The following is a 57,388-nucleotide window of genomic DNA, read 5'->3' as shown; positions in this document are numbered from 1 at the left end:
CGAAGGCCTTGACGGGCAGGGCGGGCACCCACTCCTCCTCCCCGGTTTCCGAATCCACCGCCATGGCACCCTGCGGGCCGAGCGTCACCACGGCAACCGGAACCCGGTCAGCCAGTGCATACAGCGCCGTCCACGGATCGTCCTTGCCGGTGAAGGCCATGGCCTCGCGCTGGTTGGGCAGGAACGCGTGGAAATACTGCAGGTTCTCCAGTCGGACCGGCGCCCACTCCCCGGTGGGGTCCCAGCCGACGTCGCCGAACAGCTTGACTCCCGCCTGGTGCGCCGCCTTGGCCCAGGGCTCCACCTCCACCCCCACCTCCGCGATTCCGGCGAGCGCGGGCGGCGGGGTGCCGATCAGTTCGGAGGACGTCACCGGGGCGGCGTGGCCGTGCGTCACCATGGACCGGTCCTTCTCCACGCACAGCGAGACCGTCACCGGCGAGTGCCAGCCGGGGACGCGCCTGGACAGGCTGAGGTCCACATGTTCCTGGCTGGAGAGGATCTTCCAGTTGAAGTCCCCGTAGCCGTCGTCACCGAACGCCGCCGCGAGGCCTGTCCGGAGCCCCAGGCGGGCCGCGGCGATGGCCTGGTTGGCGACGCCGCCGGGGCAGCTGCCCATGCCGTCGCTCCAGATTTCGGTGCCCGGTTCCGGGCCGTGGGGCAGCCCGGTGAAGATGATGTCCTGGAAGACGGTCCCCGCCAGGAGGACGTCGAACCCCGGCTCGTCGGGCGAGCGGACCGCAGCCAGGGGGTCGAAGGGGCGGGCAGGGATGGCGTCCATGCCCGGCACGATACGCCCTGCCACCGACATCCGGAAGTACATGCCCCCGCTTTGTGCGGTTCTGCGGGAGGGCGCAGGCCTAGACTGCTGGGTATGCGGCTCCTCATTGCCGGCGGCGGCGGTTTCCGGGTGCCGCTGATCTACCGGGCGCTGGCTTCCGGCCGTTTCGCCGGGCTGGTTACCGACCTGGTGCTGTACGACGTCGACCCCTCCCGCCTGGCCGCCGTCACCGCCGTCCTGCGCAGCATGCCCGCCGGCCCGGGTGCAGCCCCTCCGGTCCGTGCCACTGCGTCGCTTCCGGACGCGCTGGCCGGCACGCAGTTGGTGTTTGCGGCCGTCCGGCCGGGCGGCACCGCGGGCCGGGTCGCTGATGAGAAGGTGGCCCAGGACCTCGGGCTGCTGGGGCAGGAGACTACGGGCGCCGGCGGTATTTCCTACGCTCTGCGGACCATTCCGCACATGCTCCAACTGGCCCGGCAGATGCAGGAGCACAGCCCGGATGCCTGGCTGGTCAATTTCACCAACCCGGCCGGCATGGTCACCGAGGCCCTGGTTCCGGTGCTCGGTTCCAGTGTTATCGGCATCTGCGATTCGGCGGGCGGCCTGGTGCAGCGGGCGGCGCGGGCTGCGGGCGTGGCGCTGCCGGACGGCCGGCTCGACGGCGTGGGCTACTACGGGCTGAACCACCTGGGCTGGCTGTACCGGCTGGAGTCCGGCGGCCGCGACGTCCTGCCGAACCTGCTCGCTGATCCACAGGCGCTGCAGTCCTTCGAGGAGGGCAGGCTTTTTCCACAGCCCTTCTTGGCCGGGCTGGGCGCGCTTCCCAACGAGTACCTCTACTACTATTACCGGCTGGACGCCGCGCGGCAGGCGATGCGGGCCATGCCCAGCACGCGCGGGGAGTCCATCCACCGGCAGCAGCAGGAGCTGTATCCGCGGCTCGCTGCCGCCGGTGCTGACGCTTACCGGCTGTGGGAAGAGGCGCGCCGTTCCCGCGAGGAGGGTTACCTGGCTGAGGCCCGGGCCAGCGGCGAACAGCGGGACGAAGGTGACCTGGCCGGCGGCGGCTATGAGCGGGTTGCGCTGGCCGCCATGCGCGCCCTGTCCGGGGCCGGGGACACCCAGCTGATCCTGAACACGCGCAACTCCCTGCCCGCCGCGTCCAGGGGTGCCGCGGCTGAAGCACCCGCTGCCCGGGCCGCCATTCCCGGGCTGCCGGCGGACGCCGTCGTCGAACTTCCCTGCACGGTGACTCCCGACGGCGCGCAGCCGCTGCCGCAGGCGCAACCGGAAAAAGAGCAGCTGGAGCTGCTCCGCCGGGTCAAGGAGGTGGAACGGCTCACGGTCCAGGCGGCAACGGAGGGCAACCGGGACGCGGCCCTGGCGGCGTTTACCCGGCATCCCCTGGTCGATTCGCCGCACCTGGCTGCGGACCTGCTCACCGGCTACGAACACGCCTTTCCGGAGCTGCGGAAGTTGTGGGGCGGGGGCGGCGGCTGACACACAACGGCGGGCGTTAAGGGTAAGGAGTAGTGTTTTATCGAACGCCCACTGATCCGGCGCGCACAGTACGAGCCGGCGGCCGGAAGGAGGTCCCGTGGCATTGATCCGCAGGGTCGCTTTACTCTCCCTCCACACCTCCCCCATGGAGCAGCCGGGGTCCGGTGACGCCGGCGGCATGAACGTCTATATCCGTGAACTTGCCTCCGCCCTCGCCGAAGCGGGCGTTGAAGTGGAGATCTTTACCCGCGCCACCTCCGCCGGCCAGCCCGCCGTCGAGCATCCCGATCCCGGTGTCTGCGTGCACAACGTCCTGGCCGGGCCGCCCCGGAAGATCCCCAAGGAGGAACTTCCCGGGCTCCTGCACAGCATGGTGGCCGAGATCGAACAGATCCGACGCCGGCAGCCGCACGGACGGTACGACGTCATCCACTCCCACTACTGGGTGTCCGGGATCGCGGGCCTGGAGTTGTCCGAGCTGTGGGGCGTTCCGCTGGTCCACACCATGCACACCATGGCCAAGGTGAAGAACCTGCTGCTGGAGTCCGGCGAGCAGCCCGAGCCGCGGCGGCGTGAGCTGGGCGAGCACCGGATTGTGGACGGCGCGGCGCGGCTGATCGCGAACACCAGTTCAGAGGCCGCCGAACTGGTGTCCCACTACGGCGCCACGTACGACCGGATCGATATCGCCCCGCCTGGCGTGGACCTGGGCACCTTCACCCCGGCATTCCGTGCCCGTTCCCGGGCCAACCGGGGCGTCGCTCCCCGCACGTTCCATCTGCTGTTTGCCGGCCGTATCCAGCGGCTAAAAGGCCCCCATGTACTGGTCGATGCTGCCGCCCTGCTGCGGCGCCGGCGCCCGGACATCGACCTGCGGCTCACCATCCTGGGATCGCTGAGCGGCAACAAGGAGTTCAACCTGCGCCGGTGGATTTCCGAGGCCGGAATAGACGACGTCGTCACCCAGCTTCCGCCAGTCAAGGCAGCGGAGCTTGCGGAATGGTTCCGCGCGGCGGACGTTGTGGTGATGCCATCCTTCAGCGAATCCTTCGGACTGGTGGCGCTGGAAGCCCAGGCCTGCGGCACGCCGGTGGTGGCCACCCGGGTGGGCGGGCTTTCACGGGCGATCTTCCATGGCCGCACCGGGCTGCTCGTTGACGGGCACCACGCCGCGGATTGGGCCGACGCCCTGGAAGCCCTGTACGACGACCCCGCCACCAGGGAGGACATGGGGCGGGCCGCCGCCATCCGTGCCCAGAACTCCGGCTGGTCCCGCACCGCCGCCATCACGCTCGAAAGCTACCACGCCGCCGTCGAGCATCATGTGGGGCACCGGCTGGTGCCGGCCGTTCCGGCATCCTGAGGGACCCCGGCGCGGCCGGGGCTTGGGCCGGCGTTCCCGGGGTACGTTACCTGTGACGCACAGGAAAGGACGACGATGTCTCGCTTCCCCTCCGACCTTGAGATAGCCCGGGCCGCGCGGATCCGGCCGATTCCGGAGATCGCCGCCGCCGCGGGGATCAACGCCGATGCGGTGGAGCTCTACGGCCGGTTCAAGGCGAAGATCGACCCCGCCCGGCTGGACGCCCCGCCGCCGGCGGGGAAGGTGGTGCTGGTCTCGGCCATGTCCCCCACGCCCGCGGGTGAAGGGAAATCCACCACCACCGTTGGCCTGGCCGACTCGTTGGCCCGGGCCGGGCACAAGGTGATGATCGCCCTCCGCGAGCCGTCGTTGGGCCCCGTCCTGGGCATGAAGGGCGGTGCCACCGGCGGCGGGCTGTCCCAGGTCCTGCCCATGGACGAGATCAACCTCCACTTCACCGGCGACTTCCACGCGATCACCTCGGCCAACAATGCCCTGATGGCGCTGGTGGACAACCACATCTTCCAGGGCAACGCCTTGAACATCGATCCCCGGCGCATGACCTTCAAGCGGGTCCTGGACATGAACGACCGGGCTCTGCGGGAAGTGGTGATCGGACTCGGCGGGCCCTCCCAGGGGGTTCCCCGGCAGGACGGTTTCGACATCACCGTGGCGTCCGAAATCATGGCCGTCTTCTGCCTGGCCGCGGACCTCGCCGACCTCCGCGAGCGCCTGGGCCGGATCACGTTCGGCTACACCTTCGACCGCTCTCCGGTGACCGTGGCCGATCTCGGCGTGCAGGGTGTACTCACGTTACTCCTGAAGGAGGCCGTTAAGCCCAACCTGGTGCAGACCATCGCCGGCACCCCCGCCCTGGTCCACGGCGGCCCGTTCGCCAACATCGCCCACGGCTGCAACTCTCTGATCGCCACCCAGACGGCACGGCGGCTGGCGGACATCGTGGTGACCGAGGCCGGCTTCGGCGCCGACCTTGGCGCGGAGAAGTTCATGGACATCAAGGCCCGCACTGGCGGCCTGGCGCCTTCCGCCGTCGTGGTAGTGGCCACGGTGCGGGCCCTGAAGATGCAGGGCGGGATGGCCAAGGACCAGCTGACCCGCCCGGACCTCGCAGCGCTCGAAGCCGGGGTGCCCAACCTGCGCCGGCATCTGCGGAACGTGGAGAAGTTCGGCGTTACTCCCGTTGTGGCCATCAACAAATTCGGCCTCGATTCACAGGAGGAACTGGACTGGCTGCTGTCATGGTGCGCGGCGGAGGGAGTGCATGCTGCGGTGGCGGATGTGTGGGGGCGCGGCGGCGGAGGGGACGGCGGGGACGAGCTTGCAGCCAAGGTGGCGGAAGTGGTGGCGGCGCCGAACAGTTTCCGGCACCTGTACCCGCTGGAGCTGTCTGTGGAGGACAAGATCCGGACCATTGCGCAGGAGATTTACGGGGCTGACGGCGTGGACTTTTCCGTGCCGGCGCTGAAGCGGCTGGCCGACATCGGGCGGAACGGCTGGTCCGGGCTGCCGGTGTGCATGGCCAAGACCCAGTACTCCTTCACGGACGACGCCTCCCGGCTCGGCGCCCCCAAGGGTTTCACCATCCACGTGCGGGACCTGCTGCCCAAGACCGGCGCGGGGTTTATTGTGGCGCTCACGGGCGCGGTGATGACCATGCCGGGCCTCCCCGCCGTCCCTGCGGCCCTGCGCATGGACGTGGACGACGCCGGCAACCCGGTCGGCCTCACCTAACCCCTCCCCCCCGTTGCTCTATCAGTTGTGGTCCTTAAAGCAGGGGTTTGGGGACCACAACTGATAGAGCAACAGGGGGTGTGGATAAGTTCTGCGGGGGTTGGCCGCTCCGGGTAAGAATGTTTCGCATGCGCCCCGTACAACCGTTACCCGTTCACCTCAAGTCAGCTCCCTTCACTGTCCGCGAGGCACGTGCGGCAAGCCTGAGCCCAGCGAGGCTCCGCTCATCGGATCTCGCATCCGGTGGACGTCTGCTGTATATGCCGTCGGGCTGGGAGTTTGAGTTGCCTGCCATGGCGCGGGCCCTGTCGGCTGCGACCCCCGGTGCCTGGATTTCCCACCTCACCGCAGCTGTCCTTTTCGGCTTGTGGCTTCCTGCCTGGTTTCAGGACTGCCGTGAGCTGCACCTGAGCAAGCCCAGAGCACTGCCACCAGTGCGCCGTGAAGGCGTGGTGGGCCATACCGTCCTTGCTTTCGCGGACGAGGTGGTGTTCTGGGAGGGCATTCGGATTTCCACTCCAGCGCGAACGTGGCTTGACCTGGCCCGGCTTGTTCCACTTGAGGATCTTGTTGCTGTCGGTGACCAATTGGTTCGCCAGCCGCGGCCCGGATTCGAAGTACGGGCGGAGCCTTGGTCCAGTCTTCCGGAGCTGCAGCGGATGTTGACCCGGCACCCGAAGCTGCAGGGCATCGTCAAGGCACGCGCCGCCGTCCACCTTATTCGCGCTGGCGCGGACTCGGCCCCCGAGACGTTTTTGCGGCTGGCTCTGACGGAGGCGGGACTGCCCGAGCCCGAATTGCAGATGCGTATCGTGCAGGATGACCCCTATTCACCTGCCGCCGATATGGGTTACCGCCGACAACGCGTTGCCATACAGTACGACGGCGGCCATCACCTGACACGGGAACAGCAGTCACGCGACAATCGGCGGGATGCATCTTTTCACTCAGCCGGGTGGAAGTACTTCAAGTTCAATGCCGACGACCTGGCCCACAAATTCCGCCGTGCCGTAGGACAGGTCCGCGCCGCCCTCCGCGAGCCTTAAACAGCGTTGCTCTATCATTTTTGGTCCCCAAACCGGGGTTAAAGGGACCAAAAGTGATAGAGCAACGGAGGGGGGTTAGCGCTCCAGGTCGCCGCGGATGAAGGCTTCCACCTTTTCGCGGGCGAGGTCGTCGTTGAACTGCTCCGGCGGGGACTTCATGAAGTAGCTCGAGGCGGACAGCAGCGGGCCGCCGACGCCGCGGTCCAGGCCGATCTTGGCGGCGCGGATGGCGTCGATGATCACGCCGGCGGAGTTGGGCGAGTCCCAGACCTCCAGCTTGTACTCCAGCGAGACGGGGGCGTCACCGAAGTTGCGGCCCTCGAGGCGGACGAACGCCCACTTGCGGTCGTCGAGCCACTGGACGTAGTCGGACGGGCCGATGTGGACGTCCTTCGCTGCCAGCTCTGCCTCGACGTTGGACGTGACGGCCTGGGTCTTGGAGATCTTCTTGGACTCCAGGCGGTCGCGTTCCAGCATGTTCTTGAAGTCCATGTTGCCGCCGACGTTCAGCTGGTACGTGCGGTCCAGGGTGACGCCGCGGTCCTCGAACAGCTTGGCCATGACGCGGTGCGTGATGGTGGCGCCGATCTGGCTCTTGATGTCGTCACCAACGATCGGCACACCGGCTGCGGTGAACTTGTCGGCCCACTCCTTGGTGCCGGCGATGAAGACGGGCAGGGCGTTGACGAAGGCAACGCCGGCGTCAATGGCAGCCTGGGCGTAGAACTCGGCAGCATCCTGGGAACCGACGGGAAGGTAGCAGACCATAACGTCAACCTTGGCGTCCTTGAGGGCCTGGACCACGTCAACGGGTTCTTCGGTGGACTCCTCGATGGTCTCGAGGTAGTACCTGCCTAGCCCGTCCAGGGTATGGCCGCGCTGGACGGTCACGCCGGTGGGCGGCACGTCGGCGATCTTGATGGTGTTGTTTTCGCTGGCCAGGATGGCGTCGGCCAGGTCGTGCCCGACCTTCTTGCCGTCGACGTCGAACGCGGCGACGAATTCAACATCACCCACGTGGTACTGGCCGAACTCAACGTGCATCAGGCCCGGGATGGTGCTGTTGGGGTCGGCATCCTTGTAGTACTGGACGCCCTGGACCAGCGAAGCGGCGCAGTTGCCTACGCCGACGATGGCAACACGGATCGGATGTGAAGACACGGAACTCCTTTGAGGACAAAACGTCAGCCGGCCGGGGTGCGTCGGGGAGGATTGCGACGGCGGCCGGCTGGTACGGCGCCGCGCGGCGCCTTTTCATACTACCCAACAGCGCGGGACGGGGCATTGTTCCCGGTCCCGCGCTTTAACAATCAGGAAACAGGCTGCTTCCAGAGATTGATGTCGGATTCGACGGCGAATTCGTCGATGGCCGTCAGTTCATCGGACGTGAAGTCCAGGTTGTCGATGGCGGCCAGCGAGTCTTCCAGCTGGCGGACGCTGGAAGCGCCGATCAGCGCGGACGTCACCGGGGAGCCCTTGGGCTGGTCGCGCAGGATCCAGGCGATCGCCATCTGCGCCAGGGACTGTCCGCGGCCCTCGGCGATGGCGTGGAGCCCGCGGATCCGGTCCAGCTTCTCGTCCGTGATGGCGTCCTCGGACAGGAAACGGGCTTTCGCAGCGCGGGAGTCGGCGGGAATGCCGTTGAGGTACCGGTTGGTCAACATGCCCTGGGCCAGGGGCGAAAACGCGATGGACCCGGCGCCCACCTGGTCGAGGACCTCGTACAGGTTAGGCGAACCGTCCTCGGTCCAGCGGTTGAGCATGGAGTAGCTGGGCTGGTGGATCAGCAGCGGCGTACCCAATTCCTTAAGGATCCGGGCGGCCTCGACGGTCTGCTCCGGGGTGTAGGAGGAGATGCCAGCGTAAAGGGCCTTGCCGGAGCGGACGGCGTAGTCCAGGGCCCCCATGGTTTCCTCCAGCGGGGTCTCCGGATCGGGCCGGTGACTGTAGAAGATGTCCACGTAGTCCAGGCCCATCCGCTGCAGGGACTGGTCCAGGCTGGAGATGAGGTACTTGCGGGAACCCCACTCTCCGTAGGGCCCGGGCCACATGTAGTACCCAGCCTTGGTGGAGATGACCAGCTCGTCACGGTAGGGCTTGAAGTCGTCCTGCAGGTGCCGGCCGAAGTTGGTCTCCGCCGAGCCGTCCGGCGGACCGTAGTTGTTGGCGAGGTCGAAGTGGTTCACGCCGAGGTCGAACGCGCGGCGGAGGATGGCGCGCTGTTCATCAAAGCGCTTGTCGTCGCCGAAGTTGTGCCACAGGCCCAGCGAGATTGCCGGAAGCTTCAGGCCGCTGCGACCGACGCGGCGGTAGGGCATGGAATCGTAGCGGTCCCCCGCTGCAGAAAAAGTCATACGTTCCATCCTGCCAGCTGTGATCCCCGTAACATGACAACGATGGAAAGTTACGCCGCGGGCTGACAAATGCCGGCCCGCGGCGCCGCTTCAGTCCGACAGTCATGATTTGAGGATTGCTGCGCTCCACGGCGCCAGGGCAAGGGACTCGCCCTCCAGTCCGGTTCCCTCGTCCGTGGCCAGCAGCACGGAGCCGGAGGCCCCGTCCAGCCGTGTTTTTGCGTCCGAGAAGTTGATCAGCACCTCGACGCTGCCTCGGCGGAACCGCAGCCAGCGCTCGTCGTCGTCGAACGTCACGTCCGTTTCGGTGAACCCCAGCCCGGCCAGCTCGGTGTGCTGGCGGCGCAGCGCGGTCAGCTGCCGGTACAGGTCCAGCAGCCGCGCGTGGTCGCCGCTGGCGGCCTCGTCCCAGTCCAGCTTGGACCGGCGGAAGGTTTCCGGGTCCTGGGGATCGGGCACGACGGCGGGATCCCACCCCATGCGCTCAAACTCCTTGATGCGCCCTTCCGCGGTGGCCTTACCGAGCTCGGGTTCGGGGTGCGACGTGAAGAACTGCCACGGCGTGGAGGCACCCCATTCCTCCCCCATGAACAACATGGGGGTGAACGGCGACGTGAGCGTGAGCACCGCAGCCACGGCGAGCTGCCCGTAGGACAGCGACTGCGAGAGCCTGTCCCCCGTGGCCCGGTTGCCGATCTGGTCGTGGTTCTGGTTGCAGACCACCAGCGCCGCAGGGTGCACCAGTGCGGTGTTGATGGGCCGGCCGTGGTGCCGCCCGCGGAAGCTGGAGTAGCTTCCGTCATGCAGGAACCCGTCCTTCAGCACCTTGGCGAGCACGGCCAGGGAGTCGAAGTCGGAGTAGTACCCGGTGGTTTCGCCGCTGACGTTGACGTGGACCGCATGGTGGAAGTCGTCGCTCCACTGCCCCGCCAGCCCGTAGCCGTTGGCATCCCGCGGGTAGAGCAGGCGCGGATTGTTCAGGTCCGATTCCGCGATGAGCGTCTTGGGCAGCCCCGTTTCCGCGGCCATGGCATCACCCAAGGCACCAAGGTCCTCGAGGAGGTGCACGGCGCGCTCGTCCCGGAAGGCGTGCACGGCGTCCAGGCGGAGCCCGTCCACGTGGTAGTCCCGCAGCCAGAGGGCAGCGTTGTCCAGGATGTATTCACGCACCACGTCCGAGCCGCCACCGTCCAGGTTCAGGGAGTCGCCCCACGTGTTCGCGTCCCCCTGCTTGAGGTAGGGGCCGAACTTGGGCAGGTAGTTGCCGCTGGGTCCGAGGTGGTTGTAGACCACGTCCTGGATGACGCCGAGCCCGGCGGCGTGGGCCGCGTCGACGAACCGCTGGTACGCCGCCGGCCCGCCATAGCCCTCATGCACGGTGTACCACTGGACGCCGTCGTAGCCCCAGTTGTGGGTTCCGTTGAACCCGTTGACGGGCAGCAGTTCCACGAAGTCGATGCCCAGCCCGGCCAGGTAGCCCAGCTTTTCCGCCGCGGCGTCCAGGGTTCCGGCAGGCGTGAACGTGCCAACGTGGAGTTCGTAGATTACCGAGCCCAACAGGCCCTTGCCGCGCCATCCGGAGTCCTGCCAGGCGTAGGAGGCGGGGTCGAACGTTCTGGACAGTTCGTGGACGCCCGACGGAAGCCGGCGGGACCGGGGGTCGGGCAGGGGCTTGCTATCCCCGTCCAGCAGGTAGCCGTAGTCCACGTCGCCCTGGGCTGGGGCGCTGGGGGCGGTCCACCATCCTTCCGAGCCGGGCGCCGTCTCCTTCTTCTGCATCGGGTACTGCCGGCCATCAGCCAGCAGGACCACGGTCGCGGCGTCCGGCGCCCACACATCGAAGCGTTCGGGACCGTCATTGACGAGGGTCATGCGTTCTCTCCATCCACCGGAACCAGCAAAGCCACCGGGTAGGTACCCAGGACATCCGCCACCAAAACGGGTCCCGGCCCGAAGGCGGCCCCGGTCAGTTCGTCACGCATCAGCGCGGGGAGTTCGACGGCGGTGTCCCGCCAGCCGCCGCCGGCTTCCAGTCCCGCGGGCAGCCGGGTGGCCAGAGTCACCGCTCCGGGCGATGTTTCCGAGGCGCCGCGGGAAAACGCCAGCAGGTGGCCGGCCGCGGCGCCGGAAGCAGCAACCGGCTTGTAGCCCTGGAACAGTTCCGGCCGGTCCCGGCGCAGGCGGAGTGCCCGCGACGTGGCCAGGAGCTTGCTGGTTTCCGTCCCGGCGTCCGGCAACGTCCCGGCGTCGAGCTTCTCCAGCTCGGCGGCCCGGAGTGCGAAGTCCACCGGCCGACGGTTGTCCGGGTCCGTCAAGGACCGTTCCCAGAGCTCGCTGCCCTGGTAGACATCCGGCACGCCCGGCATGGTGAGCTGGACCAGTTTGGCCGACACTGCGTTGGAGGCGGCATAGGCGTCAATCCGTGTCACGAACTCCTCCACGGCCCTGTTGACCCGGGGGTTGTCGAACGCGGCGTCCACCGCAGCCTTCACTGCGGACTCGAAGTCCTCGTTGGGCTCTGTCCACTTGGTGGAGTTGCCCGCCTCGCGGGCGGCCTTCGACGCGTAGCCCTGGAGCCGTTCCCGGCTGGCGGGCCAGGCCCCGACGACGGCCTGCCACAGCAGGTTCTCGTACGGGCCGTCCGGGACCGGCGCCAGCTCCCGAAGGGTCTTCAGCGTGGCGGTCCACTCCTGCGGGAGTTCGGCGATCACGGAGATCCTGGCCCGGGCGTCCTCGCTGCGCTTGGTGTCGTGGGTGGACATGGTGGTCATGGACAGGGGCAGGTCCTCCTGCCGGCGGCGCATCCGGTGGTGGAATTCGTCGGGGGTGACCGCGAATTCAGTGGGTTCGGCACCCACCTCGGTCAGGGTTCCCAGCCGGGTGTAGCGGTAGAACGCAGTGTCCTCCACGCCCTTGGCCATCACCATGCCGGAGGTCTGCTGGAACCGGACCGCGATCGGGTTGGAGGGGTCCAGCAGCAGCGGCAGGAGGGTTCCCACGGCAACGGCGAGGTCCGGCCGGTGTTCGGCCGCGGACTCGCACGCTTCCTTGAGGACCTCGGCGCCGGTGGGCAGGTAGGTGCGGTAGACCGGGAAGGCGGCGATGATCTCGGCGATCGCATCCGCCGCCTGTTCCAGGGCCAGTCCGTAGGATTCCGGCACAAGCCGGGCCAGGCGCAGCACCTCGGACCGCAGGATGCCGTCCGCGATCATGCGTTTGGTGCCGCGGATCATCTCCGCATAGTCCGCCGGCCCGGACGTCCCGCGCAGATCAGCGTCCAGTGAGTCCAGGGCAGCCTGGCCGGCCGGGTCCACGAACACGCGGTCCACGTCCGCCAGGGCGTCGTAGCCGGTGGTTCCCTCGCAGGCGAAGTCGCCGGGCAGGACCTCGCCCGGCTCCAGGATCTTTTCCACCAGGACATAGGCCCCGCCCGTGAGGTCCTTCAGCCAGCGGAGGTACCCGGCCGGATCGGCCAGACCGTCCGGGTGGTCTACCCGGAGTCCGTCCACCAGTCCCTCACGGAACCAGCGACCCACCTCGGCATGGGCTTCCTCGAAGACCTTGGGGTCCTCCACCCGGATGCCCGCCAGCGTGGTGACGGCAAAGAAGCGGCGGTAGTTGAGCTCGGCATCGGCGCGGCGCCACCCCATGAGCTCGTAGTGCTGGCGGCTGTGGACGTCCTGCGGGGAGTCACCCTCCGTGTAGGTGCCCGGAGCCACCGGGAAGCGGTGGTCGTAGTAGCGGAGCTCGCCGTCCACCACTTCCAGCTTGTCCAGGTCCTCATCCGAGCCCAGCATGGGCAGCCGGATCTTGCCGCCGCCGAGGTCCCAGTCGACGTCGAAGGCTTCGGCGTAGGGCGAGCCGCGGCCCTCCCGGAGCAGCGACCACCACCAAGGGTTCTGCGGCGGTGAGGCAACCCCAACGTGGTTGGGGACGATGTCCACCAGGACGCCCATGCCGTGCTCGCGGGCTGCCTTGGACAGCGCCAGCAGTCCTTCCGGGCCGCCGCGGGCGGGGTCGACGGCGGAGGGGTCGGTCACGTCGTAGCCGTGGTCCGAGCCCTGCTCCGCGGTGAGGATGGGTGAGAGGTATACCCAGTCCACACCCAGCGATTTCAGGTACGGAACCTGTTCGGCGGCATCAAACAGCGTGAAACTGCTGCGGATCTGCAGCCGGTACGTGGATGCGGGTGCCCTCACTTTTTCCCAGCCTTCCGCTCCCCCACCTTGGTGGTCTTTCCGGGTTCCGCCACCACGGGGGTGCTGATGGTCTCCGTCTCGCTGCTGGACGTCTGCGTGAGCGCGGCCAGCGAAGCTGCAACGGAGTGGTCCGGCTCGACTTCCTCAACAGTGTGGGCGCGCAAGACCACCAGGGACTTGGCCTCAACCGGCAACGGCTGTCCGGCGGAAACCGGTTCAGTGTCGGCGTTCTGCCCGGCAGTGTCAATGATGACGTCCCAGGCCGGTGCGTACTCGTCTGAAGGCAGCGTGAACTTGACGGTGTCATCGTGGGCATTGAAGAACATCAGGAAGCTCACATCGGTGATCCTGCGACCCCGGGTGTCCTTGCCCTGGATGCCGTCCCCGTTCAGGAAGACGCCCACTGAGCGGCCGAACCCGCTGTCCCAGGCTTCGGGTTTCATCGTCTCGCCGGACGGGTCCAGCCATACGATGTCCGGCAGCCGTTCGCCTTCTCCCCGTAGGACGGGCCGTCCGTCGAAGAACCGGCTGCGGCGGAACGTGGGATGCTTGGCGCGGAGCGCATTGACGGCGGCGGTGAACTCGATCAGCGGCTGGTCGATGCTGTCCCAGTTGATCCACGTCAATTCGGAGTCCTGGCAGTACCCATTGTTATTGCCTTGCTGGGTGCGGCCCAACTCGTCACCGTGCAGGAGCATGGGCACGCCCTGGGACAGGAGCAGCGAGGCGATGAAGTTACGCTGCTGGCGGGCCCGGAGCGCCAGCACCTTTGGATCGTCCGTGGGACCTTCGGCACCGCAGTTCCAGGACCGGTTGTGGGACTCGCCGTCGTTGTTGCCCTCGCCGTTGGCCTCGTTGTGCTTCTCGTTGTAGGACACCAGGTCCGCCAGGGTGAAGCCGTCGTGTGCGGTGACGAAGTTGATCGAGGCCACGGGACGGCGGCCGGAGTGCTCGTAGAGATCCGCCGAGCCGGTGATGCGGGAGGCGAACTCACCCAAGGTGGCGGGCTCGCCGCGCCAGAAGTCGCGGACGGTGTCGCGGTACTTGCCGTTCCATTCGGTCCACTGCGGCGGGAAGTTGCCCACCTGGTAGCCGCCGGGGCCGACGTCCCACGGCTCGGCAATGAGCTTGACCTGGGAAACTACCGGATCCTGCTGGATGAGTTCGAAGAAGGTGGACAGCTTGTCCACGTCATAGAATTCACGGGCCAGCGTGGAGGCGAGGTCGAAGCGGAAGCCGTCCACGTGCATTTCGGTGACCCAGTAGCGCAGCGAGTCCATGATGAGCTGCAGCGAGTGCGGGTGCCGGACGTTCAGGGAATTGCCGGTGCCCGTGTAGTCCATGTAGTGCTTTTCGTCGCCCTCCATCAGCCGGTAGTAGGCGGCGTTGTCGATGCCCTTGAAGGACAGCGTGGGGCCCAGGTGGTTGCCTTCGGCGGTGTGGTTGTAGACCACGTCAAGGATGACTTCGATGCCCGCCTTGTGCAATGAGCGGACCATGGCCTTGAAGTCCTGGACCTGCATGCCGGTATCGCCCGTGGAGCTGTAGGTGTTCTGGGGCGCGAAGAAGCCGATTGTGTTGTAGCCCCAGTAGTTGTTCAGGCCCTTGTCCTCAAGGGTTCCGTCATTAACGAACTGGTGCACGGGCATGAGCTCGATGGCGGTGACGCCGAGCTTCTGCAAGTGGGCGATGACGGCGGGATGCGCCACGCCGGCGTAGGTTCCACGCTGTTCCTCGGGCACGTCCGGGTGTAGCTGGGTGAGGCCCTTGACGTGGGCCTCGTAGATGACGGACTGGTGGTAGGGGATGCGCAACTGCTGGTCGCCCTCCCAGTCAAAGAACGGGTTAATGACGACGCCCATCATCATGTGCTTGGCTGAGTCAGCGTCGTTGACGGAGTCGGGCTCGCCCAGGTTGTAGGTGAACAGCGCGGGATCCCAGTCGATCTGGCCGTGGATGGCCTTGGCGTAGGGGTCCAGCAGGAGCTTGTTCGGGTTGAACCGGTTGCCCGAGGCGGGATCGTAGGTCCCGTGCACGCGGTAGCCGTACTTCTGGCCGGGCTGGATCTGCGGGATGTAGCAGTGCCACACGTAGCCGTCCACTTCGTCCAGCGCGATGCGGGTTTCCTTGCCGTCATCGTCAAAGAGGCACAGTTCCACTTTTTCTGCTCGTTCGCTGAACAGGGCGAAGTTGGTGCCGGTGCCGTTGTAGGTGGCGCCAAGCGGATAAGCCGATCCAGGCCAGACTTCCATAATGCTCCTCATCGTTGGTCGGCAGCGGTCCAGAACCGCCCCCAGCTGCCGGTGCGAACTATGCCTACCGTAGCGGGTGGCTGTGACTATTACGTTTCGGGCCACCCGGATTGCTAAGCATGCTGACTTTACCCCAGACGCCGGGAATCGCGCTGGCGATTACGCCAGCAGTGATCGGACCTCCCGAATTGGCGTCCGACGCCGCCCTCCCGGCCTTGCCGTGCAGCGCCGCTCCCAGCGCGGCAAAGGTGGCCCACCGGCCGTCCTCGTCAGCGGAGAGCCCATTCAAGCGTTCGACGCCGGCATTCGCCTGGGCGAGCAGCGCACCGATGATGCCGGCCAGGACGTCGCCGCTGCCGGCGGTGGCGAGCCACGGTGTGCCGTCCGCCTGGCTGTAGACGTCGCCCGAAGGTGCGGCCACCAGGGTGGTGGCGCCTTTCAGCAGGACCGTGGCACCGGTCCGTGCGGCCGCGCGGCGGACCGCGTCCATCGTCGCCCCTTCCACGGCGGCACGGTCTTCGGGCCCGCCCAGGCGCTGCAGCAGCGTGGCGAGCTCGCCGGCGTGCGGCGTGAGGACCACGTGCGGGGCAAGCCTTTCGGGAAGGGCCGGCAGGGCGCCGGCGTCGGCCACCGCGGGGAGCCCGGAGTCAACGGCGTCCCGGGCCCGCGCCAGCTGGTCATGGTCATCCGGGCCCATCCCGGAACCCACCAGCCACGCCTGCACCCGGTTGTCGGCCACGGAGCCGGTGCTGCACACCACTTCCGGGCAGGACTGGCGCACCAGGTCCGCCACCTCCGGCGGGCCCAGGTACCGCACCATGCCCACGCCTGCGGCAAGCGCGCCACGACAGGCCAGGACGGCGGCCCCCGGGTAGGTTGTGGATCCCGCCACCACACCCAGGACGCCGCGCGAGTATTTGTGGGCGCGGCGGTCGGGCTCCGGCAGGAGTTCAGCGATGTCCTGCGCTTCCAGCCTGCGTACGGACGGGCGGGGAAAGTTGTCCTCGATGCCGATGGGCACCACGTGGACCCGGCCGGCATAGTCCGCACCGGGGTCGGCCAGCAGCCCGCTCTTGGCGGCCCCGAAGGTCACGGTGACGTCGGCCGCCAGGACGGGTTCCACCGCCGCGCCGGTATCGGCGTCCACCCCGCTGGGCAGGTCGCAGGCCACCACGAATCCGTGCCCGGCCTGCCGGCGGGCCCCGGTTATGGCCTTGACGAATGCGGCCGCACTCCCCCGCAGCCCACCCTGGGCTCCCGTTCCCAGGATCGCGTCAATCACGACGTCGGCCCGTGCGGCTTCGGCCGCCAGCTCGCCGGGTGCCGCCCCGTCGATGTCATGGGCGCGTCCGCCAGCGCGCTCAAAGGCAGCCAGAGCCTGCGGGTGGCCCGCACCCGAGGTGAGGACCGCCGTCGTACGCATCCCGCGGGCGGCGAGGAAGGAAGCGGCGTAGAGCCCGTCACCGCCGTTGTTGCCCTTGCCGGCCAGCACTACGAGGCGCGCGCCGTAAATGCGGCGGCCGCGGGTACGGAGTTCGATGATGACGGCGTTGGCCAGCCCGTGGGCGGCGCGCTGCATCAGGACGTCGCCCAGTCCGGCCGCGAGGAGGGGTTCCTCGGCGGCCCGGACCTGCGTTCCGGTGAAGGCGCTGATCATCCGGTCACCTGGGGCCGGGCCGGGGCAGGATCAGCCCTCGGCCAAGACAGTGGCGGTGGCTATCCCGCCGTCGTGGCTGATGGAAAGGTGCCAGCGCTTGACGCCCTTGGCCTCGGCCACGGCCAGCACGGTGCCTTTGACCTGGACGGTGGGCCCGTTGTGGTCCAGGCCGATCCAGCAGTCCTGCCAGTTCATGCCGGCGGGCGCACCCAGGACCTTGGCCACGGCTTCCTTGGCGGCGAACCGGGCGGCCAGGGACCGGATGTTCAGTTCCCGCTCTGCGGGGACGAACAAACGGTCCCGAAGACCCGGTGTGCGCTCCAGCTGCCGGCCGAACCGATCAATGTCAACGACGTCTACCCCAATGCCTACGATCATGGCACTACTCTACGGTGACGCTCTTGGCCAGGTTGCGGGGCTGGTCCACGTCGTAGCCCTTGGCCGCGGCGAGTTCCGCGGCGAAGATCTGCAGCGGGACGGTGGTCAGCAGCGGCATCAGCAGGGTGGGCGTCTCGGGGACGTAGAAGACGTGCTCTGCGTAGGCCTTGACCGCCTCGTCGCCTTCCTCGGCGATGACCAGGGTGCGGGCGCCGCGTGCGCGGACTTCCTGGATGTTGGAGACCACCTTGGCGTGCAGCGAGTCGCGGCCGCGCGGGGACGGGACCACCACGAACACCGGCTGGCCCTCGTCGATCAGGGCGATGGGGCCGTGCTTGAGCTCACCGGCGGCGAAGCCCTCGGCGTGGATGTACGCGATTTCCTTCAGCTTCAGCGCACCCTCAAGCGCCACCGGGTAGCCCACGTGCCGGCCCAGGAACAGCACGGACTTCTCATCCGCCATGCTCCGGGCAAGTTCGCGCAGCGGTCCGGCGTTATCCAGGATTTTCTGGATCTTCGCGGGGATCTTGTTCAGGTCCGCGAGGACGTCCTTGATCTGGCCGGAGAAGATGTTGCCGCGCAGCTGGGCCAGGTACAAGCCCAGCAGGTACGCCGCCGTGATCTGGGCCAGGAACGCCTTGGTGGAGGCCACCGCGATCTCCGGGCCGGCGTGCGTGTACAGCACGGCGTCGGACTCGCGCGGGATGGTGGAACCGTTGGTGTTGCAGATGGAGATGGTCTTGGCGCCCTGTTCCCGGGCGTAGCGGACAGCCATCAGGGTGTCCATGGTCTCGCCCGACTGGCTGATGGACACCACCAGGGTATTTGCGTCCAGGATCGGGTCGCGGTAGCGGAACTCGTGCGCAAGCTCCACCTCGGTGGGGATCCGGCACCAGTTCTCGATGGCGTACTTCGCCACCGTGCCCGCGTAGGCCGCGGTACCGCAGGCCAGCACGATGATCTTGTTCACCTGCTTCAGGCGTTCAACATCGATCCGCAGCTCGTCCAGGGTCAGCTTGCCGTTGATGTCAGACCGGCCCAGCAGGGTCTGCGCCACGGCGTCGGGCTGGTCATGAATTTCCTTCTCCATGAAGGAGGTGAAGCCGCCCTTTTCAGCCGAGGCCGGGTCCCAGTCCACGTGGTATTCCTTGCCCGCTGCCGGGTTGCCGAAAAAGTCCGTGATCTCCACCGTGTCCGCGGTGATGGTGACAATCTGGTCCTGGCCCAGCTCCACCGCCCGGCGGGTGTAGTCAATGAACCCGGACACGTCAGAGCCCAGGAAGTTCTCCCCCTCGCCCAAACCGACCACCAAAGGTGAGTTGCGGCGCGCCGCCACCACCACATCGGGCTGGTCAGCGTGCACCGCCAGAAGGGTGAACGCGCCCTCAAGGCGCTGGCAGGCCAGCTCCATGGCCCGGGTCAGGCCGCCGTCGGACGTGTCCCCGCCCAGCGTGTTCCGGAAAATGTCCGCCAGCAGCGCGGCAGCCACCTCGGTGTCCGTCTCGGAGAGGAACTCCACGCCCTTGTCCAGCAGCTCCAGCTTCAACTCGGCGAAGTTCTCGATGATGCCGTTGTGGATCACGGCGAGCCTGCCGCCGTCGGCCAGGTGCGGATGCGCGTTCCTATCCGTCGGGCCGCCGTGCGTCGCCCACCGGGTGTGGCCGATCCCGGTCACGGTCTCCGGCAGCGGCCGGGCCTCCAGCTCGGCCACCAGGTTGCTCAGCTTCCCGGACTTCTTCCGCGCCTCGATGCTGCCCTTGGACACCACCGCCACCCCGGCGGAGTCGTAGCCCCGGTACTCCAGGCGGCGCAGCCCCTCCAGGACAACATCCAACGCACTGTGACCGGCAATTACACCGTCAACCGGACGGCCCACATATCCCACGATTCCACACATACGCTAAAGACTATCGGCTGGGAGCCGTAGCTTTAAAACGCGAGGCCGAGCCCCGGAGGACTTATATGTTGCAGGCGGCCGGCGCCCGGACGAGTGCCCGCATTTCGCTATGTGCCGGGGGCGGGGCAGAATCACTAGCGTGACTTTGCAACGCAACGAGGCGAATGGAGAGGGTGTCTCCCCGTTCGTGGAGCTGGACCGGCAGACCTGGTCCAGGCTGGCAGCACAGATGGAACAGCCTCTTAACGAAGAGGATATTGTCCGTCTGCGCGGCCTGGGCGATCCCCTGGACATGACAGAGATCCGGGAGGTCTACCTGCCCCTGTCGCGGCTGCTGCACCTGTACGTTGAGGCGGCGGGCCAGCTGCATGCGGCCACCACCACCTTCCTGGGCGAGCAGACCCAGCGCACCCCGTTCGTGATCGGCGTTGCCGGTTCCGTGGCTGTGGGGAAGTCCACCATCGCCCGCGTGCTCCGCGAGATGCTGCGCCGCTGGCCGGGCACCCCCAATGTGGAGCTGATCACCACTGACGGTTTCCTCTATCCCCTGGCTGAGCTTAAGCGCCGCCAGCTGCTGGACCGCAAGGGCTTTCCGGAGTCCTATGACCGGCGCGCGCTCCTCCGATTCGTAAGCGAGATCAAGGGCGGGGCCGAGGAGGTCCGCGCACCCTGGTACTCGCATGTCACGTACGACATTGTTCCGGGCAAGGAAGTGGTGGTCCGCCGGCCGGACGTCCTGATTGTGGAGGGCCTGAACGTGCTGGCCCCCGCGCGGCCCCGGCATGACGGCCGGCAGGGCCTGGCGCTGAGCGACTTCTTTGACTTCTCCATTTATGTGGATGCCAAGACGTCCTACATCGAGGAGTGGTACGTGGACCGGTTCCGGAAACTGCGGAGCACGGCGTTCGCGCAGCCGGAATCCTACTTCCACCGCTACGCCAGCCTGTCCGACGAGGAAGCGGAGACCACCGCCCGGGAGATCTGGAAGCGCATCAACGAGCCCAACCTGGAGGAGAACGTCCTGCCCACCCGCGGCCGGGCGCAGCTGGTGCTCACCAAAGAGGCCGACCACACGGTCCGACGCATGCTGCTGCGGAAGGTGTAGCACAGGTGTGCCACGACTGCTCCGGCTCACCCTTTTCCAGCCGTCGAAGCTTCACGCGTTTCCTGGCGGCAGGCGCCGGACTGACTGTCCTGACGGCCTGCACGCCGGAGGCACCCCCGGCGGCCGCGCCGTCGTCGGCTCCTCCCTTAACGTCCCCCTCCCCCGTTGCTTCCACCGCCTCGGCCACCCCGACGGCGGAGGCCGCCGCGGCGCCTCCCGCAGCTCCTGAAGCCGCCCCTTCGCCGTCGCCCTCCGCCGTGCTGCCGCGGCAGTTCTCCCTGACGGACCCGGCGAGCCCGTGGGTGATCGTCAACAAGCGCCGGCCGCTGGTGCCGGCGGCGTACGCGCCGGCGGACCTGGTGCGCCCCGCCGTCGCGATGACCGCGTCCGGGGAGGCTGCCCTGCTGAACAGCACGACGGCGGCAGCGGCCGAGGCGATGTTCGCGGCGGCCGGGCGGGACGGCGTCTCGATGGTGCTGGCGAGCGGCTACCGGTCGTATGCCACCCAGGTGGCCACATACAACAGCTATGTGGCGGCGCGGGGCCAGGCCGACGCCGACACCGCCAGCGCGCGCCCGGGCTATTCGGAGCACCAGACCGGGTGGGCGTTCGACATTGCCGACGGCAACGGAGCCTGCGGGTTCCAGCCGTGCTTCAGGGACCAGCCCGCGGCGGTGTGGGCGAAGGCGAACGGGCACCGGTTCGGGTTCGTGGTGCGGTACCCGTGGATGTTCCACCCCATCACGGGGTACTACTACGAGCCGTGGCACCTGCGGTACATCGGCGTGGAGGCGGCCACAGACATGGCGGCCCGGGGCATCTTCACGCTGGAGGAGTACTTCGGCGTGGAGGCGGCGCCGGGGTACGCATAGGCCGGAGAAGTCCCTCCGCGCAACTCTTCAGCCCAAGGACAGTGAGGGAGACAAAAAGCCAGCGCTACCGTGCGGTCCGCTCGTCAATGATCTTGTCTATCGCCTCTTCGTCAGGGCACGGCTGGTCGTCGACCGGGCAGTTTCCGTCCCAAGGCACGCCGCTCTTTGCTGTCATGACCTCAACACACATCGTGCAAAAAACCGTAGCCTGCGGTGCGATAGTCATCTCGGGCTCCTCATACCCGCAGAGGGCTTTCCGCCAGACGACGTCACGGCAGCAGACGAAGTGGACCATCTCGTCCGGGTTCTGCTCCAACTTGTGCTTAACTTCCCATGCAGGAGTGCGCCCAACTTCCAGTGTTCCGCCGTCCTCGAGCGCTTGTGCGACCTCTACGTCCTGGTCCGTCATGGTCCCCCAATCTGTGTGCAAGTAACACAGGCCCGCGGTGGCTCGACCACGGGTCGTGATGAATGATGCACTGACCCTATGAAGGCCGTCCCACGGCCAGCAAGGATCTTGATCAAAGCCTGCTGAATAACTTGGGGGCTGGCGGGTGCTCCCTAGACCTCCGGGCTGCCGGAGGACTTCCGGCATGAAATAGCCCAGTCTTATGTTTGGGGAGCCCTTCAGCCCTCCACTACGTTGGTTCTTATGCTGACTGGATTCAAGAATTTCATCATGAAGGGCAATGTGGTTGACCTTGCCGTCGCCGTTGTGATCGGCACCGCGTTCGGTTCGGTGGTAACAGCGCTGGTGAACAAGGTGCTGATGCCCTTTGTCGCTGCGGTGGTTGGGTCGCCGAACTTTGACAGCTTCGCAAAGGTTGACCTCAACGGCAACGCCATCGAGTTCGGCGTCCTGCTGACAGCTATCGTCAACTTCCTGCTGATCTCGGCCGCCATCTATTTCGTGGTGGTCATGCCGATGAACGTGATGATCGAGCGCCGTAACCGGCGGCTGGGGATCGGCCAGGACGTGAAGAAGGAATCGGCGGAGGACCCGCAGATTGCCCTGCTGACCGAGATCCGCGATGCCTTGAAGAGCCGGACCTCCTGACCTGTCCAACAACTGTGGCCCGTCTCCTTTGGGAGGCGGGCCACTTGTTTGTTTATAGTTACTCGCTGACGAGTTCCAGCGCGAGTTCCGTGCGGACCACCTGGGCGAGGTGCTCGGCGATGGACTGTGCGGTGTCCTCGTCACCGGCTTCCACCATGACGCGGACCACCGGCTCTGTGCCGGAGGGGCGGAGCAGGACGCGCCCGGTGTCGCCGAGAGTGGCTTCCGCGGTGGCGACGGCCTGCGCGAGGACCTCGCTGCTGCCCACCCGCGTGCGGTCCACGCCCTTGACGTTGATGAGGACCTGCGGGAGCTTGGTCATCACGGTGGCCAGCTCCTTGAGCGGCTTCTTCGTCAGGGCAACCTGGGCGGCGAGCTGGAGGCCCGTCAGAAGGCCGTCGCCGGTGGTGGCGTAGTCGGAGAAGATGACGTGGCCGGACTGTTCGCCGCCGAGGCTGTAGCCGCCCTCGCGCATGCATTCGAGGACGTAACGGTCCCCCACTGCGGTTTCGCGGAGGCTGATACCTGCCTCGCGCAGCGCGATCTTCAGGCCGAGGTTGCTCATGACGGTGGCTACCAGGACGTCGTCCCTCAGCTTGCCGGAGGCTTTGAGCGCGACCGCGAGGATGGCCATGATCTGGTCGCCGTCCACCTCGTTGCCCTCGTGGTCCACGGCGAGGCAGCGGTCCGCGTCGCCGTCGTGGGCAATGCCGAGATCGGCGCCGTGCTTCACTACGGCTTCCTTGACCGGGCCGAGGTGGGTGGAGCCGACGCCGTCGTTGATGTTCAGGCCGTCCGGTTCAGCGCCGATGACGATGACGTCGGCGCCGGCGTCCTTGAAGACTTGGGGCGAGCAGCCGCTGGCGGCGCCGTGGGCGCAGTCCAGGACCACGGTGAGTCCGTTGAGGTTGTGCGGCAGCGTGCCGAGGAGGTGGACGATGTAGCGGTCTTCGGCGTCGGAGAAGCGCTGGATGCGTCCCACGTCGGCGCCGGTGGGACGGACGGCCTCGTTGGCCATCTGGGCCTCGATGGCGTCTTCCACGTCGTCGGGGAGTTTCTGGCCGCCGCGGGCGAAGAACTTGATGCCGTTGTCCGGCGCGGGGTTGTGCGAGGCGGAGATCATGACGCCGAAGTCGGCGTTGAGGTCCGCCACCAGGTAGGCCGCGGCCGGTGTGGGGAGGACCCCGGCGTCGTAGACGTCCACGCCGGAGCTGGAGAGTCCGGCCTCCACTGCGGCGGCGATGAATTCGCCGCTGGCGCGGGGGTCGCGGGCTACCACGGCGCGGGGCCGGGAGCCGTTGGAGTTGCGGTCGTGGCCGAGCACGACGGCGGCCGCCTGGGCCAGCTGCATGGCCAGCTCTGCTGTCAGCAGGCCGTTGGCCAGCCCCCGGACACCATCAGTTCCAAATAATCTAGACACCGGTCAAGTCTAGAGGATAGGCCAGGGGCGGCAGATAACAGGAGACTGGCAGGCTCGATACGGGTAAGGGAAAAGCTTAGACCAGGTTTACAACCAGCTCCCGGAAGTTGCCGCACGTCGGTCGGGATCCGGTCACCCTACCTTCGCTCCGCGATGCCCGCGGTGATTCATCATCCGTCCAGCCGCGCCGGCGAGGCGCTGGCTGGGCTGTTCGACGAGACGGAAGAAGAGTTCGGCTGCGAGCAGCGAGAGTAGCAACGTCAGCAACGTCATTTGCAGAACGTCGGTGGAGCGCATGGCGAAAGTAATGGCCAAGAGAATAGGTTCATGAACCAGGTAAAGGCTGAAAGACCGCAGGCCGAGCCACCTGATTACTGGCTTGCTTCCTAGAGTAGTTGCAGGCCGCCAAGCGATAAAGGCGAAAATCAAGAACGCTCCCCCGAGTGTAGCCAGTGACATAACGACCGGTAGCTGCGGCCATAGCCAGCGTGAACAGAGCAGTAATACAGAAGCGGTCATCAGAGCTATCCACCCAGTTGTTGGAATTTTCCGGCCCCAGTTTTCTAGATCTTCCCGCCGAGACGCCATCAAGACGCCGATTCCGAACATGGGCATATACACAGGCAGTGGGGAGTAAATGATATTTCCAACTGCGACTAGGAGGAGTAACCCCAGAAAAGCGGGAAACCACAAGCGGCGCGTAGGAGGGACAAGGATGATGTACAGAGGCAAGAGCAGTGAGAAGAGCATTTCGTATCGTAGGGACCAGAGCGGTCCGTTGAGCGCGCCGGCTCCACCAAGGAGAAAAGCGTCGAACATAACATTCGGCGCCTCATCGTGTTCGTTCACCCAGGAACTGAGTCCAGGATCGGACTCCCGCGGAACAACCCAAGTCAGCAAAAGCGCGGCAGCCAAGGATGCCCATACTGGTAGATAGATTCTGATCAGCCGCTTTGGATAGTAGGCCATCCAGCTCGGCCGAGAAGCACGAAAAAATGGCAACGCCAGTACGAACCCAGACAAGATGAAGAAAACATACACTGCCTCCGACCCTGCCCACAGCAAATGCAGCGGCGTAAACGTTGCCCACCAAACCCAGGCATCCATCGGCCCGGTTCCGTCTGTATGCACAGCGTTCGCGAGCTGCGGGGATACGAGACAGCAGTGGGTCAACACCACAACTAACGCAGCAAGTCCGCGAAGGCCGTCAAGCGAGCTGTAGCGCGAGGTCTGGTGTGTTGTCTTCGAGTCCCCCATCAGTGAAGAGTATTAGACGAACGGCAGATGTCACCCGAGTAGTGACTACTTGAATGCCAAAACCCTCAAGGAGCAGATCTTTAGCAAGTTCGTGGCTGTCTAACTCCCGTTTCTTGGCGTGGTCGCCAGGTGCGAAAGCCAATGCCGCCGGAGGAGTGCGCCCTACAGCACATACTCGGGTTGGCAGGCCCGGTACCTGCACGTCATCAGAGCGACTCACTCGGACTACTTGGTTTTTTTCGTTGCTACCTGTCTTTACTCAAAAGCCTCGCCACGCCTATTTGGCGGCCCCTACGATCCATGCATGACACCTAGCTATGGGGGCTTGGCGCTCGAAATTGTTGTACCGGTCTTTAACGAAGAAGCGGTACTCGAAAGCAGCATCACAAGGCTCGCCGAATATCTGACGCACGAAATGCCGTCGACGTGGAAAATCACCATCGCCGATAATGCAAGCACCGACCGGACTTCGGTGATTGCCGCTCGACTCAGCGAGCACATGCCCAACGTCGATTACCGGCGCCTTGAAGTTAAAGGGCGCGGACTCGCACTGAGAGATGCCTGGAGCGCTTCGGAGGCCAAAGTCCTCGCCTACCTGGACGTTGATTTGTCCACCGATCTTGCAGCGCTTCCACCGCTGGTTGCACCTCTACTTTCAGGCCACTCCGATATTTCCATCGGCACGCGGCTGGGCCAAAGTTCGCGAGTAAGCCGGGGACCCAAGCGGGAGTTTATTTCGCGCTCCTACAACTTTCTGCTTCGCCGAACAATGCAGGTTCGCTTTTCTGATGCTCAATGCGGCTTCAAGGCGATTCGTGCAGAGGTTGCCAAGCGCCTGCTACCGCATGTGGAGGATAACGGTTGGTTCTTTGATACTGAGCTGCTGATTATTGCCGAGCGTTCCGGACTTCGCATCCACGAAATCCCGGTTGACTGGGTGGATGATCCTGACAGCCGGGTGGACATAAAGCAGACCGCTCTTGACGACCTTCGCGGGATGGCGCGTGTAGCGGGATCCTTGGTGAAGGGCGTTATTCCAGTGCAGGTGATCTATGCCGAGCTTGGACGCCGGCCAATCGTGCCAATAGGCCGGCCGAGCTTCTTTGGTCAAGTCCTCCGCTTCGGTGTTGTGGGAGCTGTGTCAACGCTCGCCTTCGCGTTGCTGTACCTCGTCCTGCAGGGCCCCTTTGGCGCCCAAGAAGCAAACTTCCTCGCACTTCTTCTCACCGCGGTGGGCAATACGGCTGCCAATCGCCGCTTTACTTTTGGAATCAGCGGGCCCGAAAAGCTGTTCACACAGCAGGTTCAGGGATTGATCGTCTTCTTGCTGGCATGGAGCATAACTTCCTCCTCCCTACTGGCCCTGCACGCGGCCCAGCCTGATGCCGCACCAAATTTGGAACTCCTCACTCTTACGGCCGCGAATATCTTTGCCACGCTTATGCGGTTCGTGCTCCTCCGGCTTTGGGTGTTCCGGGTACGGCGCAGCGGGCGACGAGCGGCCGTTGTAGCAAAGAATGCGTTGGAACCGGCCGGGGGTGCACTATGAGCAGGCTGCTAGATAAAGTAGGCGCCAGCTCGGGACGATGGCCCAGCAATACAATCAACGAAGGGACGCTCCAGGGGGCACCAAGAAAAAAGGGGAGTTCTCGCGGCAAGCCATGGAGCCGCTTTTTCGTTACACTCCTGCGGGGACCAGCGCAGGACGAGCGGTGGGAACGGCCCGCGTTGCTCATCCTCCTAGGGTTAACCCTTGGGCTCTACCTATGGAGACTGGATAGTAATGGATGGGCCAATCCCTACTATGCTGCTGCGGCCCAGGCTGGCTCCCAAGACTGGAAGGCCTTCTTTTTTGGGTCTTTCGAGTGGGGCAACCTCATAACGGTGGACAAGACCCCACTAAGTATTTGGGTGATGTCCCTTTCTGTTCGAATATTTGGGCTGAGCAGTTGGAGCATTTTGGTTCCTCAGTCGCTCATGGGAGTGTCCACCAGCTACTTAATCTACCGAATCGTTCGACATGCCTTTGGTCCGCGCACCGCGCTTTTTGCCGCGGCTGTGTATGCCACAACTCCTGTCGTGCTCCTAATGTCGAGATTCAATAATCCAGAGCCTTTAATGGGGCTTCTGATGGTTGTTTCCGTGTACCTGACGCTGAAAGCAATGGAGTCCGGCCGCCTTAGGACCTTCGCGTCAGCCGGGTTCGTGCTGGGTTTGGGCTTCATGGCCAAACAGATCCAGGCCTTCCTGGTGATCCCGGCGCTGCTCGCGGCGGTTCTCCTCTTCAGCCAGGGCCGTCTCTCACAACGGATACGCCAGCTTATTGTTTCTTGCGGGGTTCTCCTGGCAACTGCCTGCGCATGGTTGGCCATCGTGGATCTCACTCCTGCTTCCGAGCGTCCTTACATCGGGGGTTCGGTGACCAATAGTGCAGTCGAACTGACCATGGACTACAACGGGTTAGCCCGCTTCATGCATATTCCAATGAATGCAGAAGGCGGGCGGGCCTCAGCAATGGATGACGTCAAACCCTATAACGGCGGTTTTACCCGCATATTCAACGGCAACTTCGCCCCAGAAATTGCATGGCTGCTGTTTGCCAGTATGGTTTGTTGCGCCATTTTGTTCACGCTGAAGCGCCCGTTGAACATGTCGCTAAGGCAGCGGAATTTGCTTGTGGTTGCCAGTGTTTGGTTCGCGACCACACTACTTGTGCTTTGCTACATGGGCACGATGATTCACACGTACTACACCTATTCACTGGGGGCACCATTGGCGATGGTTCTCGCTCTGGGACTGTCCTGCCTGTGGCGCCTCCGGCAGCGGGTTGTTCTCCGGGTTTTAGGGACTGTCTTGGTGGGAGCATCCGCCTACATGGCCGTTAGAGTCATGCAATATGGTGAGGCATGGCCAGTGTGGATGCCCTTTCTAGTAGGCGGCCTAGGGGTGGCGGCTGCGGCCATTTGGTTCATTGCGTCAACCAGAGGAAACATGCCCATGGTTACAGCGGCTGTACTAGCGGCAAGTTTCTTAGTTGCGCCTGTTGGCGCAAACCTTTTTACGATCACAACGCCGCAGATGGGCACCAACCCACAATCAGGGCCCATTGGAAGTGACCCAATGTCAATGTCAAGACTCATGATCGCAGTAAAAGCGGGCCACCCTTCCTGGGCACAACAGACGGCGCTGGGCGCGCGCACTTCGCCCCAAGTTGTCGCACTTTTAAAGAACGAAACGTCAGAACAAACTTGGGCTGCCGCAACCTACTCGGCGCAAAATGCCGCCCTATATCAGCTGGAGTCTGGGCGACCAGTCATTCCGCTCGGGGGGTGGCTAGGAACAGACCCTGCACCGAGCCTAACGCAGTTTCAAAACCTCGTGGCTGAGCGTCGGGTAGGGTACTTCATTTGGCAGCAGGATCTGCTTGATCGCGGGGAGCTTAGTTCGGAGACAGTAGCAATCTCTGACTGGGTCCGGGACAACTTCCGAGGGCAGGTGCTTGAAGATGTCCGAATCTACGATCTCCGCGGATGAAATCAGGAAGCCTGGTTCGCCAGTGCCACAGCCTTGCAGCCGCGTGAATCCCAGTTCCATTCTTACGACCCTGCGGTCAGGGCCCTCTAATGGCACGAGGTGGGAGCGGCTGGCGTTACTGAGCATCCTGGCGGCAAACACCTTGCTCTACACCTGGAATTTAGGCGCCAACGGTTGGGCAAACCATTATTACAGTGCCGCGCTCCAAGCGGGGACGATGGATGCCAAAGCCTTTTTCTTTGGGTCCTCCGACTGGGGTAATACAATTACGGTGGATAAGCCACCACTTAGCCTCTGGGTAATGGGCCTTTCTCTTCGGCTGTTCGGCTTCAATCCCACAGCCATGTTGCTTCCGCAGGTACTTATGGGGGTGGGAACTACCCTGCTGATCTACTTGATCCTCCGGAAGTGCGTTTCCGGTGTCGCTGCCCTCTCAGGAGCAGTCGTATTCTTCACGACACCCATAGTTACACTCATGTCACGCTACAACAATCCCGATCCTCTCATGTTGCTACTGATGGTTTCAGCAGTCTGGTTCACGCTCCACACAATCGAGACCGGGCGCGGGCGTTTCTTTCTAGTCGCCGGTGCGTCTTTGGGCCTAGCCTTCATGACGAAGCAGCTTCAGGGGCTGATAAGCATCCCTGCTCTTGGAATAACTTACCTGCTGTTCAGCCCCCAGCAATGGTCCAAGCGGCTGGCCACCGCAGCCGGGGCGGCAGTTGCCCTCGTAGTGACGGGCAGCTTGTGGATGATCGTTGTGGACATGATTCCAGAAAAGGAGCGCCCGTATGTGGGCGGATCAACCTCCAACAGTGTTATGGAGCTAACCTTCGCCTATAACGGTCTGGATCGGCTCGCACGCGGCGGCAGCTTGCCCGAAGCAATGCAGGCACCGAGCGAATATCGCAGGGTCGCAACTGATGCAGGCATATTCAGGCTCCTTAATGCAAACTACAATCAGGAAAGCTCCTGGCTACTTTTCGCTGCTCTCGTTGCTGTGCTCATGCTGGCTCTGTATTGGAAAGCGCTTCCTGATTCTACGCTTCTTCGTCCCCTAGCACTCATCTCGGGCATCTGGCTGCTGACAACTTTCTTATTGCTTAGTTTCATGGGTAACCAAATCCACACCTATTACACAGCAGCATTGGGACCCCCAGTTGCATTAGTTCTCGGAATCACGCTCCATACCATCTTCAGTAATCAACACAGATCACTATTCCGTGTTACCGGGGCAGTAGTTGCAATGGTCGGACTAGTTTCTTCATGGTTGATACTGAGTAGCACTAGCGGGTGGCCGGAATGGCTGGCCTGGGCGATCGTTTCCGCAGGGATTATCGCCATCTCAGCGCTGGTTGTCAGGCCACCCAACATGCAAGTCGCCATTGCTGCCGCGTCGCTTCTTGCCGTGTCGCTGTTGTGCGCACCTGTAATTACTTCCGTCCGCAACGTCTCGGTTGCCTTCAACGGCTCCAACCCAGTTTCCGGTGTGTTGTCTAAGAACCAAGCTAGCATCAGTCATCTCCTCAAATCGCTGTACAACAACGAACCCGCTTGGGGGCATGACATCGTGTTTGGGCGCGTTCCAGACGCCGAAATGATAGTGGTGTTAGCCAGCTCAAAAGGTTGCGTTTGGGCCGCTGCTACATACGCCAGCCAAAGTGCGGCCCGTATGCAACTGGAATCCGGTCGTCCTGTTATGCCTGTCGGAGGTTTCGCTGGGAATGACCCCTCTCCGACCCTTGACGAATTCAAGAATAGGGTGGCGGCAGGAGAGATTTGTTTCTTTGTCCAGCAGGAAGCATTTGTTGAGGTCCAGGAAGCCGAATCAACATCGGCTACGATATCTAGGTGGGTCGAGAATAACTTTGACTCTGAAAAGCTAGGAAGCACTACGGTGTACCACCTCCGCAAGCGCTAGCGAAAGGCCACGAGTAGGACGGTAGGATTCACGATCCTAATTAGGGCAAGCGGCGTGCGGTCCTCGCTCATAGCCCTTCGTGAGATTGCACTGTGTCCGCCGACAGGAACAATAATCTGAGTCCTTGGGCATAGCCTTCGAACAACTGGTTACTACTGAAGGGCAGAATCTCCGAATCCTTCTAGAACAGAAATCTTAAATCACTTTGATTGGGGGTTTGGCTATGTCAGCCGATGTGGTGGAAGGTCCTGTCCAGTCCAGTAAGGCTGCCGAATTTCCAAGCTCCTTGGAAAAGGGGTTTCTGTTCCTTGTGGTCCTGTCATGGCTGGCGGTGCTTCCAGTCCTCATACCCAATCTGAGAGAAGACAGAGGAATTTTCGTTTCTGTTGCCGAGCGACTGCTCGCAGGAGACACCCTCTATCTGGATGTTTGGGACAACAAAGACCCCCTCTTCTTCTACACCATCGCTCTTGGACGACTTATATCGCCCTATTCCGATATCATTCTGGAACTTTCGTGGCTTCTGGCAGCGGCTGCCGCTACCAGGATGATTGCTAGTTGGCGCGGCTGCAACGATAAGGTAGCCGTCTTCTCCGGATTTGTCCTCACACCAATCGTCCTTACCGGTGGGATGTACATAGCAGGAATGACACATCTGCCCGGCATTGCAGTTGCGCTTATGGCTACTGCGCTTGCCCTCCGCTCCCAATACACAGTAGCCGGGTCGCTGTTGGCCATCGTGGCCTTTCTGAAAGTTGTCATGTTACCTGTCGCCTTCGCGATGGTGATCATAGTGATGTCGATGCGCCGCCAGTGGACCGCCCTGGCTCGTGTTGCGGTTGGGTTCACGGTTGCAGCCGGCCTCGTGGTGCTGATTCTGCACCTACGGGGAGAGTTGATCCCTTACTTGCGCTCTCTAGTCCTCAACATCTCCTACTCCCAAGCAACACAGAATGTCAGTGGACTGCATCCGACGATGGAGCACCTTCTGCGGGTGGTTTCCTTGCCATTCCTTCTGACACTCGCAACGTTGTGTGCTGGCCTTGTCCTAATGCTCAGAGCCAAGCGGAGGGCGGCGAGCTCTACTGCTGACAGGGCGGCGGAAAGGACACTCTTCGTGTGTCAACTGATGGCCCTCGGTGCAGGACTTGCCGTTTTAGCGGCCACGGGGATGTGGGATCATCATGGTCAGGTTATATACACCGCCGCCGTCCTGCTGGCTGTCGACCTGGCTGCGTACCTGCAAGAGTCATTTGTTGACAAGCCAGGTGTCATGGCCTTGGGCGCCCTTTGCTTCGCGTTGCTTCTCTCCGGGACTGCCGGTCCGGAGAGGTATTACGAGTCCGTAAGGACAATGGGACAGTCTGTTGCAGCCCTGAGTGAACTCTCCTCGGAGGCCCGGTCAGTCTTGTCGATAGCACCAAAGGGTGATTACGCGAGGGTGGGCCTGAACTATGATGACGGACACGCTTATGGATTGAGTAAGTGGAATCTGCTGTGCCCGAGGTTCCATCAGTACCCATTTGATTCCCGGGAACATCTTCAAGAGAATGCTGAGTGCGTGGCCGGGGCAGATGTCATCATCATGGACGCTTCGGCCGCACCGGTTCCAGGACGGGAAAAATGGAATGAATACTTGGAAGGGATAAACACCCTCCTGGAGGCGGAGTACCTGTGCAGTCAAGAGAAGGAAAGAGTGTGCAAGCGCCGATGAACCCGTTGCGGTGGCCAAATGGTTGGTAAAGCGTCTGCCGTGCGTCTCTGCCATCCAAGGCGTGGCAACCGGTGTCGCATAATACCCGAACGATAACTCCCGTTATGCTTCTGGCTCGTACCGATTCGCGTGTCTTCCGCGTGGTTCGTCTTGCACAGGGATTCGCCTCGGGTTTCTTGCCAAACCGGAGGACGACGCAGATTCCATAGGTAGGCTTTCTTGTTCAATGGACTCACCTCCAGGCAGCTGCCCTACCGGGCGTACACGCAGAAGCCCGCCCCGCCAATGGCGGGACGGGCTTCTGTGCAAGCGGGATTAGCGCTTGGAGTACTGCTGGGCCTTACGGGCCTTCTTGAGACCCGCCTTCTTACGCTCGATGACACGAGCGTCGCGGGACAGGTAACCGGCCTTCTTCAGCGTGGCGCGGTTGTTCTCGACGTCGATCTCGTTCAGCGAACGGGCGATGCCAAGGCGCAGGGCGCCGGCCTGGCCGGAGATGCCGCCGCCGTGGATGCGGGCGATGACGTCGTAGGCGCCTTCGAGATCGAGGATCTTGAAGGGCTCGTTAACATCCTGCTGGTGCAGCTTGTTCGGGAAGTAGTTCGCCAGTTCCCGGCCGTTGATGGTCCACTTGCCGGTGCCGGGCACAACGCGAACGCGTGCAACGGCTTCCTTGCGGCGGCCAACAGCTGCGCCGGCAACGGTCAGGGCCGGGCGCTCCTTCTTGGGAGCAGCTTCGGCAGCTGAGCTCTCAGAGGTGTAGCTGGTCAGGTTTTCCTCGGCCTCAACGGCCTCGGTGGTCAGTTCTTCGTTCTGAGCCACGATTCTCCTTGTATTAAGTAAGTTGTTTGGTGGCCAGGACTACTGGGCGACCTGGGTGATTTCGAAAGTCTTGGGCTGCTGGGCGGCGTGCGGGTGCTCAGCACCGCGGTACACCTTCAGCTTGCCGAGCTGCTGGGCAGCCAGGGAGTTCTTGGGGAGCATGCCCTTGATGGCCTTCTCCACGGCGCGGACAGGGTTGGATTCCAGCAGTTCCGCGTAGTTGACGGAGGTCAGGCCGCCCGGGTAGCCGGAGTGGCGGTATGCGCGCTTCTGCTCCAGCTTGGCGCCGGTAAGGGCAACCTTCTCAGCGTTGATGATGATGACGAAGTCGCCCATGTCCATGTGGGATGCATAGGTGGCCTTGTGCTTGCCGCGCAGCAGGATTGCGGTCTGGCTTGCAAGACGACCAAGGACAACGTCTGTGGCGTCAATGACGTGCCACTGGCGGTTGATATCGCCGGGCTTCGGGGTGTACGTACGCACGGTGTTTGCCTCGTTCTTGTTCTGGCGTTCTTGTTTAGGTGTCACTAGCTCGTGCACCTACTGTCTGCGCGCTACCGGAACAGAGGTGAGGGCTCTATGTAACCAGTCATCCTGTGGTTCCGAATGTGACCGTTGAGTAGTCATCCTGCAACCGGATTCTCAAGCGGGCACGCACCATCGGAATAGGACACGCACAACGACTACCAAGATTAGCGCGTCAGGGGGTTCAGGGTCAAAATGGGGTAGCCGGACGGGACACTAGGTCCGCCGGCCTGACCAACGCAGGGGGTCGCGGTGTTTGCAATAGGTAGCCAGGGTTCGGTTGAGTGGCTCCTTGTCCTTGGCGCTGCAATCCTGGGCATGGTCCTCTCCCCCCTTGCTGAGGTCCTCATCGCCCGGTGCCTGCCAAGGCTGGGCGGACTGCCCGCCTTTCCCGTTCGCATTACGACGGCAGCGTTCACCGGGGTCGCGTGCGCCGCCTTTGTTTTGAGGTTTGGGATTTCTTTCGGACTGCCGGCTTTCCTATTCCTTGCCGTTATGGGCGTGCAGCTCGCCAGGATTGACGTCGCTCACCATTTGCTGCCTAACCCGCTCGTATTAATGCTGCTTGCGGGTGCCCTAATTCTGCTTCTAGTCCCCGCTTTGTTTGATCAGCAGGGGAATGCTCTCCTGCGGGCACTGTTCGGCGCCGTCATTTTGTTCGCCGCATACCTGATCCTGGGACTAATTTCGCCGGGTGGCATCGGAATGGGTGACGTAAAACTGGCAGGGCCTGTCGGCCTATACCTCGGGTACCTAGGCTGGACCCAGCTGCTCTATGGCGGCCTCCTCGGGTTTATTGTGAACGGCCTAGTTACAGTCGCCGTACTCAGTCGAAAAGGCCGGGATAGAGCCACAGAAATCGCTCATGGACCTTCAATGCTTGGTGCCCTTGCAGCTGCCAGCCTCTTCTTTCTGTAGCAAACGCTCGACAACCTTACAAGTCTTCTTCTAAGTCGCTGCCACATGATCCAAGTAGTGGCTGCATGTACTCACATCGCTTTCTGAGTACTGGCTTCATCTTTCGAGTACGTACTTTTGACCGACGTAGAAAAAGTCGAGTACCACTACGCATTGTTGCCCACATCCGCCAAATGACAATCTTTTCTTAGCGAAGTCCAGCCGCTAAGGAATTATGGGGGCAGCTGGAAATTCGTTGAAATCAAACAAATCCATTTCACCGAATTAAGGAAATACAATGACTTCTCTTATGGTCTCAATGACTGCTTTCATCGCCGGCGTCAAGGATCGCTTCTCTTCTGAAAAGGGCGCCACCGCGACGGAATACTCGCTTCTGGTCGGCCTTATCGCTCTCGTTCTCGTGGCCGGCGTCGGCTTCTTCGGCGGCGAGCTCAACGAGTGGTTCAGCACTCTGGGCACCACCGTCAGCGGCTGGTAACCCAACAAACACTCACGGTGTGCCGCGCTATATCGCGCGGCACACCGTACTCATTCCGGCTGACTTAGTCCAGGGGGATTAGTTGAAACGCAGCCACATAAGTTCGTCCGACTGTGAAGCTGGTGCTGTCGCCGTTGAGTTCGCTCTTATCGCTCCCGTGCTTCTCGCATTGATCATAGCCGTCGTTGAATTCGCAAACGCCTACAACATTCAGGTTTCCGTCACCCAAGCTTCCCGCGAAGCCGCCCGAACTATGGCCATTACCAAGGACGCGACGAAGGCCACAGCTGCCGGCAAGGCAGGCGCCCCATCGATCAACACGGCCCTGCTGTCCTTCGACTACTCAGCCGCCGCATGCCCGGCAACCACACCGACACCGAATGCGGTAGTGACCGTAACCTACTCCGGAACCTCGCTGACTGGGTTCTTCGGATCCACACTCAATCTGACCGGCAAAGGAGCGATGCAATGCGGCGGTTAGGGACAAGGAAAAAATCCGGTTTTTCAAATGAAGAGGGCGCCGCCGGAGTAACCGTTGCCGTCATGATGGTTGTGCTCATTGGAGTAGGCGCCGTCGCGGTCGATGTGGGCCAAATTTATGTCGAGCGTGCGCAGCTGCAAAACGGAGCCGATGCCGGAGCCCTGGCGGTAGCAGAAAGTTGCGACCCCGGACCTTGCGCGACTTCACTAGCTGGCCCACTGGCGAATGCCAATTCCAATGATGGTGCCAGTGATGCGGCCGTTGATCTCAGCGTTACCGGGCAAGTGACCGTAACTACTTCCACGAAAAACGGGTCCTCGAGTTTCCTTGCAAAGATGTTTGCAAGCGCTCTCAACGCGGGGCCGGTCACGGTCGGAGCAACGTCTACGGCTGCGTGGGGCTCTCCGGGGTCGGGTCCAGCCACGCTGCCTCTCACCTTCGCACCGTGTCAATTTGACGTTGATGGGGCTGTCCACACCATCCTGACCCATGGCAGCGAAACCTGCGTTAGTGACAGCCCCTCTGGGGCAGCAATCCCTGGGGGTTTCGAATGGCTTATTCCAGATACCGGTGCATGCCAGGCCACGGTACATCCTGATGACACGACAACGGCTGGAGTAGTAGATCCATACGCCACTTCGAAAACGGGCTTGAGTCTCCCAACTGAATGCAAGGACCTCCTGCCTACCTACCTGAACAAGGTAATTCTGTTTCCTGTCTTCTCATCCGTCACAGGAACGGGTGCCAACGCCAAGTACTACATCAAGGGCTACGCGGCGTTCATGCTCTTGGGCTACAGCTTCCCGGGCTCCACGGGCGGCGATCAGACCGGCCTAGGGGGAACGAATCGAGGCATTCGGGGTCGCTTCGTCAGCTGGGTCGCCGACCCATCGGTATATGCAGGCGGCGGCTATTCCGGCGGCGGCGCCGAACTGCCTCCACATCTCGTGAAGTAGAAATCCACTAAGGGGAAAACATGAAAGCACGCCTACTGGGAGGCATTGCCGCATTGGTTGTCGCAATCATCGGCACAGTCCTTCTGTTCAATTATGTGCAAGGGGCAGACCGCCGCGCCCTTGCCAACACAGAAACTGAAGACATCCTTGTGGTGAAGCAGAAGATTGCCGCGGGGACGCCATCTAGCCAACTTGGCCAGTACCTCACGACAAAGACGGTTCCGCGAACTGCGGTGGCCGATGGAGTCGTGGACGACCTCGGCTCGGTGGGTTCGAAAGTGACATCGGTAGCGCTGGAGCCCGGGGAGCAACTGCTGTCAAGCCGTTTGGTAGACGCGAACGCATTCCTGGGACCGGCCAGGGTGGAAGTTCCAGAGGGTCTCCAGGAAATAACCGTCCGCCTTAGCATCGATCGGGTTGTTGGCGGAAAAATTCAGGCCGGAGATACGGTAGGCGTATTTATTTCACTTGGTGATGCCGGCGGTACAGAAGCCGGAGGCGGAAACGCTACACAGCTGACCTTCCACAAGGTTTTGGTGACGGCGGTACAGTTCAGTTCCGGCCAGGCCGCACAGACCCAGGGCGAGGCGACTCAAGCCAGCTCGCAGGGCGCGCTCAATGCAGAGAGCTCGGAGAAGCAGGCGTCGAGCGACTCCTACCTGATCACATTCGCCAGAAACGCCGTTGATGCTGAAAAGCTGGTGTATGCCGCCGAGTTTGGAAAGATCTACCTTTCCAAGGAGCCGGCTGACGCCACGGAGGGCACCAACGGAGTCGTCAACCAGACAAGGGTATTCCGATGAGCCGCTTCATTCTGATTTCTCCGTCGGTGGATTATGAGCGTAAAGTTCGGGCTTCCGTAGCACCACTTAGTGGGTCTCTACAGTTCTTCCAGGCTGCCTACTTGCCTGACAGTCCGGAGGACATTCTTCGCCAGCAAGTTGGCGAGCCACCCGAGGTCCTGATCCTCGGGCCCGGCCTTCCCCAGGACGAGTCGCTCAAATTCGCGGCAGTCATGGACCTCCAGTACCCGGAGATCAGCATTGTCCTCGCCGCTGACGACGACGGGGAACTGGCGCTGAATGCTATGCGGTCCGGCATCAGGGATCTCATTCCTCCTTCTGCCGATATGGATCAGGTGCGCGCGTTGGTAGAACGAGCTAGCCTTGCCGCGGCTGGCCGACGACGTGGATTGGCCCCCAGCACCGCCGAACGCCCTACTGCCGATGGAGGGCGCGTGGTTGCCGTCATGTCCCCCAAAGGCGGAGTGGGCAAGACGACAGTTGCTAGCAACCTGGCCATCGGCTTGGGCCAAATTGCTCCGATGAGCGTCGTGGTCGTAGACCTCGACCTTCAATTTGGGGACATCGCCAGCGGGTTGCTGCTTGAACCAGAGTTCACGATCACAGAGGCCGTGGTTGGAGCTGCGAGTCAGGATGCAATGGTCCTTAAAACGTACCTGTCCATGCATGCGGGAAACATCTACGTCCTGTGCGCTCCCCGCAATCCAATCGACATGGACAGGATCTCGGGGGAACACATTAGTCACTTGCTGCGCCAATTGCGCGCAGAGTTTCAGTACGTGGTGGTAGATACGGCGCCAGGGCTTGGCGAGCATGTGCTGGCCACCCTGGAACAAGCCACGGATGCAGTATGGGTTTGCGGTATGGATGTTCCCAGCATCCGTGGATTACGAACAGGGTTTCAGATTCTCTCAGAGCTCGATCTGCTCCCGGATAACAGGCACGTAGTACTCAACATGGCTGATAGAAGGACCGGCCTCTCAGTCCAGGACGTCGAGGCCACCATAGGCGCTCCAGTGGACGTCGTCCTACCACGGTCCCGTGCCGTCCCCTTCTCAACAAACAAGGGGGTCCCCTTGCTTCAGGACGGAAGCCGGGACGCAGCAGCAAAGGGCCTCAGACAGTTGGTTGAACGCTTCAAACCGAATTGGGAAGCCCCTCGCAAGAAGCTTCACAGAAGGGCGGTAGTACAGTGACTCTCTCACACAGATTTGCAAAGTTGCGGGGCGACGAAACTGCTGGCTCCGATCTGCCCGGCCCGGCTACCCCGCAGCCGCTTGCGTCTACCTTGGGTGCCATACAGCAAGCACACGCGGCAGAACACTCCCAGGCGCCCGTACAGGTGGAGGTGACCGCAGGCATCGCAAGCGAAGCTCTTGCCGGCCTCAAAGAGCGGGCCAGTCAGGCTCTCTACGATCGACTCGGTTCCCGGATTACTGATTCATCCTTGGAAGAGACGGAACTCCACCAATTCGTCAAGGATGAGTTGAAAGCGGTTGTGGATGAGGAACAGGTTCCCTTGTCGCAAGGAGAACGTCAGCGTCTCACACGGGAAATCATCGACGACGTGCTGGGCCACGGCCCAATGCAGCGGTACCTAGATGATCAATCGGTCACTGAGATCATGGTGAACCGCGCCGACCAGATATACGTGGAGAGGAACGGTCATCTGTTCCTTACCGACACAAAGTTCAGCAGCGAGGAAGCACTGCGCCGAGTGATCGAAAGGATCGTGACGCGGATCGGACGTCGCATTGACGAGTCCTCACCGCTGGTGGACGCCCGTCTCCCCGACGGCTCGCGCGTCAACGCGATCATCCCCCCTCTCGCCGTCAACGGAGCCTCGCTGACAATCCGCAAGTTCGGGCGTGAAGCACTCACCGTTCAAAAGCTCATCAGTTTCGGAAGCCTGTCCCCCGAGATGGCGGAGCTCCTGCAGGCGTGCGTGCATGCGCGAATGAATATCATCGTCTCCGGCGGTACCGGAACGGGCAAGACGACGATGTTGAACGTGTTGTCGTCCTTCATTCCTGTTACAGACCGCATTGTGACTATAGAGGACGCTGTTGAGCTGCAACTCCAACAGGATCACGTGGTGCGTCTGGAGAGCCGGCCCGCCAATATTGAAGGCAAGGGCGAAGTCTCAATCCGCGACCTGGTCCGAAACTCGCTGCGAATGCGTCCCGATCGGATCGTTGTTGGTGAAGTCCGTGGTGGCGAGTCGCTGGACATGCTGCAGGCCATGAACACCGGTCATGACGGATCCATCTCGACGGTGCACGCTAACTCCCCGCGCGACGCAGTCGCGCGCTTGGAGACGCTGGTCCTCATGGCAGGTATGGACCTTCCACTTAGGGCCATCCGGGAACAGATTGCATCGGCCGTGAATCTCATTGTGCACATTTCACGGCTTCGCGATGGAACGCGTCGAGTGACACACATTACCGAAGTTCAGGGCATGGAGGGAGACATCGTCACGCTCCAGGACGCTTTCGTCTTCGACTACTCAGCAGGTATTGATGCCAATGGCCGCTTCCTCGGCAAGCCGATTCCCACCGGCGTGCGACCCCGGTTCACGGACCGGTTCGAAGAACTCGGAATTCGAATCTCGCCCTCTGTATTCGGTGCGCAACCGGTCAGGGGCCGGTGATGGAGACGGCCGAAGCCCCGATCACAATGATGATCGCGGGCGTGGCACTTATATTCGCCGCGATCGTTGTCCTGTTCGTTGTCGTCCTGAAACCCCGGCATAGAATCCCGCTTTCGCGGCGGCGGCCTGACATCGTTGCAGCAACGTCCAGATTGACCGTACTGACCGATACGGCGGTGGGAGCAATAAACAAACAGTTGAAGGGAAGGAAGGACTTCCTTGTCAGCCGGGAAAAACTCGAACGGGCAGGCCTCAAAACCCAACCCGCCGATTTCCTGCTAATGATGGGTGCAGGCGCCCTCGCAGGCAGCGTCTTCGGATTCCTCCTAGGGGGCCTGTTTTTCGCAGTCCTAATGTTTGCCCTAGTTCCAGCGGGGATGATGGCTTATCTTTCCGTGCTTACCTCACGGCGTAGAAGCAAGTTCGATGAGCAACTGCCGGACACGCTCCAAATGCTGACAGGAAGCATGCGGGCGGGGCATTCGCTTCTACGAGCGGTCGATGCGTCCGCCCGTGAAACGGAAGCACCTATGTCCGAGGAATTGAACAGGATTGTCAACGAAACCAGGATTGGACGAGACCTCGGGGAGTCCATGATGGACGTCTCGGCAAGGACCGGCAGCGAAGACTTTGCCTGGATTTCCCAAGCTATTGAGATACACAGGGAAGTGGGCGGAGACCTTGCGGAGGTGCTCGACCATGTGGGCGAGACTATCCGCGATCGAAACCAGATCCGGCGCCAAGTGAAGGCTCTTAGCGCTGAGGGAAAAATGTCCGCGGCGGTTCTTATGGGCCTCCCGGTGGTGCTCTTCTTCGCTTTGATTTTGATCAATGCCCAGTATGCGAAGACTTTTACCAGTACCCTCCCAGGATTCCTGATGCTTGGATCTGCCACTGTAATGCTCACCGCCGGCGGCCTCTGGCTTAGCCGCCTCATCAAACCGAAGTACTAGGAGGGTCGATATGTCACCAATGGCACTGGGAGCGATTCTGGCCATCGTCTTGCCCCTCACGTACCTGGTTTGGTCGGTTGCGGCCACTGATAGGGTTGCCGTGCGGAACATCCAAGCCAACCTGGGACAGCGCGCCAGGAACACCGCCCCGCAGAACCTCTCGGCAGAGTTCAGCGCCATCGCCCGCAAGATCACGCCGGTAGGCTATGTTGCCTGGCTCGACAAGCAGATCGCTGCTGTAGGGCGGCCAAAGGAGTGGCCCCTGGAGCGCCTACTGATCGTCAAGCCCATGGTTGCGCTTGGCGTAGGCATCCTGGGCCTGTTCAACGTCCTCGCGTCCCCGGAACCCGCCCGCTTTGCCATTCTTATCGCGGCACTCGGGCTGGGTTACTTCGCACCCGACCTGCTCGTGCGAACCAACGCAGAAAAGCGGAGGGCTAAAATTCGTCAAGAGCTGCCAAACACCCTGGACCAGATGCTCATCTCCGTGCAGGCCGGCCTGGGGTTCGAGGCCGCGATGGCCCGTACTGCCCAGAATGGCAGCGGGCCGCTGGCGGAGGAAATGACTCGGACCCTGCAGGACATGCAAGTGGGGCGTTCGCGCAAGGAGGCCTACTTGGCCATGTCCGATCGTGTGGACGTCCCCGACCTGCGTTCATTCATCCGAGCCATTGTCCAGGCAGACGCTTACGGTATCGCCATCGCAAAGGTGTTGAAGGTTCAGGCGCACGAAATGCGGCTGAAGCGCCGCCAGCGCGCGGAAGAACATGCCATGAAGATTCCGGTAAAAATCCTCTTCCCGCTGATCTTCTTCATCTTTCCGACCCTCTTCATCATCCTGCTGGGGCCGGCAGTCATGAACATCGTCGCCGCCTTCTCCTAGGAGGAATGATGAACTATCTGCATCGTGTGTTGCTGAGAACAAGAGCCCTGTCGTGTCGCATCCTCTATGAACAGCGGGGCGCAACGGCGACCGAGTACAGCATTCTTGCCGGATTTATTGCTCTGGTAATTGTGGCAGGGGTCGGGTTATTCGGCGTTGCGCTGAACTCCTTCTTCGGCTTCCTCACCACTGGGGTCAAAACGGCGCTCGGTATCCCTTAGCCCGCTACGACCACAGGCGCATCAGGCGCCCCATAGACCGGACCCCCTCGGCACCCAGAACCGAGGGGGTCCGTTTGTGTGCCCGCACCACAGGAATTCCCAGCCTCAGCGCAGCAAAAACCAAGCAAAAGCACAGGAAAAGTCCGGGAGTGAAAGCGTTTGCGCAGGATGCTCCAAGATCCGGTATTTGCACCAATTTCGGTTGCTAACTTCGTATCAGCGCTGGTGCAGGACCAGCCAAACCGTCTCGCACAGGAGTCTCAAATGCTTTCTCTCTACACCAACCTCATGGCTCGCCTCCGCACCGAGGAAAAGGGCGCCACCGCCGTTGAATACGGCATCATGGTCGCGCTCATCGCCGTGGTCATCATCGCAGCCGTCACCCTCCTCGGCGGCACCCTGGACGACCTCTTCACGGACGTCAAGACCAAGATCGCCCCGACCGCACCGGCCACCGGCGGCACCGGCTCCTAACAAGCCATCCCCGAGTCCGGTTCCGGCCCCCCCATATCGGAACCGCCCCCCCCCAACAACGCCCAAGTACAACCAGCAAATCCAGGAGGAGGTGCAGCAGGTGTCACACGATTCGGAGCGCGGAGCAGCCGCCGTCGAATTCGCCATCCTGTTGCCCCTCCTCCTGATGCTGGTCCTGGGCACCATCGAATTCGGCCGCGCCTACAACGCCCAGATCACGCTCACCAATGCAGCCCGCGACGGCGTCCGGGTCATGGCCATCGCCAACGATCCGGCCAGCGCCAAAACCGCGGCGATCAACGCGGCCGCCTCGGTCAGCACCATCCCCGCTGCAGACATCACCCTCAGCACCAGCGCCTGCAGCACCGGGAACCAGGTGACCCTCACCATCAAATACAACCTGTCCACCATCACCGGCATCGCCGGACCGTTCCCCATGACGGGCAAAGGAGTCATGCTGTGCGGCGGGTAAGCGGGGACAATAAAGAAAAAGGCGCCGTCAGCGTCATCGTCGCCCTCCTCCTGGTCACGCTCCTCGGCTTCACGGCCATCGCCGTCGACGTCGGGGTCATCTACTCCGAACGCGCGCAGCTGCAAAGCGGCGCGGACGCCTCCGCCATCGCCCTGGCACAGAAATGCGCCCGGGACGCCACGGACACGCAATGCTCGACGACGTCCACCCTCGCCGGGAGCCTCGCCAACCAGAACGCACTGGACGGCATGAGCAAGGTCCACAGCATCCAGCTGGACAAGACCGCCCGCACGGTCAGCGTCACCACCAGCGCCCAGGAAACCGGCGGGAAAGACAACTCTGTCTCGCTCTTCTTCGCCAGCGCGATCGGCATCCCCTCCAAGGAGGTGGGCGCCCGGTCCTCCGCCGCGTGGGGCAGCCCGAAGGCCGGCCGCACCGCGTTCCCCCTGGCGTTCTCCATCTGCCAGGTCAAGGACAACATCGGCGGCGCACTCCAGCTCCTCCAGGAACACGGCAAGAACCAAAACGCCGACTGCAACTACGGCCCGTCGGGCGCCGCAGTCCAGGGCGGCTTCGGCTGGCTGGTCCAGGACGCGGGCAAGTGCGGCGGCACCATCGACCTCGCCGTTAGCGAAGGCGGCAGTGACCCCGGCAACAACGCCCCCGGCAACTGCACAACGGAGCTCAACAAATGGGCCAGCGAAATCGCCGCTGGCCGCAAGGTGATCGTCCTCCTCCCGGTCTTCAACAAGGTCACCGGAACCGGCGCGGGCGCCATCTACGGCCTGGTGTCCTTCGCCGCCTTCGAGGTCACAGGCTGGAAGTTCAGCGGCGGCACCGGACTTCCCTACGAACACCGCAGCGAAAAGTCGACGACGACGGGCGTCACCACCGCGACCGAATGCAAGGGTGAGTGCCGCGGGATCATCGGCAAATTCGTCAATTATGTTTCCCTCGCCGACGGCTACACCCTCGGCCCGGTGGACCAGTACGGCGCCACCATCGCCCGCCTCACCCTCTGACCGCAAACAAGCCGTCCCACGAACCCCACGGAGTAACACAGTGAAGTCTCGCCTGCTCGCCGGAACGGCCGCCGTCGCCCTGGCGCTCGTGGGGGCCATCCTCATCATCTTCTACGCCAACGGCGCCGACCAGCGGGCCCTGGCCTCCACCGAACCCCGCGACGTCCTGGTGGTCAAGGAAGCCGTCCCCGCCGGAACCCCGGTCAACGACATGGCCGCCAGCCTGGTCATCGAAAAGGTGCCCTCCGCCGGCGTGTCCGACACCGCCCTCAGCACGCTCGATGGCAAGGCCGGCACAGTGGCCGCCGTGGACCTGGTCCCCGGCGAGCAACTCCTGGCCGAGCGGCTGGTCGCCCCGGAGGAAGCGAAGGAGAGCGGCGCCGTGGAAGTTCCCGCGGGTCTGCAGGAAGTCTCCTTCCAGCTGGAACCGCAGCGCGTCGCAGGCGGCAGGATCAACGTCGGCGACCACGTGGGCATCGCCCTCAACTTCGAAAACGGCGCCTACAAGGCGAAGGCGGAAGACGCCACCACCCAGCTCACCCTCCGCAAGGTCCTGGTCACCGCCGTCCAGCGTGCGCCGCAGGCGGCGAGCGCCGAAAAGGCGGAGGACGGCACCAACCCGCAGGACACCACCCTCCCCGAAGGCTCCCTCATGCTCACCGTCGCCGTCACCGATGTGGACGCCGCCAAGATCATCTTTACGTCCATCAACGGGAGCCTCTGGCTCACCAAGGAACCCGTGGATGCCCAGGACAACGGCCCCCGCGTGGAGCGAAAGGAAGTGGTCTACAAGTGAGCCGCTTCGTCCTCCTCTCCCCCAACGGCGAGTTCGACCAGAAGCTGCGCGCTGCCGTCGCCCACGGCCTGCGCGGCACCGTGCAGACCATCGCTTCGGACATCCTCCCGGCCGGCCCCGGAGAACTGTTCTCCCTGCTCAATCAGGAGCAGCCCGAGGTCCTGATCATCGGCCCGGATGTGCCCTACGAGGAGGCACTCCGGTTCGCCAAGGTGTTCGACGTCCAGCTCCCCGGCCTCAGCCTGGTCCTAGTCAGCGACACCGAGGCGGACTTCCTGCTGCACGCCATGCGCGCCGGCATCCGGGACATCCTCAGCCCCCAGGCGGACGCGGCGGAAATCCGCGTCCTCCTGGAACGTGCCTGCCAGTCCTTCGCCACCCGGCACCGCAACCACGAGGCCCCGCCCACCGAGAACGGCGGCAAGGGCCTGGTCATCGGCGTCTTCTCCCCCAAGGGCGGCGTCGGCAAGACCACCCTCGCCACCAACATCGCCATCGGCCTGGGCCAGATCGCGCCCATGAGTGTGGTGATCGTGGACCTGGATCTGCAGTTCGGCGACGTCGCCTCCGGCCTCTACCTGAACCCGGAGCACACCGTCACTGACGCCGTGACCCCCGCGGCCGCGCAGGACCCCCTGGTCCTCAAGGCCTTCCTCACTGTGCACCCGGCGGGCATCTACGCGCTCTGCGCCCCGCCCAACCCGGTGGACGCAGACCACATCACCCCGGAACAGATCAGCCGCCTCATCGAGCAGCTGGCCCAGGAATTCCAGTACGTGGTGATCGACACCGCGCCCGGTATGCCGGAAATCGGCCTGGCCGCCATGGAACAGTGCACAGATGTGGTGTGGGTCAGCGCCATGGACGTCCCCAGCCTCCGCGGCCTGCGCTCCGGCCTGGAGGTCCTCCGCCAGCTGGACATCATGCCCGAGTCCCGGCACGTTGTCCTGAACATGGCGGACGCCAAGGCCGGCCTCAACGTCCAGGACGTCGAGTCCACCATCGGCGCACCCGTGGATGTCAGCGTCCCCCGGTCCCGCGCCGTGGCCCTGTCCACCAACCGGGGCATCCCCGTCCTCCAGGAATCAAGGAAAGACCCCGCCGTGAAGAGCCTTCGCCAGCTGGTGGAGCGGTTCAACCCGGCGTGGCGTACCCAGACACAGCGGAAGCTTCACCGAAGGGTGGTCATCTGATGAAACTCTCCGAACGGATCAACGCGGCCCAGGACCGCGGCCAGGCATCCGGCACGGCCACGGCCGTGCTGGAGCGTCCCGCCGCCGCGTCCCCGAACACCCTTCCGGGCACGACGGCGGAGGGGCACCTTCCCGCGCGCCCCGCCGTCGTGATTCCCGCGCACGACGCCGGCACCCAGCAGGTGCCCACGGCACCCAAGGTGGACGTCTTCGCCGCCATGAAGCTGCGGGCGGCCAACGCCCTTTTCGAACGGATGGGCGCCCGCTTCAATGATGCTGCGGTCACCGAGCAGGAGCTCCGGAGCACCGCCAAGGAGGAACTCTCCCGCATCATCGATGCCGAACAGGTGCCGCTCACGTCCGAAGAACGCACCCGGCTGGTCCGCGACGTTGCCGACGACGTCCTGGGCTACGGCCCCCTCCAGCGCCTGCTGGACGACCCGGCCGTCACGGAAATCATGGTCAACCGGATGGACCAGATCTATGTCGAGCGCAAGGGCAAGCTGACGCTCACCGAATCCCGGTTCAGCTCCGAGGAGCACCTGCGCAAAGTCATTGAGCGGATCGTGTCCAAGGTGGGCCGCCGCATCGACGAGTCGTCCCCCCTGGTGGATGCCCGGCTCGAGGACGGTTCCCGCGTGAACGCCGTCATCCCGCCGCTGGCCGTGGGCGGATCCTCGCTCACCATCCGTAAGTTCAGCAAGGTCCCGCTGACGGTCCGCAACCTGATCGACTTCGGCACCCTGACCCCGGAGATGGCCGAGCTCCTCAACGCCTGCGTCAAGGCCAAACTCAACATCATCGTGTCCGGCGGCACGGGCACCGGCAAGACAACGCTCCTGAACGTGCTCTCATCCTTCCTCCCGCATGATGAACGGATCGTCACCATCGAGGACGCCGTGGAACTCCAGATCCAGCAGGAGCACGTGGTCCGGCTCGAAAGCCGGCCGCCCAATACCGAAGGCAAGGGTGAAGTGACAATCCGCGAACTGCTGCGGAACTCGCTGCGTATGCGCCCGGACCGGATTGTGGTGGGCGAGGTCCGCGGCGGTGAATCCCTGGACATGCTGCAGGCAATGAATACCGGCCACGACGGGTCTCTTTCCACAGTGCACTCCAACTCCCCGCGCGATGCCGTGGCCAGGCTCGAAACCCTGGTGCTCATGGCCGGCATGGACCTGCCGCTACGGGCCATCCGAGAACAGATTGCCTCCGCCGTCAACCTCATCGTGCAGATTTCCCGCCTCCGTGACGGCTCCCGGCGCATCACGCACGTAACCGAGGTCCAGGGCATGGAAGGGGACATCGTCACCCTCCAGGACGCGTTCGTCTTCGACTACTCCGCCGGGGTGGATGCGCACGGGCGGTTCCTGGGCAAGCCCGTGGCCACGGGAATCCGGCCGCGGTTCATCGACCGGTTCGAGGACCTGGGCATCCACGTGTCGCCGTCGGTCTTTGCGTCACCCCTGAACCCCGCCGGCACCACCTCTCCCGGAAGATAGGGCGCTACCGTGATCCTCGCAGCCGGAGCCGTCATCCTGCTCACCGCCGTCTGCCTGCTGGGCGTCGCCGTGATCCTGCCGGGCGCCCCCTCGGTGCCGCTGGACCGCCGTCGTCCGTTCGACACCGACCCGCCGTCCTCCCTGGCACGGTTCTCGCTGACCGCCGTCCGGTCCTTCGAACGGCTCCTGGCCGGGCGGAACCTCACCCTCTTCTCCCGCCCCCAGCTGGAGAACGCCGGGCTGCGCCTTAGCCAGGCGGAATTCCTCCTCCTGGTGGGGATCGGTGCCTGCCTTGGCATGCTGGTGGGAACTGTCGCCGTGGGCCCGCTGGTGGGGCTGCTCCTTGCCCTGCTGGCACCCTTCATCGGAAAACTCGTCCTCGGGTTCCTGGCCGGGAAACGCCGGACGGCCTTCGACGGCCAGCTCGGGGACACCCTGCAGCTCCTCTCCGGCGGCCTCCGTGCCGGGCACAGCATCCTGCGCGCCATCGACGCCGCGGCGGCCGAGTCGCAGAAGCCGACGTCGGAGGAGATGCGGCGGGTGATCACCGAAACCAGCCTGGGCCGCGACCTGCTGGCCGCGCTCAACGACACGGCGGACCGGATGAAAAACGAGGACTTCGTCTGGATTTCGCAGGCCATCCAGATCAATCGGGAAGTGGGCGGCAACCTGGCCGACGTCCTGGACCAGGTCAACGAAACCATCCGCGAGCGCGCGGAGATCAAGGGCCACATCAAGGCGCTGGCGGCGGAAGGCAAGTTCTCCGCCTACATCCTGATTGCCATGCCGTTCGGCATCGTGGCCATGCTGCTCACCGTGAGTCCCACCTACATGGACTCAATGTTCACCCACCCGCTGGGCTGGGCAATGATCGGCGCGTCCTTCGTCCTCATGACCATCGGCGCGCTGTGGATGCGCAAGATCATCAACCTGAAGTTCTGAGGAACCGTGAACGTCATCATCCTCCTCTCCATCCTCCTGGTCTCAGTCCCGGTGGCGGTCCTCGCCTGGTCCGCCCTCACCGTGGACAGGCAGGGCCGGCTGGCCGTCGGCGAGCTCCTTGGCCGGGGCGCCCCGTCCGTCACCGTGGCGCCGGAAACCAAGCCCGGGCTGCTCGAAGGCATCGGCCGCCGCCTCACTCCCCCTGCCTACGTGGCATTCCTTGACCGCCTGCTGGCCCTGGCCGGCCGCCCGGTCTCCATGCCGCTGGGCAAGGTGCTGGGGTCCAAACTCGCCATCGGCCTGGCGGGCATCACAGTCGGCATCTACCTGACCGCCATCGGTAGCACCCCCCTGATGAAGCTGTCAGGCCTTTTCGTCCTGTTCCTGGGCTACTTCATTCCGGACCTGCTGCTCTACAGCAAGGGGCAGGAGCGGCAGAAGGTCATCCAGCTGGAGCTTGCCAACACGCTGGACCAAATGCTGATCTCCGTGGAGGCGGGCCTGGGATTCGAGGGCGCCATGGCCCGGGCAGGCGAGAACGGGAAGGGCCCGCTGGCGGAGGAACTGGTGCGCACCCTGCAGGACATGCAGGTGGGCCGCAGCCGCCGCGAGTCCTACATCGCCCTGGCGGAACGGACCAACATCCCGGAGCTGCGGAGCTTCGTCCAGGCCGTGGTCCAGGCGGACACCTACGGAATCGCCATCAGCCGGGTCCTCCGGGTCCAGGCCAAAGTGATGCGCGTGAAGCGCCGCCAGCGGGCAGAGGAAAAGGCCATGAAACTTCCGGTGATGATCCTCTTTCCGCTCCTCTTCTTTATATTCCCCGTCCTCTTCATCGCCATCCTGGGCCCGGCCGTGGTCAATACGGTGATGACATTCAGCGGCCAGTGACAGGCACAAGGACCGCTGAAGAGTCGGTCAAGGTTTACACAGGTTCATCCGAAATAGGCCAACGAAAGAATTCCAGGAAGTAGCCTTGAACAATGCACAGTCCAGATTCCGGCTCCAGCAGCGAGGGCCTTTCTGCCGGCCCCTTGCCGGCCGGGATCAACGCGCCCAGCCTTTCCGCCCCCTCACAGGAAGCGGCCGGGCTCTTGCCGCTCGTTGACGCCGCCGTCCTGGACGAACTCGAAGACGAACTGGCCGGCACCGGGCTGGCCAGACGCTTCGCCCGTGACTATGCGGCCATGTGGGACCAGCGCTACACGCGCCTGGCGGCCGCCGTACACCGCCAGGACAGCGAGTCAGCGCTGGATGCAGTCATCAGCCTGAAGATCAGCTCCGCCATGGTGGGCGGCATGCGCCTTGCCAAGCTGGCGGAGCTGCTGGAAACCCTGATCCGCCTGGGCGACTTTGGCCAGGGAAAGGTCCTGATGGAGCGCGTGGCCAAGGACGGCGGACTGACCATCACCGAACTCCAGGCCACGTACATCCTGGAAACGGACTAGGCCTTTCCCGCCGGCCTTGCCGGTGCCAGCCGGTAGCCCACCCCGCGCACGGTCTGCAGCCACCGCGGCTGCACCTGGTCCTCCTTGAGCTTCCGCCGCAGGTTGCCGATGTGGACCTCGACGGCGCGTTCGTCCGCCTCGCTGATGTAGGTGTCCTCATCGTAAAAGTCGCCGCGCACCGCCTTCACCAGGTCCGCCCTGGTACACACGGCGCCGCCGCCTTTCAGCAGTACATGGAGAAGGTCGAACTCGCTGCGGGTGAGTGCCAGGGGCTGGCCGTTCACCTCCACGGTCCTGGTCCGGTGGTTCAGGACCAGGCCGTTGTGCTGCAGGACGGCCACGTCATGCGTCCGCGTTGCGGCGGCAGCGGGCGCGGACGCCCACGTGGCGGGTGCGGGCCTTTGTCCGGTGGCTTCATGCCGCGGCCGGCGCATCATTGCCGCAACACGGGCCCGCAACTCCCTTGGCCGGAAGGGCTTGGCAATGTAGTCATCAGCTCCGGCATTCAGCGCGGAGAGCAGGTCCGGCTCCTCGGTCCTGCCCGTCAGCATCACCACATAGGCGTTGCTGAAATGGCGGATCCTCCGGAGGACCTCAAACCCGTCAATATCCGGCAGGCCGATGTCCAGGGTCACCACGTTGGCCTGCTTGCTGCGGACCACCTCAACCCCGGCCCGCCCGTCACATGCTGTATGGACTTCGAAGCCGGCCTGGCTCAGGACCCCTTCAAGGAGGTTCCGAACGTCGGCATCGTCTTCGATGACCACAGCTACACCAAGATCGTCGTCCATTGCTATCCCCGCGCCAGGCGGATATGACCCCCCATCGGCCCAGCGCCAATGCCATATCCGCTCCAACCATTTATACGCTACTAGTAAGCCGGGCTGATCACATCTGATTCGACATTCATCTTCAAAAGTCAATTATCATGACAAGACATGTGCATTATCGGCTGGGAAAGGATGTGCATGACGGTGACCTGCAGGAATTCGGCACCAAAGGGGAACTTTGCCTCCATTGCCGGGGCGGGAGTGCTGAAAGGCTTCCATGGCTGATCCCCTGTTCCGGCGCGGTCCGCTGCGCTTTTTCCGGGAATTGGGGACCCGCGCACAAGTCGCACTTTGCCAGCTGCCGCTGACACTGGTGGTGGCTGCCCTTGCCGTGGCCACGCCGTTCGCCTGGCCAACGCTGCTGCACAATCCTTTTTACATGTCCGGCATTGTCCTGCATGCCGTCCTGTTCGCAGCCTGCTTCCTGGTTCCTTGGGAGCGCCTGCCGCACCAGCCTTACCTCCTCATCCCCGTCCTGGACTTCCTGGCCATCGGGCTGCTGCGCAACGGCGCCGCCCCGCTCCTTCCCGGCCTCGCTGTGCTGGTGGTCTTCCCGGTGATCTGGCTGTCCGCCTCAGGGATGCTGGCGCGGAGCAGCCTGGTGCTCAGCTTCACGGGCCCGATGCTAATCATGCTGCCCCCAGCGGCAGGACGGTTCCCCAATCTCACGGCCTCGGACATCACCCCCGTCCTCCTCTTCCCGCTGATGATGCTGGCCGTCTCGCTGGCCATCCGGTTCGCGAGCATGAACCTGCGGCTGCAGCAGCGCGAACTGGCCGAGAAGGACCGTGAACTGAGGCAACTCCTGCGCGAAAGCCGGGAACGGGAGAAGCTGCTGGAGACGGTGCTGGAAGCCACCGACGTCGGCATTGCCGCCGTCGACCGTTCCGGGCGCTTCCTTGTTGCGAACGACCGGCAACGCGACTTCCGCCGGGTAACGGGCGCCGACGACGCCGCCCCCGGTCAGGGGCACCAGCTGATCTTCGGTCCGGACAGGCGATCCCTGCTCCCGCCCGAGAGGCGGCCCATCAGCCGGGCAATGGCCGGTGAATCCTTCGCGGACTACTTGGTCTGGGCGGGCGAGGGACCGGAACAGCGGGCGATGTCCACCGCTGCCCGCCCGCTGGTGGGCGAGGACGGCAGCCTCACCGGCGCCGTGGTGGTCTACAGCGACGTCACCGGCTGGGTGGAGGCCCTGGCGGCCCACCAGGAGCTGATCTCCAACGTTTCGCACGAGTTCAAGACGCCCCTGAACTCCATCATCGGCAACGTGGACCTGGTCCTGGACGACGCCGCTGGCCTGCCGCCGGAGGTGGAACGGCGGCTCACTGTGGTGCAGCGCAATGCAGAGCGGATGCTGGCCCTCGTCGCAGACCTGACCGCTTCTGCGTCCGCAGCCCTGAACGTGCACCCGAAGCGCACGGATCTGGCCAGCCTGGTGGAAACCAGCATGGGCTCGGCGCAGGCCCAGGCCGAGCAGGCGCACATCAAACTCACCGCGGACGTTCCCTCGCCGCTGTGGGCCTACGCGGACCCCATCCGGATCGGCCAGGCGCTGGACAACCTGGTGTCCAACGCCATCAAGTACTCCCCCGACGGCGGCCGCGTCCGGATCAGCGCCAGCGCCGGCAGCGACTGGGTCCAGCTGAGCGTCAGCGATACGGGGATGGGCATGAACAGCGCCGACGCCGGCCAGGTGTTCCGGCGCTTCTTCCGCACTGACGCGGCGCGCGAGGCTGCCATCCCCGGCGCCGGCCTGGGGCTGTCCATCACCAAAATGATTGTGGAACGCCACGGGGGCAGTATCACTTGCGTCAGCGGCCAGGGCGAAGGCAGCACCTTTACGCTTACCCTGCCCGCTGACGGACCCCCGCCGTCCTTCTAGGCTGAGGCTACTCCCGCAGCGCCCTGGTGAGTTCGGCGCGTGCCAGCAGCTCGCCGTCGGACGGGTAGGCCACTTCCTCCAGGACCAGTGGGTGCGGCGCGGCCAGCACGGATTTCGCGTCACGTTTTTGGGCGAGCAGCCGTTCATAAAGCCAGCCTGGCTCCACTACTCCTTCGCCCACGTACAGCGCCGAACCCACCAGGGCACGGACCATGTTGTGGCAGAACGCGTCGGCCTGGACGGTGGCAACGATGACGCCGTCCTCCCCGCGTGCGAACTCGAACCGCTGCAGGTCGCGGATGGTGGTGGCGCCTTCCCTCGGCTTACAGAAGGCCAGGAAGTTCTGCAGTCCCAGCAGCTGGGCGGCGCCCTCGTTCAGCAGTGCGACGTCCAGCGGATTCTTGTGCCAGAGCGTGGAGTACCGGCCCAGCGGGTCCCAGAGGGCCGGGCCGTCCGCAATGCGGTAGCTGTAGCGCCGCCAAAGGGCGGAGAAGCGGGCGTCGAACCCCTCCGGCGCGGGCGCACCGCGGTGCACCTCCACTGCGCCGTGCAGGTCCCCCAGCACGCGGTTCAGCGCCCCGCGGATTCGCCGCATCATGGCGACAGCGGGATCCAGTTCGTGGCCGCGGGCCAGTCCCAGCCACTCTGCTTCGGAAAGGTCCAGGTGGACCACCTGCCCGCGGGCGTGCACCCCGGCGTCGGTCCGGCCGGCGACGGTCACCCGGACGGGACGCCGGATCAGCAGCTCCAGGGCTTCCTCGAGGACACCCTGGACCGTGCGCAGGCCCGGCTGCACGGCCCACCCGCTGAAAGGGCCGCCGTCGTACGAAAGATCAAGCCGGACACGCAAAAACCCGCCGCCCCCTAAAGCGGGGGCCGCGGGTTTTTGGTCGTTCATAGACCCAAGTCTATGCGAAGCCGGTCAGCGAATTACTTCGCGTCCTTCTCCTCGGCAGCGGGGGCCTCAGCCTCTTCTGCAGGAGCTTCCTCAGCGGCCGGAGCTTCTTCAGCGGCGGCCTCTTCGGTTGCAGCTTCTTCAGCGGCGGGAGCCTCGGTGGTCTCCTCAGCTTCGGGAGCTTCCTCGGCAGCCGGAGCAGCCTTGGCAGCAGCCTGGGTAGCCTCGGCAACGACGGCCTGCTTGGCGGAAACCGGCTCAAGAACCAGCTCGATGACAGCCATGGGAGCGTTGTCGCCCTTGCGGTTGCCGATCTTGGTGATGCGGGTGTAGCCGCCGTCGCGGTTCTCCACTGCCTGGGCAATGTCGGTGAACAGCTCGTGGACAACGCCCTTGTTGCTGATCAGGCCCAGGACGCGGCGGCGGGAAGCCAGGTCGCCACGCTTGGCGAAGGTCACCAGGCGCTCTGCGTACGGCTTCAGGCGCTTGGCCTTGGTCACCGTGGTGGTGATCCGCTTGTGCTCGAACAGGGAAGATGCCAGGTTCGCGAGCATGAGGCGCTCGTGAGCCGGGCCGCCTCCGAGGCGCGGACCCTTAGTGGGGGTAGGCATAATTGTTTCTCCTCATGTGGAAGCCGTGGGCGGCACACCATGGTGCTGCCCGCCGGCCAAGGTCTGGTTTAGAGTTCGTCGTCGCCGAAAGCGGCGTCGTCCTCTTCGATTGCTGCGGCGCGTGCTGCGAGGTCAAAACCGGGAGGCGAGTCCTTGAGGGACAGGCCCAGTTCAACCAGCTTTGCCTTGACCTCGTCGATGGACTTGGCACCGAAGTTGCGGATGTCCATCAGGTCAGCCTCGGAGCGGGCAACGAGTTCACCCACAGTGTGGATGCCCTCACGCTTGAGGCAGTTGTAGGAACGGACGGTGAGGTCCAGATCCTCGATCGGCAGTGCCATGTCTGCTGCCAGGGCAGCGTCGGTGGGCGACGGGCCAATCTCGATACCTTCAGCTGCGGTGTTCAGCTCACGGGCCAGACCGAACAGTTCCACCAGGGTGGTGCCTGCGGAAGCAACGGCATCGCGCGGGGCGATGGCCTGCTTGGTCTCGACATCGACAATCAGCTTGTCGAAGTCGGTGCGCTGCTCAACACGGGTTGCTTCCACGCGGAAAGTAACCTTCAGCACCGGCGAGTAGATGGAGTCGACCGGGATGCGGCCGATTTCTGCATCGCCGGACTTGTTCTGAGCTGCCGAAACGTAGCCGCGGCCGCGCTCGATGGTCAGTTCGAGCTCGAACTTGCCCTTCGAGTTCAGCGTGGCGATGTGCAGATCCGGGTTGTGGAATTCGACGCCGGCCGGCGGAGCGATGTCCGCGGCGGTGACGACTCCGGGACCCTGCTTGCGCAGGTAAGCCACAACAGGCTCGTCGTGCTCGGAGGAAACCGACAGGTTCTTGATGTTCAGGATGATCTCGGTGACATCTTCCTTGACACCCGGAACCGTGGTGAACTCATGCAGCACGCCATCGATCCGGATGCTGGTTACGGCAGCACCGGGGATGGAGGAGAGCAGGGTACGGCGGAGGGAGTTTCCGAGGGTGTAGCCGAAGCCCGGTTCCAGCGGTTCGATGACGAACCGGGAACGGTTTTCGGAGACTACCTCTTCGGAGAGGGTGGGGCGCTGTGCAATGAGCACTTAGGTTTCCTTTCGGCGAGCATCCGCTATATGACGCAACACAGGTGGTGGAAATTCGGTCTGAGACTTAACGCGCTGGGCTTGCCCGGACCATTGCTGGTCCGGGCAAGCTCCTGCTGCGGAAAAGAATTAGACGCGGCGGCGCTTCGGCGGGCGGCAGCCGTTGTGGGCTGCGGGGGTGACGTCCTGGATGGAGCCAACCTCGAGGCCTGCGGCCTGCAGCGAACGGATTGCGGTTTCGCGTCCGGAACCCGGTCCCTTGACGAAAACGTCTACCTTGCGCATGCCGTGCTCCTGCGCACGCTTTGCAGCGGCTTCGGCAGCCATCTGGGCAGCGAACGGGGTGGACTTACGCGAGCCCTTGAAGCCGACCTCACCAGAGGAAGCCCAGGAAATAACAGCGCCGGACGGATCCGTGATGGAAACGATGGTGTTGTTAAAGGTGCTCTTGATGTGCGCCTGGCCCAGCGCGATATTCTTCTTGTCCTTCTTACGCGGCTTGCGTACCGCGCCACGAGTCTTCGGGGGCATTTTTTCTCCTACAGAAAGTTATTGGGGAAAGGCCGTTAGCTGGGCCCACACTTGCGGGGTTCCCTGGAATCGCGCCAGCGATTCTAGGGGGCAAGTGGGGAGGATTTTAACGGGCCTTCTTCTTGCCGGCGACGGTACGCTTCGGGCCCTTGCGGGTACGTGCGTTGGTCTTCGTACGCTGACCGCGTACGGGCAGGCCCTTGCGGTGGCGCAGGCCTTCGTAGCTGCCGATTTCAACCTTGCGGCGGATGTCGGCTGCTACTTCGCGGCGAAGGTCACCCTCAACCTTGTAGTTGCCTTCGATGTAGTCACGCAGTTCAACCAGCTGGGCGTCAGTGAGGTCCTTAACGCGGACGTCAGCGCTGATGCCAGTGGCAGCCAGGGTTTCGTGTGCACGGGTCTTGCCCACGCCGTAGATGTAAGTAAGCGCAATTTCCAGCCGCTTTTCGCGGGGAATGTCTACGCCAGCGAGACGAGCCATAGTGGCAGTACTCCTTGATAAACCGGAGGTCGTAGGCAGTACACCCGCACGTTCCGTGCGGCCCCAGCCTCCGACCGGGGGTTAGCTGTCCGGACTCTGTCGAGCTCAATGTTCCAGATCAGCTTGTGCTGCCTTTATTTACTTGCGTGGGTTAGCAACCCAGGAATTCCCCGATAGAGGGAATTAGCCCTGGCGCTGCTTGTGGCGCGGGTTCTCGCAGATCACCATGACCCGGCCATTACGGCGGATCACTTTGCACTTTTCGCAGATCTGCTTGACGCTCGGCTTGACCTTCATGGCATTCCTTTGCGTGTAACAGTGGTCAACTGGAGCAGCAGCCAGTTCACACTGACGCCGCCCAGCAATTTACTTGTAGCGGTAGACGATACGACCACGGGTGAGGTCGTACGGGCTCAGCTCCACCACTACGCGATCCTCGGGGAGGATCCGGATGTAGTGCTGACGCATCTTTCCAGAGATGTGTGCCAGGACGATGTGCTTGTTGGTGAGCTCAACGCGAAACATCGCGTTAGGCAGCGCCTCGGTCACAACGCCTTCGATCTCAATGACCCCGTCCTTCTTGGCCATACCCTCCGCTAACTGTTGTTGCCGCAGCCCTGCCGGATTGCACCGGGCATTGCCACGAACGTTTTTGTTGGATCGATTGTCTGCTCCAGGACCCAAAAGGGCGCGGCAGTCCAGACAACCAACAAACAACACTACGCCATCGGGCCAAGAAAGTTAAATCCAGCCATGCTAGCGCATCTACCCGCTGTACGCACGGTAGTCACCGGCAGGAGTGCTGACCGGCTCGGCGCTGGCAATGCCGTCCAGGATGGCCAGGCGTACGACGTCGGCTGCCGCACTTTGCATCGTCACAAGACTGATCTGCCGGGCGGTTTCGTCCGAGCGGTCGAGTGCCACGGCACCAGTGGAAAGACAGAAGACAGTGTCCCCGTCAGCGAGGGTATGCGAAGGATTTAGTGCACGCGCGATCCCTGCATGCGAAGCAGCGGCTGTTCTCTTACACTCGGCAACATAGAGCACGGCGTTAGTCGCCACCACAACAAGAGTTGTGTTGAGCGGAGGTGGGACAACAGTCTCCTCAAGCACTGAGTGCTCAACGAACGGCAGGCCAAGAGCATTGACCACCGCCAGCGCCCCGACAACAACGCCTCTTTCCAGGGTCACGGACGCGGTACCCACCCCGCCCTTGAATGCCCGGCCGATGAGCGCGCCGGTGCCGGCACCCACGTTGCCGCGTCCGACGTCGTGCCCGTCATTCTCGGCAGCCGCCCCAGCCGCTGCCGCGTAGCCCATGTCCGGCGTCGGACGGGCTGAAAAGTCGCCGCCCCGGCCAAGGTCGAAAATCGCGGCGGCCGGGACGATGGGCACCACTCCCCCTGGGACGGCGAACCCCCGGCCGTTCTCCTCGCACCAGCGCTGCACGCCGGCGGCGGAGGCGAGGCCGTAGGCGC

General features: G+C 63.6%; 54 protein-coding genes and 1 pseudogene (2 of these 55 running past the window's edge). 32 read left to right on the top strand and 23 right to left on the bottom strand.

Annotation, left to right across the window (positions count from 1 at the left end; translation table 11 throughout):
* On the bottom strand, positions 1–781 hold the 5' portion of the coding sequence (locus tag AC5RT3_RS01620) for a carbohydrate kinase family protein (protein ID WP_494008882.1). It extends 311 nt beyond the left edge of the window; the window shows 781 of its 1,092 coding nt (coding positions 1–781); its start codon is at positions 779–781; its stop codon lies beyond the left edge, outside the window.
* Between the two features lie 93 nt (positions 782–874).
* On the opposite strand from AC5RT3_RS01620, the gene AC5RT3_RS01615 reads away from it, so the two are divergent.
* The 4 genes from AC5RT3_RS01615 (at position 875) to AC5RT3_RS01600 (ending at position 6,442) form a co-directional block, all read left to right on the top strand.
* Entirely contained in the window at positions 875–2,281 is a 1,407-nt protein-coding gene (locus AC5RT3_RS01615; RefSeq protein WP_494123343.1) for a family 4 glycosyl hydrolase, read from the top strand.
* Between the two features lie 97 nt (positions 2,282–2,378).
* Positions 2,379–3,644, top strand: coding sequence for a D-inositol-3-phosphate glycosyltransferase (mshA, locus tag AC5RT3_RS01610; protein ID WP_494050954.1), 1,266 nt, complete (start codon positions 2,379–2,381; stop codon positions 3,642–3,644).
* A gap of 75 nt (positions 3,645–3,719) precedes the next feature.
* Positions 3,720–5,396, top strand: a complete 1,677-nt coding sequence (locus tag AC5RT3_RS01605; protein WP_494050955.1) for a formate--tetrahydrofolate ligase — start codon at positions 3,720–3,722, stop codon at positions 5,394–5,396.
* Between the two features lie 128 nt (positions 5,397–5,524).
* Complete coding sequence (locus tag AC5RT3_RS01600; RefSeq protein WP_494123342.1) at positions 5,525–6,442, top strand: DUF559 domain-containing protein; 918 nt, start codon at positions 5,525–5,527, stop codon at positions 6,440–6,442.
* A gap of 75 nt (positions 6,443–6,517) precedes the next feature.
* Here AC5RT3_RS01600 and AC5RT3_RS01595 read toward each other — a convergent pair whose 3' ends face one another.
* The 8 genes from AC5RT3_RS01595 to glmS all read right to left on the bottom strand — a co-directional run bounded on the left by AC5RT3_RS01595 (position 6,518) and on the right by glmS (position 19,179).
* The gene (locus tag AC5RT3_RS01595; RefSeq protein WP_494008887.1) at positions 6,518–7,603 is read right to left on the bottom strand and encodes an inositol-3-phosphate synthase; all 1,086 of its coding nucleotides are present in this window, start codon (positions 7,601–7,603) and stop codon (positions 6,518–6,520) included.
* Positions 7,604–7,752: 149 nt separating this feature from the next.
* Positions 7,753–8,796 (bottom strand): L-glyceraldehyde 3-phosphate reductase, encoded by a 1,044-nt coding sequence (gene mgrA, locus AC5RT3_RS01590; protein WP_494050957.1) that lies wholly within the window; start codon positions 8,794–8,796, stop codon positions 7,753–7,755.
* A gap of 102 nt (positions 8,797–8,898) precedes the next feature.
* Complete coding sequence (gene treZ, locus AC5RT3_RS01585) at positions 8,899–10,668, bottom strand: malto-oligosyltrehalose trehalohydrolase (protein WP_494123341.1); 1,770 nt, start codon at positions 10,666–10,668, stop codon at positions 8,899–8,901.
* Positions 10,665–12,995 carry a malto-oligosyltrehalose synthase gene (gene treY / locus AC5RT3_RS01580; RefSeq protein WP_494123340.1) on the bottom strand — a complete coding sequence of 777 codons (2,331 nt, stop codon included), beginning with the start codon at positions 12,993–12,995 and terminating at the stop codon, positions 10,665–10,667. The genes treZ and treY overlap by 4 nt, the downstream gene beginning before the upstream one ends.
* On the bottom strand, positions 12,992–15,247 hold the full coding sequence (gene glgX / locus AC5RT3_RS01575; protein WP_494008891.1) for a glycogen debranching protein GlgX: 2,256 nt from the start codon (positions 15,245–15,247) through the stop codon (positions 12,992–12,994). The genes treY and glgX overlap by 4 nt, the downstream gene beginning before the upstream one ends.
* A gap of 64 nt (positions 15,248–15,311) precedes the next feature.
* Positions 15,312–16,904 carry an NAD(P)H-hydrate dehydratase gene (locus tag AC5RT3_RS01570; RefSeq protein WP_494102951.1) on the bottom strand — a complete coding sequence of 531 codons (1,593 nt, stop codon included), beginning with the start codon at positions 16,902–16,904 and terminating at the stop codon, positions 15,312–15,314.
* Between the two features lie 30 nt (positions 16,905–16,934).
* Entirely contained in the window at positions 16,935–17,282 is a 348-nt protein-coding gene (locus tag AC5RT3_RS01565) for a holo-ACP synthase (RefSeq protein WP_479771618.1), read from the bottom strand.
* Between the two features lie 4 nt (positions 17,283–17,286).
* Positions 17,287–19,179 carry a glutamine--fructose-6-phosphate transaminase (isomerizing) gene (glmS, locus tag AC5RT3_RS01560; RefSeq protein WP_494123339.1) on the bottom strand — a complete coding sequence of 631 codons (1,893 nt, stop codon included), beginning with the start codon at positions 19,177–19,179 and terminating at the stop codon, positions 17,287–17,289.
* A 109-nt stretch (positions 19,180–19,288) separates the two neighbouring features.
* Between glmS and coaA the strand changes: the two genes are divergently transcribed.
* Positions 19,289–20,284, top strand: a complete 996-nt coding sequence (gene coaA, locus AC5RT3_RS01555) for a type I pantothenate kinase (protein ID WP_494123338.1) — start codon at positions 19,289–19,291, stop codon at positions 20,282–20,284.
* A 5-nt stretch (positions 20,285–20,289) separates the two neighbouring features.
* Positions 20,290–21,156: a M15 family metallopeptidase gene (locus AC5RT3_RS01550; RefSeq protein WP_494123337.1), complete on the top strand. Its 867-nt coding sequence runs from the start codon at positions 20,290–20,292 to the stop codon at positions 21,154–21,156.
* Between the two features lie 64 nt (positions 21,157–21,220).
* Here the strand turns inward: AC5RT3_RS01550 and AC5RT3_RS01545 are convergent, their stop codons facing one another.
* Positions 21,221–21,565, bottom strand: coding sequence for a hypothetical protein (locus AC5RT3_RS01545; RefSeq protein ID WP_494123336.1), 345 nt, complete (start codon positions 21,563–21,565; stop codon positions 21,221–21,223).
* Positions 21,566–21,808: 243 nt separating this feature from the next.
* On the opposite strand from AC5RT3_RS01545, the gene mscL reads away from it, so the two are divergent.
* Entirely contained in the window at positions 21,809–22,213 is a 405-nt protein-coding gene (mscL, locus tag AC5RT3_RS01540) for a large conductance mechanosensitive channel protein MscL (RefSeq protein WP_494123335.1), read from the top strand.
* Positions 22,214–22,271: 58 nt separating this feature from the next.
* Here mscL and glmM read toward each other — a convergent pair whose 3' ends face one another.
* Positions 22,272–23,633, bottom strand: coding sequence for a phosphoglucosamine mutase (gene glmM / locus AC5RT3_RS01535; RefSeq protein ID WP_494123334.1), 1,362 nt, complete (start codon positions 23,631–23,633; stop codon positions 22,272–22,274).
* 132 nt (positions 23,634–23,765) lie between these two features.
* Positions 23,766–24,890: an acyltransferase family protein gene (locus AC5RT3_RS01530; RefSeq protein ID WP_494123333.1), complete on the bottom strand. Its 1,125-nt coding sequence runs from the start codon at positions 24,888–24,890 to the stop codon at positions 23,766–23,768.
* Positions 24,891–25,194: 304 nt separating this feature from the next.
* Here AC5RT3_RS01530 and AC5RT3_RS01525 point away from each other — a divergent pair, with 304 nt between their 5' ends.
* From AC5RT3_RS01525 to AC5RT3_RS01510, 4 genes are all read left to right on the top strand, one after another.
* Positions 25,195–26,439 carry a bifunctional glycosyltransferase family 2/GtrA family protein gene (locus AC5RT3_RS01525; protein WP_494123332.1) on the top strand — a complete coding sequence of 415 codons (1,245 nt, stop codon included), beginning with the start codon at positions 25,195–25,197 and terminating at the stop codon, positions 26,437–26,439.
* A gap of 335 nt (positions 26,440–26,774) precedes the next feature.
* On the top strand, positions 26,775–28,424 hold the full coding sequence (locus tag AC5RT3_RS01520) for a glycosyltransferase family 39 protein (protein ID WP_494123331.1): 1,650 nt from the start codon (positions 26,775–26,777) through the stop codon (positions 28,422–28,424).
* Positions 28,396–30,345: an ArnT family glycosyltransferase gene (locus tag AC5RT3_RS01515; protein ID WP_494123330.1), complete on the top strand. Its 1,950-nt coding sequence runs from the start codon at positions 28,396–28,398 to the stop codon at positions 30,343–30,345. The genes AC5RT3_RS01520 and AC5RT3_RS01515 overlap by 29 nt, the downstream gene beginning before the upstream one ends.
* Before the next feature lie 223 nt (positions 30,346–30,568).
* Positions 30,569–32,059, top strand: coding sequence for a glycosyltransferase family 87 protein (locus tag AC5RT3_RS01510; protein WP_494123329.1), 1,491 nt, complete (start codon positions 30,569–30,571; stop codon positions 32,057–32,059).
* 315 nt (positions 32,060–32,374) lie between these two features.
* On the opposite strand, the gene rpsI is transcribed toward AC5RT3_RS01510, so the two are convergent.
* On the bottom strand, positions 32,375–32,881 hold the full coding sequence (gene rpsI, locus AC5RT3_RS01505; RefSeq protein WP_058266545.1) for a 30S ribosomal protein S9: 507 nt from the start codon (positions 32,879–32,881) through the stop codon (positions 32,375–32,377).
* Between the two features lie 39 nt (positions 32,882–32,920).
* Positions 32,921–33,364, bottom strand: a complete 444-nt coding sequence (rplM, locus tag AC5RT3_RS01500; RefSeq protein ID WP_009358699.1) for a 50S ribosomal protein L13 — start codon at positions 33,362–33,364, stop codon at positions 32,921–32,923.
* A gap of 360 nt (positions 33,365–33,724) precedes the next feature.
* On the opposite strand from rplM, the gene AC5RT3_RS01495 reads away from it, so the two are divergent.
* The 20 genes and pseudogenes from AC5RT3_RS01495 (at position 33,725) to AC5RT3_RS01400 (ending at position 49,598) form a co-directional block, all read left to right on the top strand.
* Complete coding sequence (locus AC5RT3_RS01495; RefSeq protein WP_494123328.1) at positions 33,725–34,324, top strand: prepilin peptidase; 600 nt, start codon at positions 33,725–33,727, stop codon at positions 34,322–34,324.
* Between the two features lie 277 nt (positions 34,325–34,601).
* Positions 34,602–34,802: a Flp family type IVb pilin gene (locus tag AC5RT3_RS01490; protein ID WP_494123327.1), complete on the top strand. Its 201-nt coding sequence runs from the start codon at positions 34,602–34,604 to the stop codon at positions 34,800–34,802.
* An 82-nt stretch (positions 34,803–34,884) separates the two neighbouring features.
* The gene (locus AC5RT3_RS01485) at positions 34,885–35,283 is read left to right on the top strand and encodes a TadE/TadG family type IV pilus assembly protein (protein ID WP_494123326.1); all 399 of its coding nucleotides are present in this window, start codon (positions 34,885–34,887) and stop codon (positions 35,281–35,283) included.
* Positions 35,271–35,396, top strand: a pseudogene (locus AC5RT3_RS01480) (pilus assembly protein TadG-related protein); the annotation flags it as partial. The gene AC5RT3_RS01485 and the pseudogene AC5RT3_RS01480, both read left to right, overlap by 13 nt.
* A gap of 537 nt (positions 35,397–35,933) precedes the next feature.
* Positions 35,934–36,239 (top strand): hypothetical protein, encoded by a 306-nt coding sequence (locus AC5RT3_RS01475; protein WP_494123396.1) that lies wholly within the window; start codon positions 35,934–35,936, stop codon positions 36,237–36,239.
* Positions 36,240–36,259: 20 nt separating this feature from the next.
* Positions 36,260–37,042: a Flp pilus assembly protein CpaB gene (cpaB, locus tag AC5RT3_RS01470; RefSeq protein ID WP_494123325.1), complete on the top strand. Its 783-nt coding sequence runs from the start codon at positions 36,260–36,262 to the stop codon at positions 37,040–37,042.
* Complete coding sequence (locus AC5RT3_RS01465; protein WP_494123324.1) at positions 37,039–38,238, top strand: CpaE/TadZ family protein; 1,200 nt, start codon at positions 37,039–37,041, stop codon at positions 38,236–38,238. Before cpaB (AC5RT3_RS01470) ends, AC5RT3_RS01465 begins: the two co-directional genes overlap by 4 nt.
* The gene (locus AC5RT3_RS01460) at positions 38,235–39,692 is read left to right on the top strand and encodes a TadA family conjugal transfer-associated ATPase (protein ID WP_494123323.1); all 1,458 of its coding nucleotides are present in this window, start codon (positions 38,235–38,237) and stop codon (positions 39,690–39,692) included. Before AC5RT3_RS01465 ends, AC5RT3_RS01460 begins: the two co-directional genes overlap by 4 nt.
* Positions 39,692–40,645, top strand: a complete 954-nt coding sequence (locus AC5RT3_RS01455) for a type II secretion system F family protein (RefSeq protein WP_494123322.1) — start codon at positions 39,692–39,694, stop codon at positions 40,643–40,645. The genes AC5RT3_RS01460 and AC5RT3_RS01455 overlap by 1 nt, the downstream gene beginning before the upstream one ends.
* Positions 40,646–40,664: 19 nt before the next feature.
* Positions 40,665–41,528, top strand: a complete 864-nt coding sequence (locus AC5RT3_RS01450; RefSeq protein WP_494123321.1) for a type II secretion system F family protein — start codon at positions 40,665–40,667, stop codon at positions 41,526–41,528.
* Between the two features lie 5 nt (positions 41,529–41,533).
* Positions 41,534–41,749, top strand: a complete 216-nt coding sequence (locus AC5RT3_RS01445; RefSeq protein WP_494123320.1) for a Flp family type IVb pilin — start codon at positions 41,534–41,536, stop codon at positions 41,747–41,749.
* 264 nt (positions 41,750–42,013) lie between these two features.
* Positions 42,014–42,223: a Flp family type IVb pilin gene (locus AC5RT3_RS01440; RefSeq protein ID WP_494123319.1), complete on the top strand. Its 210-nt coding sequence runs from the start codon at positions 42,014–42,016 to the stop codon at positions 42,221–42,223.
* Between the two features lie 100 nt (positions 42,224–42,323).
* Complete coding sequence (locus tag AC5RT3_RS01435) at positions 42,324–42,695, top strand: TadE/TadG family type IV pilus assembly protein (RefSeq protein ID WP_494123318.1); 372 nt, start codon at positions 42,324–42,326, stop codon at positions 42,693–42,695.
* Positions 42,683–43,717 (top strand): pilus assembly protein TadG-related protein, encoded by a 1,035-nt coding sequence (locus AC5RT3_RS01430; protein WP_494123317.1) that lies wholly within the window; start codon positions 42,683–42,685, stop codon positions 43,715–43,717. The genes AC5RT3_RS01435 and AC5RT3_RS01430 overlap by 13 nt, the downstream gene beginning before the upstream one ends.
* Positions 43,718–43,757: 40 nt before the next feature.
* Positions 43,758–44,513, top strand: coding sequence for a Flp pilus assembly protein CpaB (gene cpaB / locus AC5RT3_RS01425; RefSeq protein ID WP_494008912.1), 756 nt, complete (start codon positions 43,758–43,760; stop codon positions 44,511–44,513).
* Positions 44,510–45,706 (top strand): CpaE/TadZ family protein, encoded by a 1,197-nt coding sequence (locus AC5RT3_RS01420; RefSeq protein ID WP_494123316.1) that lies wholly within the window; start codon positions 44,510–44,512, stop codon positions 45,704–45,706. Before cpaB (AC5RT3_RS01425) ends, AC5RT3_RS01420 begins: the two co-directional genes overlap by 4 nt.
* Positions 45,706–47,208 (top strand): TadA family conjugal transfer-associated ATPase, encoded by a 1,503-nt coding sequence (locus tag AC5RT3_RS01415; RefSeq protein WP_494123315.1) that lies wholly within the window; start codon positions 45,706–45,708, stop codon positions 47,206–47,208. Before AC5RT3_RS01420 ends, AC5RT3_RS01415 begins: the two co-directional genes overlap by 1 nt.
* A 9-nt stretch (positions 47,209–47,217) precedes the next feature.
* Positions 47,218–48,150: a type II secretion system F family protein gene (locus AC5RT3_RS01410; RefSeq protein WP_494008915.1), complete on the top strand. Its 933-nt coding sequence runs from the start codon at positions 47,218–47,220 to the stop codon at positions 48,148–48,150.
* A gap of 6 nt (positions 48,151–48,156) precedes the next feature.
* Positions 48,157–49,041 carry a type II secretion system F family protein gene (locus AC5RT3_RS01405; protein WP_494123314.1) on the top strand — a complete coding sequence of 295 codons (885 nt, stop codon included), beginning with the start codon at positions 48,157–48,159 and terminating at the stop codon, positions 49,039–49,041.
* Between the two features lie 92 nt (positions 49,042–49,133).
* On the top strand, positions 49,134–49,598 hold the full coding sequence (locus tag AC5RT3_RS01400; RefSeq protein ID WP_494123313.1) for an Hpt domain-containing protein: 465 nt from the start codon (positions 49,134–49,136) through the stop codon (positions 49,596–49,598).
* Here AC5RT3_RS01400 and AC5RT3_RS01395 read toward each other — a convergent pair.
* Positions 49,595–50,389, bottom strand: a complete 795-nt coding sequence (locus AC5RT3_RS01395) for a response regulator transcription factor (RefSeq protein ID WP_494123312.1) — start codon at positions 50,387–50,389, stop codon at positions 49,595–49,597. The genes AC5RT3_RS01400 and AC5RT3_RS01395 overlap by 4 nt on opposite strands.
* 256 nt (positions 50,390–50,645) lie before the next feature.
* On the opposite strand from AC5RT3_RS01395, the gene AC5RT3_RS01390 reads away from it, so the two are divergent.
* Entirely contained in the window at positions 50,646–52,313 is a 1,668-nt protein-coding gene (locus tag AC5RT3_RS01390; protein ID WP_494123311.1) for a sensor histidine kinase, read from the top strand.
* Between the two features lie 7 nt (positions 52,314–52,320).
* Here AC5RT3_RS01390 and AC5RT3_RS01385 read toward each other — a convergent pair whose 3' ends face one another.
* The 8 genes from AC5RT3_RS01385 to AC5RT3_RS01350 all read right to left on the bottom strand — a co-directional run.
* Positions 52,321–53,211 carry a tRNA pseudouridine synthase A gene (locus AC5RT3_RS01385; protein WP_494008920.1) on the bottom strand — a complete coding sequence of 297 codons (891 nt, stop codon included), beginning with the start codon at positions 53,209–53,211 and terminating at the stop codon, positions 52,321–52,323.
* Between the two features lie 32 nt (positions 53,212–53,243).
* On the bottom strand, positions 53,244–53,819 hold the full coding sequence (rplQ, locus tag AC5RT3_RS01380; protein ID WP_494008921.1) for a 50S ribosomal protein L17: 576 nt from the start codon (positions 53,817–53,819) through the stop codon (positions 53,244–53,246).
* 68 nt (positions 53,820–53,887) lie between these two features.
* Entirely contained in the window at positions 53,888–54,898 is a 1,011-nt protein-coding gene (locus tag AC5RT3_RS01375) for a DNA-directed RNA polymerase subunit alpha (RefSeq protein ID WP_009358719.1), read from the bottom strand.
* Positions 54,899–55,027: 129 nt separating this feature from the next.
* A complete protein-coding gene (rpsK, locus tag AC5RT3_RS01370) occupies positions 55,028–55,429 on the bottom strand; it encodes a 30S ribosomal protein S11 (RefSeq protein WP_018760435.1) in 402 nt (133 codons plus the stop codon).
* A 106-nt stretch (positions 55,430–55,535) separates the two neighbouring features.
* The gene (rpsM, locus tag AC5RT3_RS01365; RefSeq protein ID WP_003803743.1) at positions 55,536–55,910 is read right to left on the bottom strand and encodes a 30S ribosomal protein S13; all 375 of its coding nucleotides are present in this window, start codon (positions 55,908–55,910) and stop codon (positions 55,536–55,538) included.
* A gap of 183 nt (positions 55,911–56,093) precedes the next feature.
* Positions 56,094–56,207, bottom strand: a complete 114-nt coding sequence (gene rpmJ / locus AC5RT3_RS01360) for a 50S ribosomal protein L36 (protein WP_009358722.1) — start codon at positions 56,205–56,207, stop codon at positions 56,094–56,096.
* Between the two features lie 69 nt (positions 56,208–56,276).
* Positions 56,277–56,498: a translation initiation factor IF-1 gene (gene infA / locus AC5RT3_RS01355; protein ID WP_009358723.1), complete on the bottom strand. Its 222-nt coding sequence runs from the start codon at positions 56,496–56,498 to the stop codon at positions 56,277–56,279.
* Positions 56,499–56,675: 177 nt separating this feature from the next.
* Positions 56,676–57,388, bottom strand: partial view of a P1 family peptidase gene (locus AC5RT3_RS01350; protein WP_494123310.1) — the 3' portion only. The gene runs 214 nt beyond the window's last position; only the last 713 of its 927 coding nucleotides appear in the window; its start codon lies beyond the right edge, outside the window; it ends in the stop codon at positions 56,676–56,678.

It is taken from the genome of Arthrobacter sp. Y3221159 (assembly GCF_059089885.1).
Note: the sequence above shows the minus strand (reverse complement) of the source record. Positions and strands in the feature narration are given on the sequence as shown.

Bases quoted from the DNA above. Each gene is read 5' to 3' on its own strand.
- AC5RT3_RS01605 (WP_494050955.1), top strand. From the start codon at position 3,720: ATGTCTCGCTTCCCCTCCGACCTTGAGATAGCCCGGGCCGCGCGGATC.
- rpsK (WP_018760435.1), bottom strand. From the start codon at position 55,429: ATGCCCCCGAAGACTCGTGGCGCGGTACGCAAGCCGCGTAAGAAGGAC.
- cpaB (WP_494123325.1), top strand. From the start codon at position 36,260: ATGAAAGCACGCCTACTGGGAGGCATTGCCGCATTGGTTGTCGCAATC.
- glgX (WP_494008891.1), bottom strand. From the start codon at position 15,247: ATGGAAGTCTGGCCTGGATCGGCTTATCCGCTTGGCGCCACCTACAAC.
- AC5RT3_RS01465 (WP_494123324.1), top strand. From the start codon at position 37,039: ATGAGCCGCTTCATTCTGATTTCTCCGTCGGTGGATTATGAGCGTAAA.
- AC5RT3_RS01415 (WP_494123315.1), top strand. From the start codon at position 45,706: ATGAAACTCTCCGAACGGATCAACGCGGCCCAGGACCGCGGCCAGGCA.
- coaA (WP_494123338.1), top strand. From the start codon at position 19,289: ATGTGCCGGGGGCGGGGCAGAATCACTAGCGTGACTTTGCAACGCAAC.
- treZ (WP_494123341.1), bottom strand. From the start codon at position 10,668: ATGACCCTCGTCAATGACGGTCCCGAACGCTTCGATGTGTGGGCGCCG.
- mscL (WP_494123335.1), top strand. From the start codon at position 21,809: ATGCTGACTGGATTCAAGAATTTCATCATGAAGGGCAATGTGGTTGAC.
- AC5RT3_RS01395 (WP_494123312.1), bottom strand. From the start codon at position 50,389: ATGGACGACGATCTTGGTGTAGCTGTGGTCATCGAAGACGATGCCGAC.
- AC5RT3_RS01570 (WP_494102951.1), bottom strand. From the start codon at position 16,904: ATGATCAGCGCCTTCACCGGAACGCAGGTCCGGGCCGCCGAGGAACCC.
- AC5RT3_RS01490 (WP_494123327.1), top strand. From the start codon at position 34,602: ATGACTTCTCTTATGGTCTCAATGACTGCTTTCATCGCCGGCGTCAAG.
- AC5RT3_RS01445 (WP_494123320.1), top strand. From the start codon at position 41,534: ATGATGAACTATCTGCATCGTGTGTTGCTGAGAACAAGAGCCCTGTCG.
- AC5RT3_RS01600 (WP_494123342.1), top strand. From the start codon at position 5,525: ATGCGCCCCGTACAACCGTTACCCGTTCACCTCAAGTCAGCTCCCTTC.
- AC5RT3_RS01565 (WP_479771618.1), bottom strand. From the start codon at position 17,282: ATGATCGTAGGCATTGGGGTAGACGTCGTTGACATTGATCGGTTCGGC.
- AC5RT3_RS01400 (WP_494123313.1), top strand. From the start codon at position 49,134: ATGCACAGTCCAGATTCCGGCTCCAGCAGCGAGGGCCTTTCTGCCGGC.
- infA (WP_009358723.1), bottom strand. From the start codon at position 56,498: ATGGCCAAGAAGGACGGGGTCATTGAGATCGAAGGCGTTGTGACCGAG.
- AC5RT3_RS01390 (WP_494123311.1), top strand. From the start codon at position 50,646: ATGGCTGATCCCCTGTTCCGGCGCGGTCCGCTGCGCTTTTTCCGGGAA.
- AC5RT3_RS01615 (WP_494123343.1), top strand. From the start codon at position 875: ATGCGGCTCCTCATTGCCGGCGGCGGCGGTTTCCGGGTGCCGCTGATC.
- glmS (WP_494123339.1), bottom strand. From the start codon at position 19,179: ATGTGTGGAATCGTGGGATATGTGGGCCGTCCGGTTGACGGTGTAATT.
- AC5RT3_RS01385 (WP_494008920.1), bottom strand. From the start codon at position 53,211: ATGAACGACCAAAAACCCGCGGCCCCCGCTTTAGGGGGCGGCGGGTTT.
- AC5RT3_RS01450 (WP_494123321.1), top strand. From the start codon at position 40,665: ATGGCACTGGGAGCGATTCTGGCCATCGTCTTGCCCCTCACGTACCTG.
- AC5RT3_RS01530 (WP_494123333.1), bottom strand. From the start codon at position 24,890: ATGGGGGACTCGAAGACAACACACCAGACCTCGCGCTACAGCTCGCTT.
- AC5RT3_RS01515 (WP_494123330.1), top strand. From the start codon at position 28,396: ATGTCCGAATCTACGATCTCCGCGGATGAAATCAGGAAGCCTGGTTCG.
- rpsM (WP_003803743.1), bottom strand. From the start codon at position 55,910: ATGGCTCGTCTCGCTGGCGTAGACATTCCCCGCGAAAAGCGGCTGGAA.
- AC5RT3_RS01525 (WP_494123332.1), top strand. From the start codon at position 25,195: ATGACACCTAGCTATGGGGGCTTGGCGCTCGAAATTGTTGTACCGGTC.
- AC5RT3_RS01495 (WP_494123328.1), top strand. From the start codon at position 33,725: ATGGTCCTCTCCCCCCTTGCTGAGGTCCTCATCGCCCGGTGCCTGCCA.
- mgrA (WP_494050957.1), bottom strand. From the start codon at position 8,796: ATGACTTTTTCTGCAGCGGGGGACCGCTACGATTCCATGCCCTACCGC.
- AC5RT3_RS01545 (WP_494123336.1), bottom strand. From the start codon at position 21,565: ATGACGGACCAGGACGTAGAGGTCGCACAAGCGCTCGAGGACGGCGGA.
- AC5RT3_RS01440 (WP_494123319.1), top strand. From the start codon at position 42,014: ATGCTTTCTCTCTACACCAACCTCATGGCTCGCCTCCGCACCGAGGAA.
- rpmJ (WP_009358722.1), bottom strand. From the start codon at position 56,207: ATGAAGGTCAAGCCGAGCGTCAAGCAGATCTGCGAAAAGTGCAAAGTG.
- rplQ (WP_494008921.1), bottom strand. From the start codon at position 53,819: ATGCCTACCCCCACTAAGGGTCCGCGCCTCGGAGGCGGCCCGGCTCAC.
- AC5RT3_RS01455 (WP_494123322.1), top strand. From the start codon at position 39,692: ATGGAGACGGCCGAAGCCCCGATCACAATGATGATCGCGGGCGTGGCA.
- AC5RT3_RS01510 (WP_494123329.1), top strand. From the start codon at position 30,569: ATGTCAGCCGATGTGGTGGAAGGTCCTGTCCAGTCCAGTAAGGCTGCC.